This window comes from Paraclostridium sp. MRS3W1 (assembly GCF_032465715.1).
GTDB classification, from domain to species: domain Bacteria; phylum Bacillota; class Clostridia; order Peptostreptococcales; family Peptostreptococcaceae; genus Paraclostridium; species Paraclostridium dentum.
Map to the genome: position 1 here is coordinate 1 of NZ_JAWDJM010000167.1, position 57,671 is coordinate 57,671.

48 protein-coding genes and 1 pseudogene (1 of these 49 running past the window's edge) are annotated in these 57,671 nt (G+C 29.1%); 6 read left to right on the plus strand and 43 right to left on the minus strand.

Annotation, left to right across the window (positions count from 1 at the left end):
- Nucleotides 1-71: 71 nt before the first annotated feature.
- The 3 genes from RWY47_RS13765 to RWY47_RS13775 all read right to left on the minus strand — a co-directional run bounded on the left by RWY47_RS13765 (nucleotide 72) and on the right by RWY47_RS13775 (nucleotide 2,728).
- Complete coding sequence (locus RWY47_RS13765; RefSeq protein WP_224170552.1) at nucleotides 72-944, minus strand: 4Fe-4S dicluster domain-containing protein; 873 nt, start codon at nucleotides 942-944, stop codon at nucleotides 72-74.
- Nucleotides 945-1,132: 188 nt separating this feature from the next.
- Complete coding sequence (locus RWY47_RS13770; protein ID WP_224170551.1) at nucleotides 1,133-1,564, minus strand: hypothetical protein; 432 nt, start codon at nucleotides 1,562-1,564, stop codon at nucleotides 1,133-1,135.
- A gap of 96 nt (nucleotides 1,565-1,660) precedes the next feature.
- Complete coding sequence (locus RWY47_RS13775; RefSeq protein WP_021434032.1) at nucleotides 1,661-2,728, minus strand: sulfurtransferase; 1,068 nt, start codon at nucleotides 2,726-2,728, stop codon at nucleotides 1,661-1,663.
- Nucleotides 2,729-3,056: 328 nt separating this feature from the next.
- Between RWY47_RS13775 and RWY47_RS13780 the strand changes: the two genes are divergently transcribed.
- Nucleotides 3,057-3,803 (plus strand): putative rhamnosyl transferase, encoded by a 747-nt coding sequence (locus RWY47_RS13780; RefSeq protein ID WP_224170550.1) that lies wholly within the window; start codon nucleotides 3,057-3,059, stop codon nucleotides 3,801-3,803.
- Nucleotides 3,804-3,916: 113 nt separating this feature from the next.
- Here the strand turns inward: RWY47_RS13780 and nhaA are convergent.
- Nucleotides 3,917-5,044 (minus strand): annotated as a pseudogene (gene nhaA, locus RWY47_RS13785) (Na+/H+ antiporter NhaA); the annotation flags it as partial.
- Nucleotides 5,045-5,414: 370 nt separating this feature from the next.
- Here nhaA and RWY47_RS13790 point away from each other — a divergent pair.
- A complete protein-coding gene (locus RWY47_RS13790; RefSeq protein ID WP_224170549.1) occupies nucleotides 5,415-7,349 on the plus strand; it encodes an FUSC family protein in 1,935 nt (644 codons plus the stop codon).
- A gap of 43 nt (nucleotides 7,350-7,392) precedes the next feature.
- Here the strand turns inward: RWY47_RS13790 and megL are convergent, their stop codons facing one another.
- The 16 genes from megL to RWY47_RS13870 all read right to left on the minus strand — a co-directional run bounded on the left by megL (nucleotide 7,393) and on the right by RWY47_RS13870 (nucleotide 29,211).
- Nucleotides 7,393-8,586: a methionine gamma-lyase gene (megL, locus tag RWY47_RS13795; protein ID WP_021430305.1), complete on the minus strand. Its 1,194-nt coding sequence runs from the start codon at nucleotides 8,584-8,586 to the stop codon at nucleotides 7,393-7,395.
- 257 nt (nucleotides 8,587-8,843) lie between these two features.
- Entirely contained in the window at nucleotides 8,844-10,415 is a 1,572-nt protein-coding gene (locus tag RWY47_RS13800) for a sigma 54-interacting transcriptional regulator (protein ID WP_224170548.1), read from the minus strand.
- Nucleotides 10,416-10,435: 20 nt separating this feature from the next.
- Nucleotides 10,436-11,329, minus strand: a complete 894-nt coding sequence (locus RWY47_RS13805) for an SPL family radical SAM protein (RefSeq protein ID WP_224170558.1) — start codon at nucleotides 11,327-11,329, stop codon at nucleotides 10,436-10,438.
- A 116-nt stretch (nucleotides 11,330-11,445) separates the two neighbouring features.
- The gene (locus RWY47_RS13810) at nucleotides 11,446-11,721 is read right to left on the minus strand and encodes a hypothetical protein (protein ID WP_025161815.1); all 276 of its coding nucleotides are present in this window, start codon (nucleotides 11,719-11,721) and stop codon (nucleotides 11,446-11,448) included.
- 15 nt (nucleotides 11,722-11,736) lie between these two features.
- Nucleotides 11,737-13,167, minus strand: coding sequence for a Na+/H+ antiporter NhaC (gene nhaC, locus RWY47_RS13815; RefSeq protein ID WP_025161816.1), 1,431 nt, complete (start codon nucleotides 13,165-13,167; stop codon nucleotides 11,737-11,739).
- Between the two features lie 340 nt (nucleotides 13,168-13,507).
- On the minus strand, nucleotides 13,508-14,209 hold the full coding sequence (locus tag RWY47_RS13820) for a B3/B4 domain-containing protein (protein WP_142730911.1): 702 nt from the start codon (nucleotides 14,207-14,209) through the stop codon (nucleotides 13,508-13,510).
- A gap of 98 nt (nucleotides 14,210-14,307) precedes the next feature.
- Nucleotides 14,308-15,147, minus strand: a complete 840-nt coding sequence (locus RWY47_RS13825; protein ID WP_021430185.1) for a MerR family transcriptional regulator — start codon at nucleotides 15,145-15,147, stop codon at nucleotides 14,308-14,310.
- Nucleotides 15,148-15,290: 143 nt separating this feature from the next.
- Nucleotides 15,291-17,849 (minus strand): selenium-dependent xanthine dehydrogenase, encoded by a 2,559-nt coding sequence (xdh, locus tag RWY47_RS13830; protein ID WP_224170547.1) that lies wholly within the window; start codon nucleotides 17,847-17,849, stop codon nucleotides 15,291-15,293.
- A 10-nt stretch (nucleotides 17,850-17,859) separates the two neighbouring features.
- Complete coding sequence (gene hydA, locus RWY47_RS13835) at nucleotides 17,860-19,233, minus strand: dihydropyrimidinase (RefSeq protein ID WP_224170546.1); 1,374 nt, start codon at nucleotides 19,231-19,233, stop codon at nucleotides 17,860-17,862.
- A 15-nt stretch (nucleotides 19,234-19,248) separates the two neighbouring features.
- Complete coding sequence (locus RWY47_RS13840; protein ID WP_224170545.1) at nucleotides 19,249-20,352, minus strand: 4Fe-4S binding protein; 1,104 nt, start codon at nucleotides 20,350-20,352, stop codon at nucleotides 19,249-19,251.
- A gap of 63 nt (nucleotides 20,353-20,415) precedes the next feature.
- Nucleotides 20,416-21,777, minus strand: coding sequence for a nucleobase:cation symporter-2 family protein (locus RWY47_RS13845; RefSeq protein WP_142730907.1), 1,362 nt, complete (start codon nucleotides 21,775-21,777; stop codon nucleotides 20,416-20,418).
- Between the two features lie 27 nt (nucleotides 21,778-21,804).
- A complete protein-coding gene (ssnA, locus tag RWY47_RS13850) occupies nucleotides 21,805-23,133 on the minus strand; it encodes a putative aminohydrolase SsnA (RefSeq protein WP_224170544.1) in 1,329 nt (442 codons plus the stop codon).
- Nucleotides 23,134-23,152: 19 nt separating this feature from the next.
- Nucleotides 23,153-24,733 carry an N-acyl-D-amino-acid deacylase family protein gene (locus RWY47_RS13855; RefSeq protein WP_025161824.1) on the minus strand — a complete coding sequence of 527 codons (1,581 nt, stop codon included), beginning with the start codon at nucleotides 24,731-24,733 and terminating at the stop codon, nucleotides 23,153-23,155.
- 19 nt (nucleotides 24,734-24,752) lie between these two features.
- Nucleotides 24,753-25,940: a YgeY family selenium metabolism-linked hydrolase gene (locus tag RWY47_RS13860; RefSeq protein ID WP_035118664.1), complete on the minus strand. Its 1,188-nt coding sequence runs from the start codon at nucleotides 25,938-25,940 to the stop codon at nucleotides 24,753-24,755.
- Nucleotides 25,941-25,974: 34 nt separating this feature from the next.
- Entirely contained in the window at nucleotides 25,975-27,186 is a 1,212-nt protein-coding gene (dpaL, locus tag RWY47_RS13865; RefSeq protein WP_021434055.1) for a diaminopropionate ammonia-lyase, read from the minus strand.
- Nucleotides 27,187-27,414: 228 nt separating this feature from the next.
- Complete coding sequence (locus RWY47_RS13870; protein WP_224170543.1) at nucleotides 27,415-29,211, minus strand: sigma-54 interaction domain-containing protein; 1,797 nt, start codon at nucleotides 29,209-29,211, stop codon at nucleotides 27,415-27,417.
- Between the two features lie 257 nt (nucleotides 29,212-29,468).
- On the opposite strand from RWY47_RS13870, the gene RWY47_RS13875 reads away from it, so the two are divergent.
- A complete protein-coding gene (locus RWY47_RS13875; protein ID WP_021430320.1) occupies nucleotides 29,469-30,779 on the plus strand; it encodes an NCS2 family permease in 1,311 nt (436 codons plus the stop codon).
- Nucleotides 30,780-30,832: 53 nt separating this feature from the next.
- On the opposite strand, the gene RWY47_RS13880 is transcribed toward RWY47_RS13875, so the two are convergent.
- The 9 genes from RWY47_RS13880 to RWY47_RS13920 form a co-directional block, all read right to left on the minus strand.
- Entirely contained in the window at nucleotides 30,833-31,243 is a 411-nt protein-coding gene (locus tag RWY47_RS13880) for a peptide deformylase (RefSeq protein WP_224170542.1), read from the minus strand.
- A gap of 84 nt (nucleotides 31,244-31,327) precedes the next feature.
- The gene (locus RWY47_RS13885) at nucleotides 31,328-31,951 is read right to left on the minus strand and encodes a GyrI-like domain-containing protein (protein WP_224170541.1); all 624 of its coding nucleotides are present in this window, start codon (nucleotides 31,949-31,951) and stop codon (nucleotides 31,328-31,330) included.
- Between the two features lie 56 nt (nucleotides 31,952-32,007).
- Complete coding sequence (locus RWY47_RS13890) at nucleotides 32,008-32,403, minus strand: GNAT family N-acetyltransferase (protein WP_021430315.1); 396 nt, start codon at nucleotides 32,401-32,403, stop codon at nucleotides 32,008-32,010.
- Nucleotides 32,404-32,497: 94 nt separating this feature from the next.
- Nucleotides 32,498-32,872: an MBL fold metallo-hydrolase gene (locus tag RWY47_RS13895; RefSeq protein WP_224170540.1), complete on the minus strand. Its 375-nt coding sequence runs from the start codon at nucleotides 32,870-32,872 to the stop codon at nucleotides 32,498-32,500.
- Between the two features lie 121 nt (nucleotides 32,873-32,993).
- The gene (locus RWY47_RS13900; RefSeq protein ID WP_224170539.1) at nucleotides 32,994-33,350 is read right to left on the minus strand and encodes a hypothetical protein; all 357 of its coding nucleotides are present in this window, start codon (nucleotides 33,348-33,350) and stop codon (nucleotides 32,994-32,996) included.
- 40 nt (nucleotides 33,351-33,390) lie between these two features.
- A complete protein-coding gene (locus tag RWY47_RS13905) occupies nucleotides 33,391-34,086 on the minus strand; it encodes an ABC transporter ATP-binding protein (RefSeq protein ID WP_224170538.1) in 696 nt (231 codons plus the stop codon).
- Nucleotides 34,087-34,090: 4 nt separating this feature from the next.
- The gene (locus RWY47_RS13910) at nucleotides 34,091-35,488 is read right to left on the minus strand and encodes an ABC transporter permease (protein ID WP_224170537.1); all 1,398 of its coding nucleotides are present in this window, start codon (nucleotides 35,486-35,488) and stop codon (nucleotides 34,091-34,093) included.
- Between the two features lie 98 nt (nucleotides 35,489-35,586).
- Complete coding sequence (locus RWY47_RS13915; RefSeq protein ID WP_257439893.1) at nucleotides 35,587-36,738, minus strand: sensor histidine kinase; 1,152 nt, start codon at nucleotides 36,736-36,738, stop codon at nucleotides 35,587-35,589.
- Nucleotides 36,726-37,397, minus strand: a complete 672-nt coding sequence (locus tag RWY47_RS13920) for a response regulator transcription factor (protein WP_224170534.1) — start codon at nucleotides 37,395-37,397, stop codon at nucleotides 36,726-36,728. The genes RWY47_RS13915 and RWY47_RS13920 overlap by 13 nt, the downstream gene beginning before the upstream one ends.
- 270 nt (nucleotides 37,398-37,667) lie before the next feature.
- Here RWY47_RS13920 and RWY47_RS13925 point away from each other — a divergent pair, with 270 nt between their 5' ends.
- Together RWY47_RS13925 and RWY47_RS13930 are read left to right on the plus strand one after the other, a co-directional pair.
- Nucleotides 37,668-38,213 carry a sigma-70 family RNA polymerase sigma factor gene (locus tag RWY47_RS13925; protein WP_224170533.1) on the plus strand — a complete coding sequence of 182 codons (546 nt, stop codon included), beginning with the start codon at nucleotides 37,668-37,670 and terminating at the stop codon, nucleotides 38,211-38,213.
- A gap of 14 nt (nucleotides 38,214-38,227) precedes the next feature.
- Nucleotides 38,228-39,250 (plus strand): DUF4179 domain-containing protein, encoded by a 1,023-nt coding sequence (locus RWY47_RS13930; RefSeq protein ID WP_224170532.1) that lies wholly within the window; start codon nucleotides 38,228-38,230, stop codon nucleotides 39,248-39,250.
- Between the two features lie 95 nt (nucleotides 39,251-39,345).
- On the opposite strand, the gene RWY47_RS13935 is transcribed toward RWY47_RS13930, so the two are convergent.
- From RWY47_RS13935 to hypB, 3 genes are read right to left on the minus strand one after another with little or no spacing between them, the layout of a single operon-like run.
- Nucleotides 39,346-40,281: a DUF5692 family protein gene (locus RWY47_RS13935; RefSeq protein WP_025161839.1), complete on the minus strand. Its 936-nt coding sequence runs from the start codon at nucleotides 40,279-40,281 to the stop codon at nucleotides 39,346-39,348.
- A 24-nt stretch (nucleotides 40,282-40,305) separates the two neighbouring features.
- A complete protein-coding gene (locus tag RWY47_RS13940) occupies nucleotides 40,306-42,990 on the minus strand; it encodes an FAD-dependent oxidoreductase (protein ID WP_224170531.1) in 2,685 nt (894 codons plus the stop codon).
- A 35-nt stretch (nucleotides 42,991-43,025) separates the two neighbouring features.
- The gene (gene hypB, locus RWY47_RS13945; RefSeq protein WP_224170530.1) at nucleotides 43,026-43,694 is read right to left on the minus strand and encodes a hydrogenase nickel incorporation protein HypB; all 669 of its coding nucleotides are present in this window, start codon (nucleotides 43,692-43,694) and stop codon (nucleotides 43,026-43,028) included.
- A 308-nt stretch (nucleotides 43,695-44,002) separates the two neighbouring features.
- Here hypB and RWY47_RS13950 point away from each other — a divergent pair, with 308 nt between their 5' ends.
- Entirely contained in the window at nucleotides 44,003-44,605 is a 603-nt protein-coding gene (locus tag RWY47_RS13950; protein WP_021434067.1) for a TetR/AcrR family transcriptional regulator, read from the plus strand.
- Between the two features lie 68 nt (nucleotides 44,606-44,673).
- On the opposite strand, the gene RWY47_RS13955 is transcribed toward RWY47_RS13950, so the two are convergent.
- From RWY47_RS13955 to RWY47_RS14005, 11 genes are all read right to left on the minus strand, one after another.
- Nucleotides 44,674-46,509 carry an LTA synthase family protein gene (locus tag RWY47_RS13955; RefSeq protein ID WP_224170529.1) on the minus strand — a complete coding sequence of 612 codons (1,836 nt, stop codon included), beginning with the start codon at nucleotides 46,507-46,509 and terminating at the stop codon, nucleotides 44,674-44,676.
- 362 nt (nucleotides 46,510-46,871) lie between these two features.
- On the minus strand, nucleotides 46,872-47,438 hold the full coding sequence (locus RWY47_RS13960) for a 50S ribosomal protein L25/general stress protein Ctc (RefSeq protein WP_224170528.1): 567 nt from the start codon (nucleotides 47,436-47,438) through the stop codon (nucleotides 46,872-46,874).
- A gap of 417 nt (nucleotides 47,439-47,855) precedes the next feature.
- Complete coding sequence (locus tag RWY47_RS13965; protein ID WP_224170527.1) at nucleotides 47,856-49,115, minus strand: DEAD/DEAH box helicase; 1,260 nt, start codon at nucleotides 49,113-49,115, stop codon at nucleotides 47,856-47,858.
- Nucleotides 49,116-49,287: 172 nt separating this feature from the next.
- Complete coding sequence (locus RWY47_RS13970) at nucleotides 49,288-49,941, minus strand: HNH endonuclease (RefSeq protein WP_021430215.1); 654 nt, start codon at nucleotides 49,939-49,941, stop codon at nucleotides 49,288-49,290.
- Between the two features lie 260 nt (nucleotides 49,942-50,201).
- The gene (locus RWY47_RS13975) at nucleotides 50,202-52,226 is read right to left on the minus strand and encodes an FtsX-like permease family protein (RefSeq protein ID WP_224170526.1); all 2,025 of its coding nucleotides are present in this window, start codon (nucleotides 52,224-52,226) and stop codon (nucleotides 50,202-50,204) included.
- On the minus strand, nucleotides 52,210-52,977 hold the full coding sequence (locus tag RWY47_RS13980) for an ABC transporter ATP-binding protein (protein WP_046822887.1): 768 nt from the start codon (nucleotides 52,975-52,977) through the stop codon (nucleotides 52,210-52,212). The genes RWY47_RS13975 and RWY47_RS13980 overlap by 17 nt, the downstream gene beginning before the upstream one ends.
- A 183-nt stretch (nucleotides 52,978-53,160) precedes the next feature.
- On the minus strand, nucleotides 53,161-54,207 hold the full coding sequence (locus tag RWY47_RS13985) for a sensor histidine kinase (protein WP_224170525.1): 1,047 nt from the start codon (nucleotides 54,205-54,207) through the stop codon (nucleotides 53,161-53,163).
- 3 nt (nucleotides 54,208-54,210) lie between these two features.
- Complete coding sequence (locus RWY47_RS13990) at nucleotides 54,211-54,879, minus strand: response regulator transcription factor (protein ID WP_025161847.1); 669 nt, start codon at nucleotides 54,877-54,879, stop codon at nucleotides 54,211-54,213.
- A 126-nt stretch (nucleotides 54,880-55,005) separates the two neighbouring features.
- On the minus strand, nucleotides 55,006-55,653 hold the full coding sequence (locus RWY47_RS13995; RefSeq protein ID WP_224170524.1) for a hypothetical protein: 648 nt from the start codon (nucleotides 55,651-55,653) through the stop codon (nucleotides 55,006-55,008).
- 11 nt (nucleotides 55,654-55,664) lie between these two features.
- Complete coding sequence (locus RWY47_RS14000) at nucleotides 55,665-56,153, minus strand: hypothetical protein (protein WP_021430251.1); 489 nt, start codon at nucleotides 56,151-56,153, stop codon at nucleotides 55,665-55,667.
- Between the two features lie 16 nt (nucleotides 56,154-56,169).
- Nucleotides 56,170-57,671, minus strand: partial view of an AAA family ATPase gene (locus tag RWY47_RS14005; RefSeq protein ID WP_224170523.1) — the final stretch only. Its footprint extends 2,179 nt past the window's final position; the window shows 1,502 of its 3,681 coding nt (coding positions 2,180-3,681); its start codon lies beyond the right edge, outside the window; its stop codon occupies nucleotides 56,170-56,172.

Consider the following 57,671-nt stretch of genomic DNA (forward strand, 5'->3'; position numbering starts at 1 on the left):
CTACTCGTTGTATTATTATTTTACCACATTTTAAGCTTTTCATGTAAGTAAAAACTTTTTTTTATATAAAACTATATAGAATTTATAATACATTCTTCTACTTTATCAAATCCAACTCTGTCTATAAGCTGGGCAAATCTCTCACCTTCATTTGCATTTTCTTTAAAGTAATTAACAATTGTATCTATAACTTGTAATATATCTTCTTCTTTAAATTTCTTTCTTAGTGGCTTTCCTAAACTAGCTTCTCTACCCATTCTTCCACCTATAAATACTAATATATCTATTTTTTCACTATCACTTTCTACTGCATGTGCTGGACAAAAACTAACGCATTTCCCACAATTGCTACATTTATCCTCTATTATTGAATACTTACCATCCTTATACTCAAATGCTTTATCAGTACATACCTTTAAACATACTTTACATTCAATACACTTCCTATTGTCTATCCTAACCCCTGTTAATGGTAATATACTCAAATCATTAGATTGAGCCTTACCATAGCTATTTTTACAGCCTAATACTGCTATTTTAAATTTAGCAGGTAGCTCTCTTCCAAAAAACTCATTATGTACTTCTTTTGATATTTTTTGAGTATCTATAAGACCGTTAGAGCACACACTTCCTTTACAAGATAAAATTGCTCTTACAGTCTTACCTCCTCCACCTACTATTAATCCATTTTCTTGTACTATGTTTATCACTTTTTCTATATCATCATACTTTATATACGGTATTTCTACCGTTAACCTGCTAGTTAAATTCAATTCTTTATTTCCATATTGCTCTGCAATTTTAGATAATATGCTAAATTCTCTTGAAGTAAATACTCCTGATTTACCTATTACTCTTATAGCAAAGTAACCATCTTGTTTTTGAGGAACTATTCCCTTAGACTTTAATTCATTTTTTTCTTGTAATGATAATATTGGTTCCATGTATTTACCTCCTAATATGACTTTAATTAATATATAATTTCATACGTGATAAATTATAACATTACATTTGCCCATTCATTAATTGAAATTGTTTATAGTAATTATACGTTTTTTTAATAGTAAAAAAGTCTCAATAATAATAATTGCCTTATTATCATTGAGACTCTTTTTCAGTTCAATTAATTTTCTTATTTAGTTTTATACCATATGACACCTATAAAAGTTTTTATAATTTGAATTAAAGTTACTGCTCCAAATATGGCACTCATATAGTAAAATGCTCTTATTTCTTCAGATGAATACATTAATACAAATATAGCAAATGCAATTACAAATAAAACCATAGTAATGCTCATTATAGTTACTATTTTTTTAAGCATATACTTTCTTTTCAAATACATTACTAATACAATAAGCATTAATATAGCCAAAGCTAATATAGATACATATTTTATAGTTTGTATAGGATATTCTTGCTCCCAAATATAGTTTTTATGTACTACATGTCTTAACATGCCCATTTTAGCATGAGTAAAATAATTTACTAAATATACACCAACTAACATCAGTGCTTCTAATATAGTTACTAAAACATAAAAAATCTTCTTTGCTTTTCCCATATAATATCAACTTCCTTGTCTAAAATCTAAGATAAGCACTGCAATCTGTGCAGTGCTTATCCTTATTATAATATATTTTATATAATTTTATATAATTTATTTTTTTGCAGCTTTATCTGTTGGTAGTTTATCTACTGTAGTGTATTGACAATCCCCACTATTAGGATCTCCTACTTGTACTGGAAGATTTCCATGCATTTGCCACTCATTCCATCCACCATCATAAACAGTCATTCCTTCCCATCCTGCATCGTAAGCAATTAACCAAGGAACTGAAGCTCTCCATCCTGTACCACAGTAGAATGAAAGTTCATTATCTTTTTTGATATCAGAATCTGACCATAGTTTTTGCATTTCATCAGCACTTATAACTGTTCCATCTTTGTGTAAGTAATCTTGCATATTGTAAGGATCACTTCCTGCATGACCCCAAACAGCACCTTTAGGTTCTCCAGCTCTATCTATATAAGTGTATCCACTTGTTTTTCCATCAAACTCTTCTTTACTTCTTATACTAACTAAACGGAAATTAGAATCGTCTTTTAATTTCTTTTTAACTTCATCTATAGACATCCAATATTCTGGATGTGAAGGTACTTTAGCTCCAAAGTCTTTTGCTGGAGTAGCTTTTTCTACTTTAGTTTCAGTCTTATATCCAGCTTTTTCCCAAGCATCAATTCCTCCGTCTAATACTTTAACATTTTCAACTCCTGCCCAAAGATATGCATATGCAACTCTACTTACTGCAGAAATGTCATTTCCATATAATATAATAGTTTTATCTTTTGTAACTCCTAAATCTAACATTCCTTTTTCAACTACTTTAGGATCTGATATATTCCAAATTGGTTCAGATTCAACACTTGAAGTATCTACATGTATTGCACCTGGAATATGTCCCTTTGTATAAGTTGGACTATCTTTGTAAGTTCCCCAAGAAACTTCTAAAATCTCATAATTTTTAGATTCTGGTTGATTACCATCTATAACACTTTGTACCCACTGAGGAGATACAAAGACTTTTTTTGCATCTACTTGTTCAGCTTTTACATCTGATTTTGCCTTCGCTGACTCTTGTGATTCATTCGAAGATTTACTACATCCTACTGCCATTGTTGCTACCATTGTGATTCCAACCAATGCACTAATTAATTTTCTTTTCATACATCTTCCTCCGTTATGATTTTCATTGTCTTAAAATAATTTTTCTTTCGGATGATTTCAATATTTATTTTGGCTTTTCCTAGTAAAAATAATTCTAAAAATTTTTAATTTATTAAAATTTTCTCCAACATTCTACCATATACGATATAAATCGCCAATCTTTATAGAAAAAATCTATATATAATCTCAATGTTATTTATATTTTCTATACCTATTATGAATTTTTATAATAAATCAAAATGTGACAATAATTATGAACTTCGAATATTATAAACTAGATAATATTTTTTTATCTGACTTATTAACTCTATAGGAGAGTGTAATTTTCATGCTTAATGAAAAGATAATGATTATAGATATTCCATTTAATATATTAGATCATCCTTTTTGGTGTGGATTTAAAATTCTTTACTCCCCCATATCCCAAAAAGCTCAAACTAAAGAATGGATAGATCCAAGAATAGATGTATTTATGGACTTTACAGCTAAAAGCCTTATAAACCAAACTAATCAAAATTTCAAATGTATATTAAGACATACCCCGGGAACGAAAGAAGTAATAAATGATTCTCTTTCTAGATATCCAAAGTTACCTGACAATATAATTTTTACAGATGATGGAGATAACTTAATAAAAGAAATTATTAGTCCATATAAATATGTCTTTCATATAAGAATTGATAGTGATAACATGTTTAGTCCAGACTATATAGATCAATTATATAAAATTGAAAACTATAAAAACTTACAATGTATATTATCTCAAAAGGGATATATGTATGATGCTAATAGAGATATTTTAGCAAATATGGATCATCCGTCTCCATCTTTTTATGCTTTTATTTATACGGTAGAAAACTTTCTTTTGGGTCTAAGATATCCTGTAAAGGATGACCATTGGGGTGCAATAAGCTATATTCATGAAGTCATTCCTACTCCAAGTTATATGATAATTATCCATAAACTTAATGTTAGCAATGATTTTCAAGTTATTTTGGAATATCCTTTTATAAAAACTTGGCTTGCCAGTGAAGATGAAAAGGAAAAAGCATTGAAATTTTTCAAATTAGAATAACCAATTTAAAATAAATCTAGCTCGCTTAATCTATAAACAAAATAGATATAATATGCGAGCTAGATTTTACTTAATTAATTTATTTTTATTAAACTGTCTATTTTCCATAAAAATTATGCACTCTTAGCCTCCATTAAACTAGACGTCTTCGGCTTATATGCATAAATCAAAGATGAAACTAAATATGTAGCAAGTATAGAGATTATAGATGCCGATAATATAGATATTTTACATATATTAACAAGTTCCCCATTGCCTCCAAAAGCTATTTCAGATACAAATATAGACATCGTAAACCCTATTCCTGCTAGTAATGAAACTGGTAATATAGATATCCATTCTACACCTTCTGGCTTCTCTGTTACATGAAGTTTAGTTCCTAACCATGTAAATAGCATTATTCCAAGTGGCTTTCCGATTACTAATCCTAATACGATTCCTGTTATTAATGTATTATTAGAATTGAAATTTATATCTATATTTAAATTTATAGCTGTATTCGCTAAAGCAAATAAAGGAAGTATAACTAAGTTGCATAAAGGAGCTAATTTATGCTCTAATCTATTCATCATAGGTTGCTTTGAAGCTTTTAATTTTTTAGATGGTATAGCAATAGCAATTAATACGCCACTTATAGTAGCATGTATCCCACTAGCGTACACAAATATCCATAAAATCATTCCTACTATCATATATGGAGTAACTTTATCTATTTTTCTTCTATTCATTAATATTAATACTCCAAATGTTAAGGCTGAAAGTATTAAAAACCCTATATTTATATCTGAAGAATATAATAATCCTATTACTAAAATAGATATTAAATCATCAACAACTGCTAAAGATAATAAAAATATCTTTAATGCAGGATTAAGTTTATTTTTTAATATCATAAATATACCTATAGCAAAAGCTATATCAGTTGATATTGGAACCCCTATTCCAATAGAAAAATCTGTATTAGCGTTAAATATTAAAAATATAACAGCTGGAATCAATACTCCCCCAATAGCTCCTATTATAGGAAAAGAGGCCTTTTTAAAACTAGATAAATGTCCATTTAATATCTCATTTTTTATTTCAAGTCCTACAAATAAGAAAAATATTGCCATTAAAAAATCATTTATTATCATATGTAGGTTGAAGTCCCCTAATATCGGAAGTTTGCTTAATATATGATGATATATTTCTCCATGCTGACTATTTGCTATTAATAAAGAAACTAACGTTGAAACTATAAGTAATACGCCTGGTAAACACCTCTGAACTAATTAAATTTTTAACCCTAATTTTCATAAACTCTAATTTCCCTTTCATTTTGTGTAAATTTAGTTTGTGTTGAGAAATTTTACACCAAAAATACTAAACATGTCAAACCATTTAACTTTAAAATTTTTTTATAATTGAATAATTTTGTTTCTTTATTAAAATTCATACATAAACAATCGAAACATAATATAACTCTAAAAAAAATGCTCCTTACGATAAAGAACATTTTATAAATAAAAAATATTTTCATTCACTTATGAGTCGTATTAAAAAATTGGTTTTTAAAAAAATATATGTTATGATTTTGAAAATGTTCATATATAAAGGAGCGTATAAAGTAGTATGAAAAAAAACAAAAAAGAAATTAAATCACTAATTATATCTAAAACTCTAATATTTATAGTTGTAGTTTTATTAGTGAGTTCATTCAAAGCTATATTCAAAACAGAAAACTCTCTTGTAGGTGTTACAACTGTTGTATTGATGTTGGTGTTATTAGAAATGGATCTAACTCTAAATCCTATTAAAAACCTTCTAAGCTTAATAATCCTTAATTTAGCGCTAGGATTATCTGCTTTTTTAGTTTCACAAAATGCATTTTTAGGATTAGTTCTTAACTTTTCAATAATGATGTTTATAGGTTATTATTTTAGTTATGAATTAAAGAAGCCTGTTAATATGATGATAGGATTACATTATATTTTAATGATGGTTTCCCCTATATCAATATCTCAACTGCCATTAAGGCTTTCAGCACTAGTTACAGGTGCATTTATGATAATGGCTGTTCAATTGATAGCTAATAAAAATAAACTTTCTAAAACAAGAAAAACTATGCTAAATGCTATAGCCGATAATACTTTGTTTAAAATTGATTTAATAAAAGCAGAAAAAGATACGGTTGATATAGACCTATCTTTATCCATGAATATCAATAAGCTTAAATCACTAATATTTGATAGTGGTAAAACCGATTCGCATCTTACTGAATGTGGAAGAAATACAATAAATATACTATCTTGCTTAGAAAAGATTAATTCAATACTAGGTGATGTAAAAAATAAAAGTTATTCTTCAGAACTTCTAGATGATATATCTACTGTATTAAAAGATTTGAAAAATGATAAGTTTAATATCAATTCAAATGACTTAGAGCGTAAATATAAAGAAAGTGTTTTATACTCTCTAGACACTACAGATATAGAGATTATTTATGATTTCATTAATACAGTTAAAACTCTAGATGTTGAAATAAAAAAATATAATGAAACTCATAATATGCAAAAAAATATACAAAATGAACTATCTATCCCTGATGAATTTAAGCAACTGCATATTCAAAAAAATTTAATACGCCTTAAGTCTCCTAGAGTTGCTTATGGAATAAGATTAGGTTTGGTAGTTGCTCTAACATTTTTCATAGTAGACTTATTCAATATAGAATTTGGTGAGTGGGCAGTATATACAGTATTTGCATTATCACAACCTCATTCTGAATATACTGTTTGTAAGTCAAAAAAGAGAATAATAGGAACTTTGTTAGGTTCAGTTATAATGTTTATTTTATTTAACTTAATCACTGATCCTGAGTTAAGAACTATAATGCTAGTCTTAGCTGGATATTTAATGTCATATGTATCTGATTACAGAAATTTAGTTGCATTTGTTACAGTATCCTCTGTAGCTTCAGCCGCATTATATGTTGCTAATCCTAACATTATTATAATGAATAGAGTAATATTTGTTGTAATAGGCATAGCTATAGCTTTAATAGCTAATAAATTTGTGTTTAATCGCAAACTTTTAGATGAAGAACTTAACTTAAATAATATTCAGATAGATTCATCAAGAAAAATGCTTGGGGAAGTCCTTCTTAATGAAGGTAGTTCAAATGCAAGTGCAATAGGAATTTTATATTTAATTCCATCTTTAATAGATTTAAGAATAGGTTATCTAAACCAAAATGGTTTAAATATGGAAAAATCATTTATTAATAAAAATAAGGTTTTAATGAATGATTTATATCAAGTTTATTTATTAGGTAAAGACGATACAGCTTATGATATTATTTTATCTGATATAAAAGAAATTTTGGATTGTTCTAATAACCTAGATGTTATGAAATCAAGAATACAAGAATCTATAAGATGTTCTCATACTATTAAAGAAAAGTTTTTACTTATAAAAATATCTAAAATATTAAGTATAGTAAATGATATGGATTACAATGAATCAAGTCAATCTAACTTATACAGTTACTTAGCTGCTTTTAACTAAATATAAAAAGCTACAATTCTAAAGAATTGTAGCTTTTTCATTTTTATAATCTATCTAAACCTTGTTTTAAGTCAGCTATTATATCTTCTGCATCTTCAAGACCAACAGATATTCTTATTAATCCCTCAGATATTCCAGCTTCAGCTCTTTCTTCTTGAGTATATGGAGAATGAGTCATTGAAGCAGGATGTTGTATTAATGTTTCACAATCACCTAAACTAACTGCAAGAGTACATAACTCTAAAGAGTTTAGTAATTTTTTACCACCTTCAAGTCCACCTTTAACTTCAAATGCTATCATACCTCCTGGCATATCCATTTGTTTTTTAGCTAATTCATATTGTGGGAAACTTTCTAATCCTGGGTAGCTAACTGTTTCTACATTTGGATGAGATTCTAAGAATTTAGCAACTTCTATAGCGTTCTTAGTGTGTCTATCCATTCTTATTTGTAAAGTTTTCATACCTCTTAATATTAAGTAAGCATCAAATGGAGATAAAACAGAACCTGTCATATCCTTAACTCCGAATAATCTCACTTGAGTTATAAAGTCTTTTTTACCAACAACGAAACCTGCTATAACATCTCCGTGTCCATTTAAATATTTAGTAGCAGAGTGAACAACAACGTCAGCTCCTAATTCAAGTGGTCTTTGTAAGTATGGAGTACAGAAAGTGTTATCAACAAATACCATACAACCTTCTACTGTATGAGCTATTTTAGATATAGCTTCTATATCAACTAATTTTAAGTCTGGGTTAGCTGGAGTTTCTAAGTAAACAACTTTTGTGTTTTCTTTCATAGCTCCTTTTACTTCATCTAAGTTAGTTGCATCTACAAAAGTAACTTCTACTCCGTATCTGCTTATTCCATGGTTTAACATTGCATAAGTACAACCATATAAAGTTTTACTTGCAACTATATGATCTCCTGCTTTTAATGCAGTCCATAATGCTGAAGTTATAGCACCTATCCCTGAACCTGTTGACATACAAGCCTCTCCATTTTCTAGTAGTGCCATTTTTTCTTCTAGTTGCGCATTTGTTGGGTTCCCAAGTCTTGAATATATAAATCCATCTTCTTCTAATGCAAATCTTCTACCACCTTGTTCAGCACTATCAAATACGAAAGTTGATGTTTGATATATAGGTGTAGTTAAAGCCCCTGATACTGGATCCTTTTTATGTCCTCCGTGTATAGCTTTTGTTGCGAATTTTTTATTCTTTAAGTTTTCCATTTTGAGTTCCCCCTTTAAATTTATTTACGCTATTATATATGAGCAACTCTCATGCCAAACTTTTTTGTTTTCGAATAAAAATATTTATTTAATTTTAAAAACGCAAAAACATTGAAAATACGCTATTTTTCGAAACGTTTACACGAAGCTGTAATTTATATTTTTAAAGATAATTTTTTCAGTGTAAAGCTTTATTTACAAATCATTATGCTTTCTGTAAAGATTTATTTACAAATGTAAATATTTATTTACAAATTTTATTCCTTTATATTATACTTTTTAATTTTATTCATAACTGCAGTGTGAGATATTCCTAGTATTTTTGCACTTGATCTATAACTTTTATTTGAATCATATACTTTCATAATTATTTCTTTTTCATATCTTTCCATTTCTTCTTTTAATGAATTAAATTCTATCGCTTCATCTTCTTCTATAAAACTATCAGTAATATCTTCATCTTTATATATAGAGTCTATTACAATATGTTGAGTAGTTAAAATATCCCCATTGCATAAATTCATAGCTCTCTCAATTAAATTTTGAAGTTCTCTTACATTCCCTGGCCAATCATAACTCATTAACTCATCTATAAATTCTTTCTTAAAACCCCTTATATCTTTATTTAACTTCTTATTAAGTTTATTTATAAAAAATTGAACTAATATAGGTATATCATCTAGTCGTTCTTTTAAATTTGGTATCTTAATAGGAATTACATTTAATCTATAATATAAATCTTCTCTAAAAGTTCCATCTTTTATCATCTTTTCAAGATTTTTATGAGTAGCCGCTATTACTCTAACATCAACAGCTTCTTCTTTGCTACTTCCTATTTTTCTTATTTTTCCCTCTTGTAAAACTCTAAGCAGTTTAGCTTGAAGAATCATTGATAATTCTCCTATTTCATCTAAAAATATAGTTCCTTTATTAGCTTCTTTAAATAAACCTTCTTTACCGCTTTGCATTGCTCCTGTAAAACTTCCTTTTTCATATCCAAATAACTCACTTTCTAATAAACTATCTGGCAGTGCAGCACAGTTAATGGCTACAAATCTTTCATCTTTTCTATCACTTAATTTATGAATGGCATTTGCAAAGAGTTCTTTACCTGTACCACTGTCCCCTCTTAATAAAACAGTAGAATTACTCTTGGCAATTGTTGTAGTTACTTTTTTTACTTTACCCATGCTTTTACTATTTCCAATTATGTCTTTAAACGGACCATCATCATTATTTTTATTTATTATTTTAACAAGTTGTTTAGCTTTATTAACATCTTTAATAGAAATAACTGCTCCAACAGTTTCATCGTAATCGTTAGTTATTCTTCTACCTGTAGTAATATAACTACTTGTTGTGTCTCCATGTTTCAAACTAGATTTTATATTATCGTACTCTATGCCCTTATTAACTAAGTCCGCAATTATGTCATCATTGCCTACAATATCTCTAATGTCTCTACCTACTACTTCTGCTTTTTTATAATTAAATAATTCTTGGCAGTAATTATTAAATATGTTAATTTTGAAGTTTTTATCAATAGATATAATTCCTTCATCTACTGAGTTAATAACTGCAAGAAGTTGTCTCTCATTTTTTTCGTAAGATAAAAGTTCTACTTCATTTACTGATATTACATCTGCTATGCTACAAATAGCTTCTTTTAATATTTCTTTAGTTTTTGCATCGATATCATTTATCTTTATACAAACCTTTGTAGGAAAAACTTCCATAGATACTAAATCTATCTTTTTATTGTAAAGCTTGTACAAAATCTCGGTTGTGATACCAAATCTATCTTTTGTATTTACTTCAAACCTAACCATACAAACGTCTCCCTTTTATATTAAAACCAACTAATTTGAGTTTTTTCATATTTATTTTTATAATCATTTATAATATCTTTCATATCATATAAAAGATTATATTTTTCACACTCTTCTTTAAAAGTATTCCATAGTTTTTCATAATTTGTAGCCCCATTTTCATAAGATTCTCCATAAGCTTTTATATACTTTTTATCTAAATCCTCACCTGGAAATATCTTTCTTAATTGCTCAAAATAATACTCCCTTTGATTTTGTCTTAACGTTACTCCTAATCCATAAGTGAATACAAACTTAGCTCCAGATTCATAGGCCTTTTTAATAATATTTTTTATATTATCTTCATTATCATTAATAAAAGGAAGTATAGGCATTAATAAAACACCTGCATATATTCCACTATCTGAAAGTTTCTTCAAAGCTTCAAATCTTTTAGATGTTGGACATACATTGCTTTCTATCTTTTTACATAAATTATCATCATATGTAGTTATAGTTATCTTTATAATAGTAGGTGAATGACTTTGTATTCTTTTTAATATATCTATATCTCTAGTTATTAAATCACTTTTAGTGGCAATTGATATTCCAAATCTATTTTCATCTACTGCTTTTAAAGCTTCTCTTGTTAACATAAATTTCTCTTCAAATGGATTGTATGGATCACTCATAGCACCTGTACCTACAACCCCTTTTGTTTTCTTTGACTTAAGTTCCTTTTTTATTGTTTCAGTTGAATTTTCTTTAATTCTAACTCTATCAAACTCTATTATTTGATAGCAGTTGCTTCTTGAATCACAGTATATGCAACCATGGCAACAACCTTTATATATATTCATCCCATAATTAATACCAAACCAATTTGGGTTTTCTTTATATCCAGATACAATAGTCTTTGCAGGTATAAACTCCATCGATACCTCAACCCTTTCCATATTAGCTTTTTGCTTAATACGGTTTTACCATATATAATTTTTAAAATCAACAAAAAACTCATATCCAATGGACATGAGTTTTATTTAATGTATATTTATATTGTTTTATCAGTTTTAACTATATTTGTAATTAATAAACTTAAAAGTATCAAAATTATACTTACAATCCAAGGCTTTAATCCGAAGTTATTAAATAATAAGTTAATACCAGCAATTGTAATTAAAGCATAGCTAATAGATATTAATATTCCATTTTTAGATTTTTTACTCGATAAAATCATTCTTATACTTAATGTAAACATTCTTATCCCTATAAATGCCATAAGTACGCCTACAATATCTTGAATTATATAGTAATAATGAAACTCCATATTAATTTCTCCTTTTTATATAGCGTCTTCAACTTCTCTCATCATAACAACTTCTTCTTCTGTGTATGTTTTCATTGTAAATCCTGTAACTCCATATATAAATGTTATTAAAGGCGTTATCCAGTTTAAGAAACAGTATGGAATAAATTCAAAAGAACTAACTCCTAATGTCTGACTACAAAATATTGCGTTTGAGTTCCATGGAATTAGTGGAGCCCCTAATGTTGCAGTATCTTGTATAATCCTAGATAAGTTTTCAGGTTTCAAATTAAATTCCTTGTATAAAGGTTCCATTATAGTTCCTACAAATACAGATGTAAACATCATAGAAGAACTAAACGCATTTGCAAGATAACTAGATATAAATGTAGTTCCAATTAATTTAGTTCTAGACTTTCCTATCTTACTTAACATAGGTTGTAATAAAACTTCTAAAAAACCTGTCTTTTGTAAAATTCCAGCTATAACAAACACTATAAATACTAATAATACAGTCTCTGCCATACTCATTATTCCACCACGATTTAATAGTTTATCTGTATATTCAAGACCTGTATCTATAGAAAAACCATTAAGCATATAATTTAATAGCTTACTAATACTTTCGCCTTCTTGGAAAAATGCTATAATTGCACCTGCTACTCCAGAAGCTAGTATAGAAACTATAGATGGCTTTTGTAAAAGTAATAGAATAAGTAAAAATATTATTGGTATTATTGAAACAAATCCTATATTGAAATTAGCTTTTAAAACTTCCATTACTTGATTTATTTGATTGTAATCTATAGTATTATTGGCATATTTAAATCCTATAACTGTATATAAAACCACACAAATTATATAAGCTGGAACTGCTGATAAAGTCATATGTTTTATATGAGTTATTACATCAGTTTTACAAACTGCTGCTGATAAATTCGTAGAGTCTGAAAGAGGAGAAATCTTATCTCCGAAAAATGCCCCAGATATTATAGCTCCAGCTGTTAATCCAGCAGGAACCCCCATACTAGTTCCAATACTCATTAAAGCTATACCTGAAGTACCTAAAGTCCCCCATGAAGTTCCTGTAGCTATAGATGTTAAAGAACATACTACTAATGTTGTAACTAAAAAGTATTTAGGTGTTATTATAGCAAGTCCACTGTAAACTATAGTTGGAATAGTTCCAGCTGCTATCCATGTAGCAATCAATACTCCAACAGAAAGTACAATTATATTAGATTGAAATGCACCTTTACCAACATCAAATCCCATTTCTTCAATTTCACTATTCGTGTAACCTAACTTCATAGCAGCAGGAACTACTATTAACCATGATAATAAAAACATTGTTGTTATAGATGCCTTAAAAACAACCATTCCAACTGTAGTTAAAGATATAATTGCAACCATTACTAACACTGCAAACTGAAACGTAGGTTTTCTTTTTTCTATGTTTTTGCTCATTTTAAATGTCCATCCTTCTTAATCTCTTTTATTTGTATGTAATTGATAAGTAACCAATGTTCTTGGTTTTTGATATCCTTTTCCCAAAGTGTTAAAAATCACCATCCTTATCATTTTATCTCGTAATACTATTAAGCAATATCTATGCCAAATTAATTTTTTTTAAAATACATTACGTATAATCATTGAAATTTGAGTAAATGTTTTTTTATTTTATTAAGAAATCCTTTTTTAATTCAATTTAGTTAATTATTAGATTTCGTTATATATTTAACCCATTAAACAAACAAAAAGGTTTAATGGGTTAAATAGGATACCCCTTAAACCTTTTTAACTAATTTTATATTTCAAATTCTGTATTGTTTTTATCTATAAATCCTACCTTTACATCACAAGAAAATACTTCTTTTAATAAACTTGCTAATTCATCTCTTGCCGACATAACACTATCATAGTTTTTATCTTCAAATCCATCTATAGGGAAAAATATGTTCTTACTTTCATTGGTTATTTTTCCTTGCTCGCTTTGTCTCCATATCCATCTTCTTGTTCTTACATTGTCTCCCGCTGAATAAATCAACTCTCCATCTTCCAAAATTTCTGTTTCTTCAGTTCCTAAAGGAATAAAACTATCCCCTTCTTTAGAAAATCTAACCTCTATATCCCCATCTAATGTGTCTATATCATGTGCTCCTAATGGAACCATATATTTTAAAGATACTGCATTTCCTAAATCTACAATAGGACTTATGTTAGGTAGCCCTTTACCTTTAGATGTTCTAGTAAGCATAGCTTCAATAGAACTCATAAATTTATTGGGGTTAATTCCTAATTCTTTAAATGCATCTCTATAATATAGTATGCCCTCTAATTCTTTAATCTTAGTATTTTTAAATTTATCTTCACAGTTTTTTATTGATTGATCTAATTTTTCTACAATATCATTTTTTACTAAACTATTATCAATTCCCTTTGCTACTATAACTCCAAAACAAACATTATCTAACTTTTCAAAGACTTCACTTGATACACTAAATTTCATATTAATCCTCCAAAACTTTGAGTCCTATTTATAATAAAACTCGTATTTTACTACCATGTTTATTATAAAAAATAATAAACATTCCAGTAGCTGGAATGTCAATATCTTTTTACTAGTATTTGTATTTCTGTTACATACTCTGAAGAATTTGTAGTTAATCCTGAATCAACTAATGTTATTTCTATTGAATCCTCTAATATTTCATAGTTATTTTGTTCTATATATTGTAAAATTCTTTCATAATAAATATCAGAATCATCATGTAGTCCATTAAATCTTAAGCATATGTATTTTCCTTTAGGTAAAATTTTGCTTATTTCTTTATTATATTTTTTATTTTCTACAAAAATAAAAGTTGAGTCATAATCTTTAAATAATTTATTTTTTAATTTATCTTTAGATATAGAAACCCCTACTTCTCCTAAAAATATAGATGACTTTTTATTTGCCTTATTTTCTAGCTTTCTAATAGAAATCTCTAAGTCTTTGTTTGTCTTAACTTCTTCCTTTAATAAAACAATAGACCTCTCTTCAATGTCCGCTTCTATTATTTTATTTATTTTTTCATAGTCTATTGAATCTTTTATTTTACTAATTCTACCCTTAACTTTATTTTGTATAATTTCTAATTCTTCTATCTTTTTCTTAATTGCTTCTTCTTGAATTTCGAATAAGTTAAGAGTGTTATTTATACTTCTATTATCTAAATGAGATTTTATTTTGCTTAGTGCTATTCCCATGCTTTTTAGATAAATTATAGTGTTTAGTTTTTCAAACTGATTTGTTGTGTAATATCTATAGTTATTTTTTTCGTCTATATAACTTGGCTTAAATAAGTCTATTTCATCATAATATCTTAATGTTTTTTTATTAATATCAAATAAAATTGCTATTTCTCCTATTGTAAATAAATCTTTTATATTAGTTTTATTGCTCATTTATATCCTCTCTATAATCAATGTTTTTTAGTTAATTATATCATTTAAATTAATGCTGTTTATTATACAAATTACATATTAAAATTAGTAAAATAAAAAATAGACCCTGGACAAAATGGGTCTATTTTTTAATAGTTAACATTTTATTTTTTCTTATATGGTGTATTTATAAGAGGTAAGCTAGTTCTAAACTCTTTATCAAATCTATAGTAAGCATTTGCTGTTGCAGGTGCTGTTGGTATTGCTGTTATTTCCCCTATACCTTTAGCTCCATATGCCAATCCATCTTTATTTTTTTCTATTATTATAGGCTCTATTGTTGGAGCATCTGTTGATTTAAAAAGCCCTAGTGTTCCATATTTAACTTTAGGTACACAATTTTCTAATGGATAAGTTTCTGTAAGTGCGTATCCTAACGACATTACTACTCCACCTTCTATTTGGCCTTCAACATTAATTGGATTAACTGCTCTACCAACATCATGTGCAGCTATAACTTTTTCTAACTTTCCATTTTCATCTAGTATTACAACTTGAGTAGCATATCCATAGGCAACGTGACTTACTGGATTTTCTTTATCAGATCCCATTCTGTCTGTCACACTAGAATATGTTCCTAGAAACTCTTGCCCTTCTAAGTCATTTATTGTTTTCCCAGAATCCAGCTCCTTTTTAAGTTGAAGACATGCATTTTTCGTTGCCTCTCCTGTAAATACAGTTTGTCTAGATGCTGTGGTATTTCCTGAGTCAGGAGTTAAATGAGTATCAGGTGCTTGGTATATAACATCTTCTGGTTTTAAGCCTGTAGTCTGACAAAGCATTTGAATCATAGTTGTTGCTAATCCTTGACCTATACAAGATGCACTTGTTCTTAAATGTATTTTTCCACCTTTTATAGCCAACTTGCATCTACCTATATCAGGTATTCCTACTCCTACCCCTGCATTTTTCATAGCACAAGCTATTCCTGCATAAGGGTATTTATCATACTCTTCCTTAACAGCCTCTAGTGTTTCTACCATAGCTGTTCCTTCATCTGCTATTTGTCCATTTGGCAATACTTGACCTGGTCTTATAGCATTTCTATATCTTATCTCCCATGGAGATATTCCTACCATTTCCGCTAGTAAATTTAAGTTAGATTCTGTTGCAAAGCAACTTTGTGTTACTCCAAATCCTCTAAATGCTCCTCCTGGAGGATTATTTGTATAAACAGCCTTACCATGTATATCTATATCTTGATAGTTATAAGGTCCTGCTGCATGTGTACATGCTCTCTCTAATACTGGTCCTCCTAATGATGCATATGCTCCAGTATCTGATACTATTGTAGCTTTTAGTGCTGTTAAATATCCATTTTCATCACATGAAGTTGTAAACTCCATCTCCATTGCATGTTTTTTTGGATGCACTATTATGCTTTCTTTTCTAGTTAATTGAACCTTTACATATTGCTTAGTATGATATGCAAGTAAAGCAGCATGATGTTGGACACTCATATCCTCTTTACCTCCAAATCCTCCGCCTACCATTTTGTTTATTACTCTAACTTTTTCATGTGGAAGGCCTAGCATATCTGCACACTCATGTTGAGTTGCATACACTCCTTGATCCGAAGAATATATTATTACCCCCTCATCTTCATAAGGACCAGCTACTGCACATTCTGGTTCTAAAAAAGCATGTTCATTAAATGGAACAGAATATCTTCTTGTTACTACATGCTTAGAATTTTTAATTTTTTCATCAGCATTTCCTCTTACTAACTCTTTTTCTACTAAAATATTTCCACCTTCATGAATTTCAGGAGCATCTTCTTTTAGTGCTTCTTCTGGACAAGTTAAAGGTTTTAATTCTTCATACTCAACTTTTACTAATTTCTTAGCTTCTTCTAAAGCTTCCTTTGAAGTTGCAGCTACTAATGCTACTGAGTCACCTAGATATCTAGTAATTTCACCTTCTGGAATTAATGTATCCCAGTCTTTCTTTAAGTGACCTACTTTTATTGTTCCAGGTATATCTTTAGCTGTTAATACAGCTACTACACCTGGATATTTTTTAGCTTCTTCTATATCAATTTTTTTTACTAAAGCCCTTGGATACATAGTTCTTACTGCAGATCCATAAATCATTCCATCTATTCTAATATCATCTACATACTCTGCTTTACCTAAAGTTTTTGCCACTGCATCAACTCTATGTAACTTATCTCCAACAAGCCCCTTACACTCAACTTTTGGAACTTCTATATTTTCTCTAAGAATTTTAGCAGCTTGCTTTACTGCTTCTACTATCTTTACATATCCTGTACATCTACATATGTTTCCTCTTAATGCTTTTCTTATTTCTTCTTCTGTTGGATCTGGGTTTACATCTAGTAATGCTTTCGAACTTATTACCATTCCAGGTATGCAGAACCCACATTGTACTGCTCCTGCATTTGTAAATGCATATGCATATGCATCCATTTCTTTTTCAGACATTCCTTCTATGGTAATAATATTTTTACCTACTAACTTTTGTGTGTTAAATACGCAAGCTTTTGTAGCTTTACCATCTATAATAACCATACAAGTTCCACATGCACCCTCTGCACATCCATTTTTTACAGAAGTTATGTTCATATCTTCTCTTAAAAACTCTAATAGTTTTTTATTTTCTTTTGCTTGAACAGTTTCCCCGTTTAATGTGAATTCAAACATATATGACCCCCTAGTTTATAGTTCTTACTATATACTTTCCAGTAGGATGTTCTACTGTTAACTTTCCTTCTTTTATAACTTCAATCCCCCTTAAAAATACATGCCTAAACTGGCAATCAACTTCGTATCCTTCATATGGAGTATAGTCCGTATTTTGAGTTTGATTTTCTGCACTTATTATATTTTTCATTTCAGGATCTATAACTACTATATCTGCATCGCTACCCACTTCAATGCTTCCTTTTTGAGGATACATTCCAAATAACTTTGCTGCTTTTGTAGACGTTAGCTCTACAAATTTATTCATACTTATTTTTCCTTCTTTAACTCCGTATGTATATAAAAGACCCATTCTATGTTCAACGCCTGGGCCTCCATTTGGAATTTTACTAAAATCATTTATCCCAATATCCTTTTGCCCTTTATAGTTAAATGAACAATGATCTGTTCCTATAGCATCAATGTCTCCCTCTTCTAAAGCTTTCCATAAAGCCTCATTGTCTGCTTTTTTTCTAAGTGGTGGTGACATTACATACTTAGCACTTTCAAACCCATCCAAATCATATAATTTATCATCTAAAAGCAAATATTGTGGGCAAGTTTCTGTATATACTTTAACCCCATCCAATCTAGCTTTTTTAACTTCTTCTAACGCATCCTTTGAACTTAAATGAACCACATATACAGGTGCATTTGCAGTCTTTGCAATTTTCATCAATCTATAAGTAGCCTCTACTTCTACATCTGATGGTCTACTTAGTTGGTGATATTTAGGTGACAATTGATTGTTATCTTTGAATTCATTTATTAACTCACTTATTATATCTCCATTTTCGCAGTGGAATCCTATAAGCACTCCTAACTCCTTAGCTCTTTTCAAAGCTTTGAATATAATTCCATCATCAACTTGTAGTGTATCTTTATATGCCATATACATTTTAAATGATGTAACACCCTCATTTATCATATCTTCCATTTCTTTGGATGTAGTATCATTCCAATCTGTTATAGCCATGTGAAATCCATAATCTGAATAGCATCTTCCCCTAGATTTATCATGCCATTCTCTAAGACCATCACTTAATGTGTGTCCTTTTGATTGAGTAGCAAAATCTAGTATTGTAGTTGTACCTCCAACTATAGCTGCTTTAGTTCCTGTTTCAAAATTATCAGCTGTTATTGTAGTTCCAACATCTAAGTCAAAATGAGTATGGGTATCTATTCCTCCAGGTACAAGATAGCACCCATTTATAGGTACTATCTCATCTCCTTCTTTAAATAAATCAGCTCCAATTTCAGCTATTTTTTCATTTTCAATTCTTACATCTGCTTTATAGGATTTTACATCCGTTACTATTGTTCCACCTTGTAAAATTAGCCCCATTTTAATTTCCTGCCTTTACTTTGCTTCTACAGCACCCATTTGCATTGTTAATGCTCTCTTTGGACATCGTGTTACGCATAATCCGCATCCAAAACATTTATCTTCATCTATAACCATTTCATCTCCAACTTCAATTGCTTCATATACACAACTTGTTACGCATTTTTTACACTTTATACATTTATCTTGATCTACTTGTGGAGCTACTGCATGAGTTCTAAATTCCATCTCTTGAACTTTCTTCTGTGCTAATCCTTTTATTTCGTTTACATCTGAATATCCATTTGCTTCTAAGAATTCGTTTAATTCTCTAGCTATTTTTCCGTACACTTGTGGCCCTTTAAGTATCGCTTCTGTACAAGTTTGTACTGCTGAAGCCCCAGCCATCATCATTTCAGCAACATCCCTTCCGCAAGTTATTCCACCTACACCTATTATTGGTATATTTACAACTTTAGAAGCTTCGTATATACATCTTACTGCTAACGGTCTTATTGGAGCTCCTGATAACCATCCGTATCCTGTTTTACTTCCCATTATAGGGAATCCTGTTTCAACATCTATTGCCATACACGGTCCAAAAGAATTTATCATTACAAGTCCGTCTGCCCCTGCTTCTTCAACAGCTTTTGCTATTGTTTGTATATCAGTGTGAGGACTCATTTTCATAAATACTGGTACGTCTAATGCAGCTTTTGCAGCTTTTAAAGCATTTACTATAGGAGTAACATCTGTTCCTACATAATGTGTAGATAATTCAACTGCATCTGCATAAGACTTAACTAGTGGTGCTACTTTAGCGATATCTTCCGCTGTATATCCCATACTTATTATTACTGGAACTCCTGCACTTTTAGCTTTTGCATATTCTTCAGCTATCCATTGTTCCTTTGGTAATTCAGACCATAACTCTGTATTTAAGAAACCACTGTTAGTATCTGCCATACATGGTCTTGGTACGTCTGCTGGAAGTACAGATATAGTTTTTGTGCATATACCACCTGCTCCACCTTTTACAGCTTCTATACATAAATCTCCATCTTTAGCTCCTGGTCCTGCTGCTGTCATTATTGGATTTGGAAACTCCATATCGTGTATTTTAACTTGTAAATTTGCCATTTTTTAATCTCCCCTTTTTTATTTTTGTTTATATTTTCACAAAGCGCATTCTAATTAATATATTTAAACTGCTTTCTCATCTGTTTCATTATCATTGTTTAATTCTTTTTTACTTCCTAATTCATTAAAGAATATGTTCAGTATAACTGCTGCTAAACTTCCTGTTGTTATACCACTATGGAATATTGTTTGCACCCAATTTGGGAAGTTATGATAAAAGTCAGGATTTGCTAAAGGTATCATCGCCAACCCTACACTTATTGCTACAATTACTCCATTTTTTGTCCCATTAAACTCAACTTTGCTTAAAGTTCTTATTCCACCTACTAAAACCATCCCAAACATGGCGAATCCTACTCCACCAAGAACCTGTTTAGGTATCGCTGCTATTATTGATGCAAATTTAGGTATAAATCCTAATACCAATAAGATAATACCTGCATGTATCGCTATGTATCTTGACTTTATTCCCATCAATCCAACAAGCCCTGTATTTTGAGCAAATGGAGTTATTGGGAATGAGTTGAATATACTAGATAGAAAAGTTGAAATACCATCTCCTCTTAATGCTCTTTTTATATTTGCGCCATCTATATCTTTATCTACCATCTCATGTATTGCCATCATATTTCCTAATGATTCAGTCATTAGTACTAACATTATTAAACCTAAAGATATTACTGCTGATGGTTCAAATACTGGCATACCAAATTTTAAAGGTACATTAACACTAATCCAACTCGCACTAGCTACATTACTAAAGTCAGCCATACCTAATACACCTGCTAATACTGTTCCGATTACTATTGCAAAAAGTATTGCTGCACTATTCCAGATCCCTCTTAAATACTTAAATAGCACAATAGTTATAGCTAAAACAGCTAATGCTAATCCTACTTGAGACGGTTCAGCTGGACCTACTTTACTATCAGTTATCCACTTAATCCCAACTGGTAATAGAGATACTCCGATTACCAGTACTACTGTTCCTGTAACTACTTTCGGGAAAAATCTTATTATTTTTTCAAATACCGGAGCTATTATTATACAAAACAATCCCGCTGCCATAACTGCCCCAAACACAGTTTGCATAGCTAGATTTGGGTCTTGATATGATGAAGCTATAGATGTCATGGCTGCAACAGCCGCAAAGCTAGTTCCTTCGATTACCGGAATCTTAGCACCTGCAATATTTCCTATACCAAAAGCTTGTATAAGCGTTCCTACCCCCGCCATAAATATACAAGCACTAATTAAAAAAACTATACTTTCATGGTCTAGTCCTGCAGCACTTCCTACCATCATAGGAACTGCCACCGCTCCTGCACACATTGCTAGTACGTGTTGTAATGAGAATATCCACGACTTGGATACCGGTATCCTCTCATCCACTGGAGCTATTTTAGGGCTTTTTTCTTGAGACATTTATAGTCCCCCTTTTATATTATTTTTTTATATTCTATCCCACAATTTGTTGCTCATCTCTATACTCTTTGCTAATATCGACTCTTCATCAATATTTAATAAAATTCTATCCTTCATCAATACTTTTCCATTTATAATAGTTGTATCAACACTTCTTCCTGTCATCCCAAATATTATGTGTCCATTTTCTGTATTTTCATTAAGTGGAGTGTGCGGTATATAATCTACAACTATTACATCAGCATATGCTCCCTCTTTTAAAACTCCTAAATCTTTTTTATAATGCTTACTAGCTATTTTTCTATTGTTTTCAAATAACATAGTTGGAGCTTCTGCCCATCCAACTCTTGGATCTCTTAGTTGATGTTTGTGTATTATATTTGCAACCTTTAAAGATTCAAACATATCACTTGTATATCCATCAGTTCCTAATCCAACAGTTATTCCTTTGTTTAGTAAATGAACTACAGGAGCACATCCAACTGCATTTCCCATGTTAGATTCTGGATTATGTACAACAAAAGATTTATTTTCTTTTATTAATTCCATTTCTTCAGAATCTATATGAATACAGTGAACTGCTATAGTTTTGTCATTTAAAACATTGAAATCATTTAATCTTTGTACAACCTTTTTATTGTATTTTTCTTTATTTATAATGGCATCATCTATCCCCTCTGCTGTATGTACATGATATCCAGCATCTAGATTAGCCATTTCATTTGCACATTTTTCTAAAGTTTTATCAGATAATGTAAAAGCTGCATGAAGTCCAAACATACCTTTTACCATATCTGATTCATCATCTTTAGCAAATCTTATAAAATTAACGTTTTCCTGAATTCCTTGATCTATCGTTTTTAATCCATCTCTATCAGACACTTCATAACAAAGATTAGTTCTAATTCCTAAATTCTTAGCTACATCTTTTATAGTAAATAGACTTCCCTCTATAGCAAATGGACTCGCATGGTGATCAAATACTGTTGTAACTCCATTTTTTATACAATCTATATAAGTTGCATAAGCACTATATTTTGTATCTTCTAAAGTAAGTTTTTTATCTAATCTCCACCATAAATTTTCTAGGATTTCCATAAAATTTTCCGATGGTTTTCCTGGTACAGCCATCCCCCTAGCAAAAGAACTATATATATGCATATGAGTATTTATAAGCCCTGGCATTATTACCTTTTTATTTGCATCTATAAACTCATGACTTGGGTATTTTCCCTTCATTTCTTTAGTTGAACCAATCTCTTTTATAACATTACCTTCGATAACTACACAACCGTCATCCATATATGGATTTTGCTCATTTTTAGTTATCAATCTCCCATTTCCAACTAATATCATGTTTTGATACCTCCTAAGGTTATCTCAATACTTTACCAGCCTTAATATGTTTATATTCATTTTCTTCAATTACGCAGTTTCCATTTATGATTACATAATCTATACCTGTTGGATATTGAGTCGAATTAATATAATCATCACACCCTGAAACTTTATCTTTATCAAATATAACTATATCTGCAAAGTATCCCTCTTTTAGTTGACCTCTATCTTTTATACTGAAACTTTGTGCAGCTTTTTTAGTCATTTTATGAACTGCTTCTTGTAAAGTCAGTACTTCTAATTCTCTAACATATCTTCCTAATATTTTAGGGAATGATCCATATGCTCTTGGATGTGGCTTTCCTGACAATAGACCATCTGTACAAACATTTTGTTCTTCTCTCTTCATGAAAGTTATAATATGTTCTTCTAATCCATAAAAATCTACCATTCCAACTGCATTTTCTTCTTCTAATAATAGGTCCATAGTAGCATCAACAGGATCTTTACCTCTCATTTCACCTATTTCTAATAGACTTTTACCTATTGTATTTTCATTCTTTTTATTCTTTACACTTGTAACAAAGATTTGATCTATTCCTGCAAATTGAATAAAGTTATCCCAACCTTCTATTCCATTTTCGATATCTTTTTTCATTCTATTTCTATCATCTTCATTTTGTAATCTTTCTAATAGTTTATCTGTCCCACCTGAATGTGCCCAAGGAGGAAGAACTACTCCAAGCATGGTACTACCTGCAGCATATGGATATTGGTCAAATGAAACTTTGATACCTTCTGATTTAACTTTTTCCAATAACTCTAAAACTTGTGGTATGTACTTCCAATTATCTTTTCCACACACTTTAAAATGTGAAAAATGAACCTTAACTCCAGATTCTTTTCCTATAGTTATTATTTCTTCCATAGATGTAAGGATCGTATCAGCTTCACTTCTTTGATGAACAACAAATACTCCATCATATTTTGCAACAACCTTGCACATTTCTATTATCTCTTCAGTCATAGAATAAGCACATGGTATATATATAAGCCCTGTAGATAATCCAATAGCGCCTGCTTTTAATTCTCTTTCTGTGATTTCACACATCTTTTGAATTTCTTCTTTAGTTGCTGGTCTATCTTCTAATCCCATAGCTTCCATTCTAATATTTCCATGAGGGACTAAGTAAGTTTCATTTAATCCTACTCCGTTATCTTCCATCATAGTAAGATAGTTATCAGTAGTTTCATATTCCCAATCTATCTCGTCACTTTCACCATCTAGGCCTGCTAGATTTTTTCTCCATGAAGGAATAAATTCCTTAGGAAGTGGGGCCATAGATATACCATCTTGGCCCAACACTTCTGTTGTTATTCCTTGTCTTATCTTTATTTCATTAAATGGATTTACTAAAATCATAAGGTCTGAGTGGCTATGAGTATCTATAAAACCAGGACATACTACTCTACCTCTTGCATCTATTATCCTATCTACATTTTCTGTAATCTCAGTTGATATTTTACTTATCTTGTCATCATTAATTAACACATCACCTATAAATGGTTCTGTATTATTACCATCAACTACTAGCCCTTGCTTTATTAAAATTTTCATAACACTTACCCCTATTTATTTATTTTTTATAAACTGATTTAAGTATTCCGTAGTAACCTTCTGCTCCTATAAATAATTGTTCTTGTTCTATATATTCATCTATTGTATGAGCAAGATTTTCTTTTGAAGGTCCAAATCCTATTGTTTTTATTCCTGCTTCACCTGCATAGTGACTTCCATTTGTACAGAATGAGTATTGAGTTATTTGACTATCTATTCCAGCTTCTTTTAATCCTTTATATGCTGCTTGAACAAACTCATCTTGCTCATCATATAACCAACCTGGGAAGAATCTTTCACCTTCTATTTTGTTTCCTGTGTAGCATCCTTCACATCCTATAGCATAAGAAACTTTAGCATCTAGCTCTGGATCTTCTTTCATCATTTCATCTAATAATGCTTGTATTGGAGCTAGTACTCCTTCTTTAGTTTCTCCTACTAATAATCTTCTATCGAAAGTAGCTTTACAATAATCTGGTACTACTGAAGCCCCTGGGTATGGAGATGATTTTATATCAGTTAAAACTAATATTCCAGGTCCTAATACTGGGTGAGTAGGCGGCTCTAGGTTTTGTATTTTTTCTATTATCTTAGACATTTTATATACTGCATTTATTCCTTTGTGTGGATTAGCAGAGTGAGCTGGTTTCCCGAAAGTTTCTACTACTATTTCTCCTCTACCTCTTTGCCCTATCTTTAAGTTAAGTTCTGAAGATTCCCCTATAACAACATAGTCTGGCTTAACAGCTTCACTTATTTTTCTAGCTGCTATACCTTCAAATATTTCTTCATGAACTACACCTGCTACATATAATTCACCTTCAAAATCCTTTTTTGTATCTTCTGCAAAGTATGAAACAGCAGCTATCATTGCACTTAACTGACCTTTCATGTCAGAAGTACCTCTACCGTATATTTTCCCATCATTTATAACTCCACCAAATGGAGGGAATGTCCACTTACTTTCATCTGGTACTTCTACTGTGTCTATATGTCCATCAAATAATATTTTCTTTCCTTCTTTATTACCTTTGATACAACCTATTATGTTTCCATATTCATCTCTAAACCAACTATCAAATCCTAATTTTTTAAAGTTTTCTTCTATTGCTTTAACTACATTTTCTTCATGTCCTGAATAACTTGCATTTCTTATTAACGATTGACATAACTCAGTTAATTCTTGTTTTCTTTGCTCATTTAACATCCTATTAATCCCCCTTAATTTTTCTAATTATTATCTATATACTTGCACATTCTCCGTCCCAAACTATGCTTCTATATTTCTCTGGATCTGTGTCCCCTTCAGTACTTATTAGTAATACTCTAGAATCTTTATCTAGTTTTAATGCTTCTCTAAGATCTTTTAATTTATCATCGCTCATCATAGCTGCTAATAATCCTGTTGTTACAGCTCCTGATTCTCCTGATATAACTTTTGTATCTCCTGTTAATGGATTTCCTAATACTCTCATTCCTTTAGCTGAAACCCAATCTGGTGCTGAAACGAAAGCTCCTGAATAGTTCTTTAATATTTCAAATCCTATTGTATTTGGCTCTCCACAAGCAAGACCAGCCATTATTGTAGGCATATCTCCACCAACAAATCTTGGTTTTCCATCTCCAGCTTCTGCAGATTTGTAGAAACAATCTGCTTCATCAGCTTCTACTACTACTGTTATAGGACACTCATCAAACGCATTAGCTATGTATCCTTGTACTGCACCTGCAAGAGATCCAACCCCAGCTTGAACAAATACATGTGTAGGTCTTTCTACTCCGTACTCTTTTAATTGTTCAACTGCTTCTTTAGCCATTGTTCCGTACCCTTGCATTATCCATGCAGGAATATCTTCATAACCGTCCCATGCTGTATCTTGAACTATAAGTCCTCCAACTTTTTTTGCATCTTCATCTGCTAATCTAACAGCATCATCATAGTTAAGATCAGTTATACTTGCATCTGCCCCCTCAGCTTTGATGTTGTTTAATCTTGTTATTGATGATCCTTTTGGCATATAAACTACTGATTTTTGCTTTAATTTATTTGCAGTCCAAGCAACCCCTCTTCCGTGGTTTCCATCAGTAGCTGTAAAGAATGTCATATCTCCAAGCTTTTCTCTAACTTCATCAGATATTAATTTTTCATAAGTTAATTCTGATATATCCATTCCTAATTTTTCAGCCATGTGTCTTGCCATAGCAAACGATCCGCCTAGCACCTTAAATGCATTTAATCCAAATCTATATGATTCATCTTTTACGAAAACTCCGCCAACTCCTAATACTTCAGCTAAATTATCTAATTTAACTAATGGTGTTTTTGTATATTGTGGAAAACTCTCGTGGAAAGATTTCACTTTACTTATCTCTTCATCATTTAAAAACTCTATAGTTTTTTCCTTATTTTCACTCTTTGGTAGGTTATTTAATTTCCATTTTATTTCTCTCATAATTCTCCCCCTTGTATAAATGTTTTCGTAATTTGTATAAAGCAATTAATATGCCAAACTTAAATTTATTTTCTTAACAAACCTTGAAACCTAGCTTTTTAAACTAAAACTTTGTTAATTCACTCACATTTTATGTTTTTGAATATCCTTAATTCCTTTCCCGATATAATAAAAAATTCTCAAATCGGGAATTTTTACCGATTTGAGAATTTTCATTTTGGGAATTATTTAATTTTCATCTAGTTTTCTATATAAAGTAGATACACCTATTCCAAGCTTTTTAGCTATTTCCTTTTTGGCTTTTGTATCTCTTCCATATTTATCAAGTATACTATTTATATAAAATAACTCTAATTCTTTCATAGTTAAAATATCTTCATAATTATCAATTCTTACTATATTCCTACTGTTAGTATTTTTATTTGTAGTATTTATTTCTTTTATTTTATTATTATTATTTTCATAATACTTGATTATATCTATTGGCAACATATCTTCTGATATTATTCCATCTTCTCCGATTATATTCATCATATATTCTGCTGAGTTCTCTAATTCTCTTATATTTCCCGGCCAATAATAATTAATCAACTTATTCATCACAGATTCTTCAATTTTCTTTACCCTTATGTCGAATTCTATTGAGTATCTATTTAATATATTCAAAAATATATCTTTAATATCTTCTTTTCTATCCCTAAGTGGTGGTAAATTTATAGGCATTACATTTAATCTATAATACAAGTCACTTCTAAATTTACCACTATTAACTAAATCTAGTATATTTTGATTTGTAGCTGCTATTACCCTTATGTCTAAATCTATAATTTTATTAGACCCAATCCTAACTAACTTTCTCTCTTGTAAAACTCTTAATAATTTAGCTTGTAAATGTACAGATAAATCTCCTATTTCATCTAAAAATATTACTCCTGTATTAGCTAACTCAAACTTTCCTATTTTACCTTCATTACTTGCACCACTAAAAGCTCCTTTTGCATATCCAAAAAGCTCACTTTCTAATAAGGCTTCTGGAATAGCTGCACAGTTTATGGCTATAAACGGTTTAGTACATCGATTTCCTTCTGCATGTATCGACTTTGCAATTAACTCCTTACCTGTTCCACTTTCACCCGTTATTAAAACTGTAGAATTAGATTGTGCAACTCTCTTAGTTCTAACTTTGACTAGTTTCATAGCTTCACTATTTCCAATTATAGAATCTATTTTTTTAACTTCCCATTTAGTATTTATTTTTTGATCTTTATTTTCTTTAACTTCATCAAAAATTATAAGTTTATCATAATTATTAATATAAGGATGAACAGGTATTATCTTATATGTAGTCCTATAAATTTTGTCCTCTATACTAAAACTTAACATCTCGTCATTATCTTCATTTTGTTCTATAGCTCTTATTTCTACTAATTTGCCTATTGGATCATCAAAAATATTTAATCTTTTCTTTGCTATATTATTTATATATGATATCTTTCTTCCTGGATCTAAAATAAGCACTCCTTTTTCAATATTATCAATTATATCTCTAAACATCTCCATCTCTTTATCAATATGCTTACTATCTTCAAATTCGTTTACTTTTATAGAAATCAAATCTGAAATATGATGTATAAACTCTAAATAAGATTTTAACTTTTTACGTACTTCTTTTTTCTTTTCTTTATCAGTACTTATTGCACCTATAACACCAATTGTGCGGCCACTATACTTAATCGGCACAGCTAAAATCATTTTATCAAGGCACTTACTAAGCCTACTACAGTTACTACAAATTTCATGACTGGCTATATCTATTACTGTTATATCATTTCCTGTGCTAATAACTTGGCTATATATATAACCACTAGATACAAGAACTTCATTTTCTTTATATTTGTAAATCCCAGAACCCCCAATTCTGACTAACCTATCATCTACAATTTCAATATCTACATTCAATACGCTCGCTATTGTTTCTACGTATTTGGTCATCTCTTCTTGAACTTGTTTTAACATACTCGCCATTTGATATATTTCCCCTTTGTTAGTAAGTTTCACATATTGACTATATTTTATCATAATTGATTATCAAATATAATTAGCTAACTTATTAATTTACATAAACTTTTCAATTTATTTATTTTCCCTGTATCAATATTTTTAACAGAAAAATCGACAATAAACTTCACCAGAATTATAGACAATAAAAAAAAATAGTGGTAATATATATGGGCATTAACCAATGCGGGCGGGCGAGGGAACCAAAATAAAGAGGAAGAAGGATGGAACAAAAACTATCAAGCAGTAAATTAGAATCAATTGCAACACAAAGTTTAAAAACAGAGATTTTAGCAGGAATCACAACATTCATAGCCAGCGTGTATATTATAATGACTAATGCATTAATATTATCTGATGCAGGTATAAGTCCAGATGCAGCTATGATAGCTACAGTACTTACATGTACTATATCTACAATTCTTATGGGAGTACTTTCAGATACTCCACTTATATTAGTCCCTGGAATGGGAATAAACTCATTATTTACTTATACTATTGTTCAGTCAATGGGATTAGCATGGCAAGAAGCTTTAGCAGCAGTCTTAGTAAGTGGTATAATATTCACTTTAATAGCAAGTACAAAGCTAACTTCAATTCTTATGAACTCGATACCAAATAACTTAAAACATGCAATAACTACAGGAGTAGGATTTTTAATCTTATTCATAGGACTTCAAAAAAGTGGTCTTGTTGTAGGTAATGAAAATACTATGATAGGTATTGGTAATATCGCAGACAAGGAAACCCTTTTAAGTATAGTAACTTTAATTATCATTTTGATATTAAATATGAAAAACGTGCCAGGTAACTTACTTATAAGTATAATAATCGGTACAGTATTATCACTTATTATGGGAGTAACTAGTCTAAGCAGTTTAGATTTTGCAGGATTTAACATAGGTGCTATTAAAGAAGTATTTTTAGGCATGTCATTTAAAAATATTTGGTCTATACCGTTTATGGTAGCCGTATTCTCTATAACAATTGTAATAGTATTTGAAAATATGGGAATTTTATATGGTCAATTAGGAGCTCTAAAAAGAGAAGAAGATTTCCAAAAATCATTTAAGGTAACTGGAATATCTAATATAATAGCTGGAATATGTGGAACAAGTCCAACTATAGTTGCAGCTGAAAACTTCTCAGGGATCAGTGTTGGTGGTAAAAGCAAAGTAGCTGCATTTACATCTGCTACATTATTCTTACTATCATTGTTCTTAATACCTGTATTAAAACTTATACCAGATGGTGTTATAAGTAGTGTTCTTATATTTATAGGAATACTTATGATACAAACTTTCTTTGATCTAGAAAAAGGAGATTTGATAGAAACTATATCTATAATCTTAATGATTACGATAATACCTTTTACTTATAATATTGTAAATGGTATATCTATTGGATTTATAGTTTATACAATTCTTAATTTAGTTATAAATAAAGGGAAAAATGTTTCTGTAGCTATGTATGTACTTAGTGGCTTGTTTATTCTTAACTTTGTAATGAGTACAGTTATGGGAACTATCCATTAACATATTAAAAAAGGCGTCGCTCTAAAATAGGGCGCGCCTTTTTCATTTATATACTATATTATTATTCCTTCGAAGTGATCTACTTCGTGTTGAATAATTTGTGCTGTAAATCCTGTAAATACTTGCTTATGTTTTTTAAAGTTCTTATCTAGATACTCTACCTCTATTTTTTCATATCTAGTTGTTTTCCTAAATCCTTCTAAAGATAAACAACTCTCTTCAGCTTCATAAGGAATCTCTTTTTTTAGTATAACTGGATTCACCATAGGAATTATCATATCCCCTACACTAAATACTAGTATACGCTTTTTTACTCCGATCATATTAGCTGCCATTCCTACACAATGGTCTAAATTTGCTCTTAATGTATCTATTAAGTCATTTATAACTTCTACATCATCTTTTGTTGCAAGTTCTGATTTTTGTTCTAAGAATAATATATCTTTTACAACTGCTTTTATCATACTTATTTAACCTCTCTAATTTATCTAAATTAATATAAGTTTATATTAGTACAAGTATGTATTTCAGTCAAATTATTAAATATATTAATTATCTTCTACCATATATCTAAGAACAGTTTTTAATTTTGCTGCTTCAGTCTTTCTAAAATCTGAAAGATATATTTCTCTATGAGCTTTTGTTTTTATCTTTAAATTATTTTCATTGCAAAACTCTTCCATAGCTGAAAAAGTTCTTGGTTCATCATCATAAGGTCCAACGTGAAGCATTTGAACTGAAGTTCCTTCTTTAATATTTTTAAGCTCTACTTTCTCTACTAATGGATTTGACTTTTTCTTTTTTGCAATATCCATAGCTATATTGAAAACTTCTTCATTTACAAATTCAGGTTGTCTAATCATTAATGTGTAAACTAGCTCATCCTTGTTAAGGACTTCTTCAGCTCTACCTTTTTCAGTTAAATCCCATATTCCTTCTAATGGATATACTGTGTATTCAAAATATCCTTCTGGGATAATACCTTTTTTAGGCATCATTCTTATTGCGTAAGCTAGTGAGTACAGTGTTTCTATAGCTTTTGCGAATCCTTCACTATTTGGGTTTCCTTGTCCTTTTAGAGTTAGGAATTTGAATTCAGGTATTTCTACTAGTTGCGGTTTTTCTTTTGGTATGTAGTATTCTTTTTCTTTTTTTCTCCATTCATGTTTCATGAATATCGCTCCTTTACAGTTTTAATTTACTATTTTATACTTTTTATAAAATTCACTTATTTTCTCTTCATCCCACAAGCTTCTGGCTCTACATATTCAAATTTAAATTTTGAATATAGTTTATCAGCAGGCTTATTAGCAATTAAACAAACATATGCATATTCGTCAGTATTTTCTTCTAAATAAGTATCAATTTCTTTCATAATTATCTGCCCAAACCCTTGTCCTTGGTACTTCGGATCTACCATAATATCAGAGACAATGTAAGTTATTCCTTTGTCCCCAACTATTCTTCCAAATCCAATCAAATCGTTATTATCCCATAAAGAGACTATAAATAATGAATTTTTCAAAGCTATTTCTGATTTTATTAGATCTTTTTCTCCCATTCCTGTTCTTAGTCTTAGCGAAATATATTCCATTGGTGATGGTGACGTATATCTTATATCCATATTTCTAGCCTCCTCTGTAGATTTAATTCTATTTAACTTCCTAAATATAGTATATCAATTTTAATTTCATAATAAGCTTATATTGATTTTTTGTTTAAATATGTTCTAATGAATACTTAACATCTGAGTTACATATCCCACCATGATAGCATATAACTCTATCAATATTATAATTTAATAGCTTTTTAATAGATTTTTTAGCTTCTTTCATATCCAAAGTATACTGCGGATTTGCCATACACAATTTATTATTTTCAATAACTAAAGCATCTCCAGCTATTAGTGTTTTACTTTCCTTGATGTAAATTGATATATGTCCTGGCATATGACCTGGAGTTTCAATTATCTCAACCCAACCGCAACAATCAAACTTATCACCATCATTTAGCTCTATATCTACATCAACATTTTCTACTGATTCCAATTTCTTTTGAAAATTAAGTGCCCATTCTTTTTGTTCTTCTGGCAAACTATCATATAACTAAAAAACACATTGATAAGTTTATCAATGTGCTTTTCATAGGTCTCGCTAATATGCTAACTCCAAGAAATAATAACTACTTCTTTGCTCTATTCTAATTGTTATATAATTATATATCACTAAAAAAGTCATCTATTTCATCAGCTGTATTTTCTGGAACTCTTTCTAAATATATACTTTTTTCTTTTATTACTTCTTTACCTTTCATTATATAATCTATCTTTTTAACTATATATCCTAAAGTAATTAAAGATATTGTGTAAAATACAAATGGTATAACTGTAACTAAGTAATAATTTATTACTTCTACTAATTCCTTTTTAGGATCAAATCCCTCTTTAACTAAATCTGATATGTAAACATTTGATTTATATATAATAAATATAGTGCTTAGAGCCATTAATGTTGCACATATATATAATATTACTGTAAGTTTTGGTGCTTTTTTCATATCTGACGATTTCATAACATTCTCCTATCATATACTTCATTTATTTTATTTTCTATTATTTATCAGTATTAACTTTTTCCTTTTCGTCTTTTATAAATAATAATTTACCAGATTTTAATCCCCAAATTTCATCAAGGTATGAACATACTTTCTTTGAGTGAGTTACAATGATAACGCACTTGTTGTGTTTATGCGCTAATGACACTAGAATATCCATAATCTTTTCTTCAGTTTCATTATCAAGATTTCCAGTTGGCTCATCGGCAATTATTATATCTGGATTATGTGATAGCGCTCTAGCTATCCCAATTCTTTGTTGCTCTCCTCCTGATAAATTTAAAATTTTTCTATTTGCTTTATCAGAATCAATACCTACATCCTGTAGTAAATCATCTATGTATTTATCTTTGTTTTCCTGCTTAGAGTTGCTTATATTCATAGATAATAATATATTTTCTTTAGCCGTAGCATTTAATAGTAAATTATATCCTTGAAATATAACCCCTATATCATTTGCTCTATATAAATCTCTATCTATATTTTTTAAACTGCTATCATTGTATAAAACTTCTCCACTTTTACATGTATCAAGCCCTGATATTAATGATAATAAAGTACTTTTACCTGCTCCCGATTTTCCTATTATTCCATATACTTTTCCTTTTTCAAAATCTATATTTATATTATCAAAAACATCTCTCTTAGCACCTTCATATCTATAACTTACATCTTTTAAACTTAGTAAACTCATATTATTAATTCCTTTCTGTTAGTATTTTTCTTGGCTCATATCTATTTATATATAAAATCCCTATACCAGCAGATACTACTCCTAGTAATAATGCTATTAATGTAATACTTAAAATAGCTTCTCCACTTAAAAATACGTCTAATTTTTCTAAAGCTGGTGCTGTTGTACTTGGTCCCGCAAACCCAACAGTCATACTCATTGATTCAGCTTGCTTTTGAGCATCTATTTGTCCTTGTAAAAGCATATTTGAAACTGGTTGAGCGCATATGCTTCCAATGGTTAATCCTATGCTTAAAGAAATAAATATCATAGATAGTGTTTCAAAGATTAAACCTAGTGCAACTTTTCCTTTTTTCATTCCCATAGCTCTTAAAACACCTATCTCGTATTTTCTTTCACGAATAGCCAAAATAGAAATTAAAACTAATATACTACCCCCAAAACCTAAAACTAAAGTCATAAATATTTTCGAAATACTTTTTAATCCTTCTACAGGTTTAACAATACTATTGTAACTACTTGCGTCTACAGATAAATCAAATAAATCACTTAATCCCATTTCATGAGCTTCTTTATTAAACTCATCTACTAAATCTGGATCTTTTAAGTAATATTTTGCATCCATAGTAACTAAATCTTCTTCAGATTTTTCATCATATGCTTTTAAAGTATCATATGTTGTAATAATTTCATTGCTTCTATTTAACATGTGATGCTTAATTCCATAATTATTAGACTGTGCCCCATCATAATATATTCCTGATATAGTTAAATCTAGTGACTCTAAATTATCTGGATCTTGAGGATTTTTAATTTGCATCTTATCCCCAACCTTTAAGTTATTTAACTTTGCAAACTCTTTACTAACCATAGCTTCATTATTTTTTTGTGGCATTTTACCTTCTATGATTTTTCTTGTTCCATTTTTAAATTCCTTTTTACCATCATTACTAAGTCCTCCTAAAATATTTAAGTTTGGACTTTTTTTAAGATTTGATTTACCACCAATAGCTACAACATTACTCAAGTTCAAATCATCTGAACCTTCTGGTTGGTCTAACGCTTTAATCTTATCACTATATCCACTAAATCCTAAACTAAATATAGATTCTTTAACATATTCTGATTTAGAAAGCTTTTCTTTAATATCGTTAGATACTCCTTTATTTAAATCTTCAACTTTACCTTCGTTTATTTTTTCCTGTGTCTTCTCCATATTTGGCTGGATAAAAACTTCAGCTCCAAATCTATTTTTATAATCTTTTATTATCTCATTAGATGTTGTATTAATAAGAATAGATATTGCTGTACAAGAAAGTATGGCTGTCATTATAATTCCTAACAATATATTTCGCCCTTTATTCCTCGATAAGTTTTTTAATGCATTTTTAAAAATATACATACAAAATTCTCCTTTTCTTTAGGTTTACTATAAGCAAATTATAATAAATATATTGTTTACTCAATGTTAACCCTATCTATAAAATCTAAAAGCAAATGTTAATTCTTATATTCAGAAAAGGATAAATAAAAACAAGACCCTTTATTTATTTCACTATCCACTACTACTATTCCATTACATAAATCACACACATGTGATACTAAACTTAGCCCTATCCCATATCCATCTTTCTTTAAATCATTGATTCTATATTTATTGTTAAATATAGAATCTATAAAATTTTTTTCCATTCCAATTCCGTTATCTTCTACTTTAATTATTACGCTATTGTATTTATTCCTTACAGATACTCTTATTTTTTTATTCTCGCCATACTTTACTGCGTTATCAACCAAATTACTTACTGCTCTATATATCCATCTTTCTTTAGCCAAAATAGTTGTATTATTTTCTTCATCAAAATCAAACTCAATATTTTTATAATTTTTTTGATACATGTCACAAATGCTAGCACATATTAAAGAAACATCTACACTACCCATATCATCATCAGATTTTAAATCGCTTAAAGTTAATACATCATCTATACTGTCAGCAATATTATCTATCAATTTAATATATTCTTGATTGTTGTCTATTTCTAAATTAGTCCTTAATATAGCAATAGCATTTTTTTGCTCATGAGATAAATAAGAGTTTAATTTTTTATAGTCCTCTAAATTTTGTTTGAACTTTTCCTTTATATTTTCATAAGCTATTCCAAAAGTTTTACTTACTAAATATGGATTAAAATCATCATCAAGCTCATTTAAATTCTTCACAATATTTTCTATTTCTTTATCATGAATCTTATTTAATACTATCCACAATATTAAAGACGATAATATTAAAACAAAGAAAAATATTAAAACTATACTTAGTATGTCTTTAAATCCTAGCTTCAGATAAGCTCTTCCGATTTCAGCTACATCTACTAACTTACTTGTGCCTGTCATTTTATGACTTTCAAAGTTTTCATTGTACTCTTTTAAATTCGTATAACTACCTTCCTTTAATGCTCTATATATTAAATTTTCTTCGTTAGATACAGAAGTGCTAACAATAATAGCTTTCGCACCTTTTATATTTGTTTTAGTTTCTAGATTATTAAATGATCCTTTTATTTTATATAATCCAACGCCTATAACAAGTGATAGTATTAATGAATATATTATTATAACTAGTCCACTTTTAAAGTTTACTCTACGCATAAACAATAGCCCTTTCCTCTAACATTAACTAAAACTTCTTGCCCTTGTATATTTTTCAATTTATTTTTTAACCTTGATATATGTACTCTTAGTACTGATGAAAACGGGTCAAAGTTTTCGTCATATACATGCTCTACAATTTCCTCGCTAGAAACAACTGCAGGGTGTTTATAGCAGATGTACTCTAATATATCAAACTCTTTTATTGCAAGTATTACCTCTTTTTCATCTATATACACAGTACGATTTACTGGGTTAAGTTTTAAAGTTCCAATGTTTATAATTGGATTTGTTCTCCCATGGAATCTTCTTATTACTGCATGAATTCTGGCTCTAACTTCTAATAGTTGAAATGGTTTTGTTATATAGTCATCTGCTCCATTATCTAATCCTATCGCTAAGTCTGATACATTATCCCTTGCTGTTATTATTATTATTGGTGTGTCTATTGATTTTTTTCTAAGGTATTTTAGTACTTCTATCCCATCGGTATCCGGAAGGTTTAAATCTAGTAATATAACATCATATTCATTAATACTTGCTTTCTCTTCTCCTTCTTCTCCTGTGTTTGATATATCTACTTTAAAGTTCATATTTTCTAACCCTTTTTTCATTGATTTTGATAGTTCTATATTATCTTCTATAACTAGTAATCTCATTTTTAGCTCTCCTTATAAATCAATAAATTAAAATTTTATATCATTATACTTTATCATATATAATGTTTATTAAAAGTTAACTGTTTAATCACAAACTCTTATTTCTATTAATTAATATCCTCTATACATAGATTTATACACAATTTCATAGAAGGTATCATCTATATTCTAAACATAAAAAAAAATAAAAATTGAAAAAATATGATAATAAATATTTTTTTATTCGTTATATATGGTGTAAAAGCTTTTACAACTGGAGGTTAACATTAAATGAAGTGTAATGAAAATAACTATATAAAAAGGTTAAAAAAAAGAAAAGAGGATTCTTTAGAATTTATAGTAGATAAATATTTACCTTTAGTAAAGGGGGTAAGTTATAAGATACTTTCTCCTTTGCAAAATGATGGAATTATAGAAGAGTGTATTAATGATACTTTTCTTTCTGTATGGAATAATTCTAAAAAGTTCACTGGGGAAAACGAGGATTTTAAGAAATGGATATGTGCAATAGCTAAATTTAAAGCAATTGACTATTACAGGAAAGAGATAAAAAAATCAGAGGTTATATTCGATGATATAAGCCATGTAGAAAAAAATACAGTTGAAGATGAGTTAATTTCTACTGAAAATAGAGAAGAGTTAGTTAAAGCAATAAATAAATTAGATGATATTAGTAGGGATATATTTGTTATGAAATTTTTTCTAGGAATGAAATCAGAAGATATTGCTTTGGAGTTATCTATTACAAAAGCAAGTGTAGATAACCGGATATGCAGGGGTAGAAAGAAACTTAAAGAAAATTATAAGATTTCATAGGAGGTTAAATTAATATGAAAGATATATATGAACTATTAAATAATATAAATATAGATGAAAGTGAGTTTGTAGAGATGAATGTAAATGATATAGAGAAAACAAAAGTAAAAAAAAGACTAAAGAAATCCGCTAGAAAAAACAGCCATGTTAATGGGTTAAAAGTAGCCTCTGTAGCCATTTTAAGTGTAGGGTTATTGGGAACAACAAGCTTAGGCCAAAAAACATTTGCTAACATAAATGAATTTTTCTATGACATATCTACCCAATTAGGAATAAACAAAGGACTAGATGACTACAAAAAGGTTGTAGGAGAATCTATCACTAAAGATGGAGTTACAGTAAGCTTAAATGAGGTTGTAGTAGATAAAGACCAATTAATAGTTACTCAAACTATAAAATCTAAAGATAAAATAGAATATGGTTATGCTTCACCCAACACAAAAATATTTATAAATGGAAAAGAAATTAAATCTGATGCCGGAGGCTCAGCTCAACCTATAGATGATAATACAGTAGAGTTATTTATGTACTATAAGCTAGATACAAAGTTAACTGGTGATATAGATGTGAGAATGGAAATTTCAAGTATAGGCTTTATGAACGGTGAAAAAGAAGAAACTAAACAAGGCCCTTGGATGTTTGAATTCAAAACTAATGCAAAAATAGTTAAAGATACTAAAGAAGTAAAACTTGATGAAAGTTTTAAACTTGAAAATGGACAAACTATAAAGTTAGAAAAATACACAAGTAATGACTTAGCTAAAGAAATAAAATTCTCTAAAGATTTTAACGGTAATGATTACGATATGCTTCTTAAAGGTACAGATAATTTAGGTAACAATGTGGAGTTTAGACTAAATGATAATTATGAAGATAAAGGTACTTTTAAAATAGTTCCTTATGGAGATACTGGAGACCTTAATGAAAATGCAAAAGAGTTAAAGCTTACTGCATATGCATATAAAATTTCAGATGGAAATATAAATGGTAATTATAAAAAAGTAAGTGATGAATTTACTATAAACTTACCTAAATAATTAGTTTTAAAAATTATCCCCACAATTTAAAAATGTAGTTATTAAGTTTTCACACTTAATAACTACATTTTATTTAATAGAATTTTATTTTACATCTACTTATTTTCAGCTAATACTTGTTGATACGCATCAGTATCTGTGTAAATTTCATCCTTTATTGGATTAAGTTTATTTTTTCTTACCTTATTAAATTGGTAAATTGCTAAAGCTGCATTCACAGCTAAAGATATTAAACTTACCACAAAGAACGCTGTCTTGTTGTGTGTTGTAGGAACTGGTGCTATCCTATCAGCAAATTGAGGAACGGTCATAACAAACATAATCCAAAGGGCTAATGTTTGAGCACGATGTTGTAACCAAGCTCCTTTTTTTATAAAGAAAGTTGGTATTGTACATGAAAGTAATAAAGCTACTCCACAATAAATTGAGTGGTCTGATATACAGTTATAAGTATAAGCGAAATTCCATACATCATAAGCTATAACCCATGTCCATATCATATCTGGCCATATCATATCCTTTGTTTTATCTTTAGATATAAATATTCCATAACAACCACAAATAGTAACTATATTTAATAATCCAGCTATACCATTCATAATATTCCAAGGTCCAGATATAGTCCAAAGATTATCTACAACTCCACCATCAGTTAATCCATAAGTGAAAATTTGGAAATCTCTAATAGAAGCTTCAAATATATTTAATGCTAAAATAATCGCCGGAAGAGCCAATGCCCATTTTTTCTTCTGTAACGATGGAATATATCTAAGAGCCATAAACCAAACACACCCAGCAAGTGCCGAATAAGTTTTAACCCAGTTAAACCAAGTTCCTGTTCCATATTCATTGCCTGGCGCTGCTGTAGTTGGCCAAACAAAAATTGTTAAAAATGTAGGTACTATTATAAACAATAATATTCCCGTCCATTTTGTTGATCTTCCAAGTTCATTAAATGCCATCAATGCAAGTAATACAAATAGGAAAATTCCCCATCCTTCAAAGGTCATTTTTTCATATAAAATCCCCATAATGCACCCCTAATCTATTTTATTTTATTTTGCAAATACATCCTTAACTTTCTTTCCTATTATTCTACCTTTTCTTCTTATAACGTTTTTAACTACTGCTGGTTTTAAATCTTCATAAGCTACACCTTCTGCATCATATTTTCTTACTAATGATATAGCGTCAAACTTACATTTTGTAGTACATTGACCACAACCTACACACATATATTCATCTACAACAGTAGCTCCACAACCTAAACATCTTTTTGTTTCTTTTTTCATTTGTTCTTCTGTAAAAGTAAGACGCATATCTTTGAAAGATTCTTTTGCATCTACGCCAGATTTATGATTTGGTCTTTGTCTTGGCATATTATCATATCCTTCTAATTGTAAGCTTTTCTTATCAAATTCATGATAATCTCTTCTATCACGTCCATTTACTAAACTTTGTCCTGGCTGAACAAAACGGTGAATTGATATAGCTCCTTGTTTACCTGCTGCTATTGCATCTATTGCAAATCTAGGGCCAGTGTATGAATCTCCTCCAGCAAATATATCAGGTTCATTTGTTTGATAAGTAAATCCATCAGCTTTTATTGTATTATTAGGATTTAACTCTGCTTTACTTCCTTTAAGTAAATCACCCCAGTCAATACTTTGACCTACTGAAATTAGAACATAATCAGCATCTACTACTTTTAAATTATCTTCATCAAATACTGGAGAGAATCTTCCGTTTTCGTCAAATACAGAAATACATTTCTTAAATTCAACCCCTACTACTTTTCCATCTTCTACAATTATTCTATTAGGACCCCAAGAGTTATTTATTACTATATCCTCTTCTAAAGCTTCTTCTATTTCTTCTTCCAAAGCAGGCATTTGTTCACGATTTTCTAAGCAGAACATATCTACACTATCTGCACCTACTCTTGTTGCATTTCTTGCAACGTCTATCGCAACATTTCCTCCACCTATAACAACTACTTTTCCATTTAGTTTTACATCTTCACCTAAGTTAACATCACGTACAAATTCTACCCCTGGTATAACACCTTCTGCATCTTCACCTTCTATATTTAATCTTCTACCAGCTTGTGCCCCGATTGCTAAATAGAAAGCTTTATATCCATCTTTTCTTAATTCATCTAAAGTAACATCCTTACCTACTTCTATACCTGTTTTAAATTCTACACCCATTTGTCTCAGTATTTCTATTTCAGCATTAACTACTTCTTTTTCCAATCTGAAAGAAGGAATTCCTAAAGTTAACATACCACCAAGAGCTTTTTGTTTTTCAAATACTGTTACCTTGTATCCATCTATTGATAAGTAATATGCACATGAAAGTCCAGCAGGTCCTCCACCTATTATTGCAATCTTCTTACCATAATTGTGTCTTTTTTTAGGAACGAATCTATGCTCTTCTTTTAAATCTTGTTCAGCTACAAACTTTTTAATCTCGTCTATAGCTATTGGCGAATCTATATCTCCTCTTGTACATGCTGATTCACACTTTCTAGGACATATACGACCACATATAGCTGGGAATGGATTTTCTTGTTTTATAAGTTCTAAAGCTTCTTTGTATCTTCCTTGTGAAGCAAGTTTAATATATCCTTGAACAGCTATATGAGCTGGGCATGCAGTCTTACATGGACTTGTTCCACTTTCTACTACATCTTCTCTATTAATTCTATAATCTTCATTCCATCTATCTGGTCCCCAATTAGTATTTCTTGGAGTTTCTTTTCTTTCTATTTTATCTACAATAGGCTTGCTAGAGCATAATTTTTGACCAAGTTTTAGAGCATTAGTTGGACAGTTAACTACACACTCTCCACAAGCAACACACTTATCTTTATCTACTTTAGATACATAGTTAGAACGTACCATATCAGTATTTGCAAACATATTTCCACCCTTAAGTGCTAAACAAGAACATCCACAGCAATTGCATATTGCATGAGTTTTTCCTGATCCATCTAAGTTTGGTATTTGGTGCATTAACCCATTTTCTTCAGCTCTTTTTATTATTTCAAAAGCCTCTTCTCTAGTTATTTGTTTACCTCTACCTGTTCTTATGTAGTATTCAGCTGCATGGCCTAATTGAATACACATATCTTCTTTTAGATGTCCGCATCCTTCTCCCATACTTTCTCTTGCTGTACGACATGAACAGTCTGATACAGAGAATTTATCACTCTCATTTAAATATTTTGATATTTCCTCATATGAAGCTCTTCTTGTTTCTCCATCTATTGCAGTTTCTATTGGAATAACACGCATAAGCCCTACGCCTGGAGGAAAACTTCCTGTAGATCTTGGTCCATTTTCCACACCATAATCATGAAATGCTTTAGGAATTTGCGGATATTTTTTAGCCTGTGCCTTATTATTAACCATCATTTCCATAATTCCTGGTACCCAAGTTTCATACCAGAAAGTATCTACACCATCTATTTCATTAACGAAAACTACCCCTATTTCTGATAATTCTAATAGTAACTCTGTACACTTCTCAACACTCTTACCACATAAAGGTGCGACTTTCTCAGCTGTTGTTTTCTTTCTAATCTCCATACAAAGTAAAACTTCTGCCATTTCATCTGTTACAACTGGCTCTAAAATTCTATAACGTGCATCATTTTCACCAAAGTACCCTCTAGACCCTGGTTTCTTTCCACTAACTTGGTTTGCAAATTGAAGAACCTTTTCTTTAACTGCCATCTTAATCCCCCTAAAAATTATAATTTTTATATTTTTTAATTATTCCAAGCCTTTACTTCTTCTCTTATCCAATTAGCCCATTCATCGATACCTTCCCCAGTTTTAGCTGATATCTCTATAACTTTTGCATTTGGATTTCTTTTTTTAATATATTCTTTAACTAAATCTAAATCAAAATCAAAGTACTCTATAGCATCAATTTTATTTATTAAAACCACATCCACTACTGAAAATATTAATGGATATTTTAAAGGTTTATCATGTCCCTCTGGTACGCTAAGTATCATAGCATTTTTAGAAGAACCAGTATCAAATTCTGCTGGACACACTAAATTCCCCACATTTTCTAATATTACAAATTCAACATCATCTGTTCCAAGCTCTACTAAACCTTGCTTAGTCATATCTGCATCTAAATGACACATTCCACCTGTATGTAACTGTATTACCTTTGCCCCTGTTTTTGAAACAGTATCAGCATCAACATCTGAATCTATATCAGCTTCCATAACCCCTATTTTCATCTCATCTTTTAAAGCTTCAATAGTTCTTAAAACTGTTGTAGTCTTCCCTGAACCAGGAGAAGACATTAAATTTAATAAAAAAGTGTTATCTTTCTTTAAGTCAGATCTAAGTAAATCTGCTTGTTCATCATTGTTCTTAAAAACACTTTCCTTTATCTCGATAACTTTATACTTTTCCATAAACTTACCCCCTAATATTTATTGATATTGTTAAAAGTATTTAGTATATTTACAATCAACCATTTTACTTTGATTAATCTTATATTATCATTTGTTAACTTTCTAACACTCCATACAGAATTAATTTCACCGAATCACATTCTGTAATTAAAATATATCATCTTTACCATATTTTGTAAATGTATACATGTCGTTTTCATTTGATTTCTTTCACAACTTTTCATTATATATTTACTTTTTTTATGCTATACTAAATAATTATATAATTTACTGTATTCACATTGCAGTGCTATAGAAAGGTATTTGTCATGAAAAAATTAACTAATAGACAAAAACAAGCTATTGCAACCAAACTTAGAATTACACAAGTAGCAACTGAACTTTTTAAATTAAATGGATTTGATAGTGTAAAAATTCAAGATATCTGCCAAGCTGCAGAAATTTCAATAGGAGCTTTTTATCATCATTTTAAATCAAAAGCAGAAATAATCAACACGGCTTATGAGCAAGTTGATATTTTAGTATTAGATAGACTTGAAACAAAAGATTTAGATTCAAATCTTGATAAATTATTATTTTTATTAGGTGAAGGTGCTATTGTCATGGAAGAACTTGGTTGGGTATTTGTAAGTGAAATATATAAAAATTTACTTTCAATAGAATCAAAGTATTCTACTAAACCTGACCGTTATATAGCATTAGAAGTTAGATCTATTATAGAAGATTCGCTAAAAAGTGGTGAGTTAAATAGCTCAATTTCTTCATTTGATTTGACTATGATAATTATGAGAATATCTAGAGGTACCATATTTGACTGGTGTCTTCATGAAGGAAGTTATGATCTTAAATCTAGAATGGAATTTGAATTAAACTTGCTTCTTTCTAATTTTAAAACTAAAAAATTAGATTAAAAATAACTAAAAAGGACTGTGAGTTTTACCTCACAGTCCTAAAAATTTATAATCATTTTCTTTTTTAATTATTTCGTCGGTGAAAATACACTATCTTTTTTTTCAGATATAAATTCATCATTAAAGAAATTACTATTATTTCCTAACTCCGATTCTACTGTTTTCAATCCTTTACTTTCTATTAATGTCTTTTTGTCAGAAAATAAATTTGTACCTAATCCCAGCTTATCACCACTAATTTTGATATCCATACTAGCTAAAATAGTTGGGAACATATCAAATGGAGCAAACTCTCTATTTTTTGAGTTTTTTGTTTGTACTGGGGAATTTAATATTAAATTAAATATATTTCTTTTATACGATGGATCAAAATCTTTAAAGAAGTTTTTATCCATACTTAGATGGTCTCCCGTTAATACAATAGTCGTATTTTCATAAAATGGTTGTTGTTGAATCCATCTTACAAATTCAACTGTCTCTTTTGTTGAATAAGAAATGACATTCGCATATTGAGAGTCATGTTTCTTTTCTGCATTAGGTGATAAATATCCATCAGGAAAATGAGTATCAGCAGTTTCCATAGTGAAGTTAAATGGTTTACCTTCTTTAGATAATCGAGTTAATTCATCTTTAGCAAAATCATATAATTTATCATCTTCAAATCCCCACCAAACAGCGTAATCTTGTGGGATAAGTTTTTTCTTTTTAGCAGCTTTGTAATCAAATATATTGAAGTTACCATGAGTCTTAAAATAAGTTGTTAGTCCTCCAAAATCAGCATCAGCTCCGAACATTATTGTCTGATTATAACCTTGTGATTCTAACATATCACCTATAGATATAGCTCCAGGTAAAAAACTACCAGAAGTTCCATATGAATTTCCGTCCATAGGTATTTTTAAAGGAATTCCCATTCCCATATTTATCATAGATGCTACAGACCAAGATGAACCATACGTTTGATAAGGCCCTCCTAATTTATCATTATTTGAGAAAGATACTCCTTCTTTTGATAACTCATATAATTCAGGCATTAAATTAACATCCATATTACCACCTAAATCTTTAGATAAATATGAATTTTCCACAGACTCTAAATAAATATGAATTAAATTTCTTTTTTTATTAGGAAATGATATTTTAGTTTTGTTAGGGTCAACATAATTATCTGCTATGAATGTTGAATTAGATAAATATGCACTAAAAACTTCTTTTAAGCGCAGTTTTCCAAATCCATAACTTACGCCTCCTATTAAAACTACAAATGATAATGCAATAGATACTAATTTTAAATATCTTTGAGACAGTACCTTAATTTTCACATGATTTTTAACTACAAATATATCATAGTTAAAGTTTAAAATTATTAAAAATATAGTAGTTAATGTTACAGTTTTAAATATTGGATTACTTAAAATCTCTTGAGACATACCAGAAGCTGTTCCTTTAAGTGGAGATTTTAAATTGAAAAGAAATTGCTCTGGAGTAATTTCACCAAAGAAATCTACAAACCATCTTGAGAAAAATACAAATGTTACTCCAATTACAAAAAATACAACAGATATTATACTAACAACTAATACTTTTTTACTCATTTTATTAGTAATTTTTGAAAAGCTAACATTTGAGTTCAATACTCCTTTTCCAAAAATAAAGCAAAATCCTAAAAATAGTGTGAATGCCATATATTTATATGGAAATGCAGTTGTAGTATATAAAACCCCTTCTAATATCTGAGGTTGATTAAATACGTATTTTACTAAATTTAATGATATTATATTAAATAATATAATAAAAAATAATAATTTTTTTATAATAGCCAAAGGTTTTTTATTATTTTCAAATAAAAAATAATCAACTAAAGATAGCAAAATACCTGGAATTAAATAACTTATTATTTGCATAAGTTCCCTCCTAATAAATATTTCATTCTGTTAACTTAATTATTTGGTTAACTAAATAGGTAAGTTAATAGAACGTTAAAATTAATTTGAATCATTTACCCGCTTCTTTATATTACCATATTTTACCTTTATTTTTTGTAGAATGTTGTTATTTTTGTTTATTTTTTAGGTTATTTTAGCTAATTTACGATGTTTTTTTCTTATGTAATACTTTTTAATTGAAATATTTTCAAATGGGGAAGTTTATGCTCTAATTTTATTATTTTCCTCCAAAAAACCAGAAAAAAGAGCTTTTCATGTTTTTACACCAAAGTGCACAACCATCCAAGCTCTTTCCATAATTATATTTTTTTAATATTTATTTATCCTTCAACAGCTTCCAAAGCATTGTTCTGTTTCTCACTTATACGCAATACGATATTGTCTGGGTCAACTTGTAATTCAATTTTGTCACTCTGTAGTTCAGGAATTTCTCCAACAGTTATAACATTACCTGCCTTCATTCCATCAACGTCAATAGTTATAGTATCAATCATATATTTAGGTAAAGATGTATATGGAATTTCAAGCTGCATTTTCTCCACTACCCCTTGGATTTTCGCATCATTGACAACAATAATATGAATTACACTGTTTACTTTTTCATTTGCACTTAATGCTTGAAAACTGATATTTAAAATTTCATCGTTCACTCTATTCAGTGATTTTTCCTTGATTTGTACCGGCATTGTTTGTCCTTCAATATTCATCACCACTTTACTACCTTCACGATTTAGGCGAATCAATCTGCGTGCAACAGCTTCTTCTAGCTGAATAGATATTGGATCTTGCAAAGATTTCCCGAATACACTTCCAGGAACTAACCCGAGTCGTCTCATTTTTTTTGCCTTTACATTAAAATTACGTTTCTGAACATTAATAGTTTCCATTTTGTTTCCTCCTAATTATTTTGTAATATATGCCTAATTGCAACGCAGTACGTTGCAATGAAACAATCGATAGAAGTTAAATTATTTAAACTAGACTGTCAAAACTACTTCAAAGTAAAAGTCTTAATTTTTTTGACCATATAAAAAAAAAGACTCTTCATACAACACAATAAGCGCGATACTAAAAGCCCTTCTCTAAAGACGGTTCTTTTTTATTTACAATTTTAATTATAGTATATAGCAGTTACGACCCAAAATCAAGGCAACCATTTTCCTAATCATATATACTTTTCTTGAAATTACATATAAATTCCCTTGTAATAAAAAAAGTATTGATTAAAAAATCAATACTTTTCTCATAAATTTCAATAGTTAGACTAATCATACTTATATTCAAATTATTTTGCCAACCACATTTTAATTTTTACTTTTACTTTTATTTTTATTTGTAAATTTAGCTTTACTTTTATTACCATTATTTCTGCTAGGTCTTTTTCTGCCTCTATTGTTCTTATTTGCTGATACAGTTATATCCTCTGCACTAGATGCAAAGCTGTGATTTTCTACAACTTCAATCTTTTTGTTTATAAGTTTTTCTATAGCCTTATAAAGATCTCTTTCTTCCATTGCACAAAATGCTGTTGCTCTACCACTTCTTCCCGCTCTTCCTGTTCTTCCGATTCTATGAACATAAGTCTCTGCAACTTCTGGTAAATCATAATTTATTACATATGGTAGATCGTCAATATCAATTCCTCTTGCAGCTATATCAGTTGCTACCAGTACTCTAATCTTACCTTCTTTAAAATCATTTAATGCTAGCTGTCTTGCATTTTGTGACTTATTTCCATGTATTGCAGCAGCACTTATTGATGATGATATTAACTGTTGTGTTATTTTATTTGCTCCATGTTTTGTTCTTGAAAATACAAGTACAGATTCTTTTGGGTTACTTTTTAATAACTCTATAAGTAAATTTGTCTTTTGCTTTTTACTTACAAAGTAAATATTTTGGTCAACCATCTCAGTTGTTGATGAAACTGGTGCAACCTCTACTCTAACTGGATTTTTAAATATTGAATCTGCTAATTTTGATATTTCCTTTGGCATAGTAGCTGAGAAGAATATATTTTGTCTAACCTTTGGAAGATAGCTCATTATTCTTTTTACATCATGTATCATACCCATATCTAACATGCTGTCAGCTTCATCTAAAACAAAGTGTTTAACATCATTTAATTTTAAGAATTTTTGATTATATAAATCAAGCATTCTACCTGGAGTTGCTATTAATATATCTACCCCTTGCTTTAATGCTTTAGTTTGAGGATTTTGAGATACACCTCCAAATATAACTAAACTTTTTATATTTGTATGTCTTGCATAAGCTGCAAAGTTTTCTTCTATTTGTATTGCTAATTCTCTTGTAGGTGCTAGTATTACCGCTTTTATAGTTCTTTTACCTTTTAGTGATTTTTTATCATTATATATTTGTTGTATTATAGGTATTGCAAAAGATGCTGTTTTTCCAGTACCTGTCTGTGCACATCCTAATAAATCTCTACCTTCTAATAATGGTGTTATTGACTTTGATTGTATTGGTGTTGGTTTTAAATATCCTTCTTCCTTTAGTGCTTTTTGTATTGGTTTAATTATGTCTAAATCTGTAAATAGCATTTATATCTCCTTTTTGTTTCCTTTTATATTAATCTAAATTGTTTACAAAATAAAATAAACACTTCCTATGCCATTTAATATCTAAACATAAAAAGTGCTTATCTTTTCTATTATACATCATATCTTTTAAAATAACGATATATATATTTACCATTTGCTACTTAATTTTTAATTATTTTAGTTTATTTTCTAAATTTTTTCTTCTATTATCTAATGGATTTAAGTTTATATGATGAACTCTTTCTTCTTCACTAGGTTTCATTATTACATCTTGCATATATACCTTACCACTTGGAATATGTGCTATTACACTAGGTTGTTTATGACCTTTTGAATATATCCATGTATACTTCTTATTTACTACTCTATCTAAATCTTTAACTGATACTAATGCCTTTGCTTGTGGCTTTCCATATCTATCTTTTAGTATTATAGCTACTGTTTCATCGTCTATATTCTCATATTCATTTTTTTCTCTTCGATTAACAATCTCTAAATTAGATTTTCTATTATCTAGTGTATCTCCATTTATATGTCTAATTGGAGCTGATGATTGAGTATCTAATATTACTGATTGGATATTTCTTTTAGTGCTCTTAACTTTTTTATTTTCTTTAGTTGTAGTTATATTTTGAACTAAGTAACTATTAAAGTCTTTATGCCATTCAGCAAACCAAACTCCCATAGCTTGTACCTTTTCTAAATCTTCTGTATCTATTTTAGCTATAAGCTCAGAACCATTCTTTTTAAGTATTGTTATGTTAGTAACTGAACCTTGACTCTCATAATTATTTTTTGTTGTTTTGTAATTATTTATGATAATCACCTCTATCTTTAAATTAGTGTTATTTAAGTTTAACAGAATTTATTGATAAAAGCTAATAAGTTTTATTATTACCCCTTTAGTTGCTCCAAAACTTTTTTACGTTCAAAACATAGTATATTGATATAACTAAGTTTCATGGATTATTCATAATTTTTAGCAAGTACAATTTCCTTAAACGTAAAAAATATATTGATTAAATAATCAATATATTTTTTACGTATTTAAATGGTAGATTATTATTTTTAATCATAATAAATTTATTAATAATCATTATTAACTATCCTTTTATATCCACTATACGTAGCTAAAAAGTAGATACCATATATAATTAATATTGCACTTATTGAAATAATATTATTGCTTATCATATCATAGTTTCCAAATACTTTGATAAAATTATTTGCTACTTTCATACCAAATATATTGTGAACCAATGCAAGTCCAATAGGAAGTATAAAATATAGTAAAACCTGTAAAAATATTGATTTATTTATCATTTCCGTGCTTACGCCAAGTCTTCTAAGTGTCTTATATCTTTCCATACTCTCAGTAGCACCAGCTAGTTGGCTAAGGGCTAGCACTGCTGCACTAGATATTAAGAATACTATTCCTATATAAAGTCCTACAAACAAGAATATATTTGAAGTTGCCATACTACTTTCAAAACATGATATCTTAGTAATAGCAAGTATTTTATGTGAATTCTCTTTTCCATATGTATCGTATATTACTTTATCAATATTCTTTGATACCATTTTTTCTTTATCTAATTTATTTCCTTTATAGTTAAGACTTAGATTTTTTTCATAAATATTCATATCTTTTACTTGATTATCATTAACTATTAAAGTTGTCTGATTCATACTCATCGGAAGTGTTTTGATTGATTCAAATTCATATGATTTATTTACTTTAAGTGTGTTGTTATTTATTTTAATATCACCATTGTTTTCTATAAAATCTTTCACTGCTTCTTCCATCGATGCCATATCAGTAAGTAGTGTAACTTCACCTTCTCTTAAGTCTAAACCTTTTTTATTTTGCATTTTCATAATCTTATTGTAATCAGATATTTTAATTATAGGTACATTAAAATCACCCGTATCATCTATTTGTTTTTTCAAAAACTGGTTATTGGTATTTTTAAACATCTCCTTGAAAGGAATCTCACTGTTATATAAATTATACTTTACAATCTCACTCCCATAATCACCTAAGTTTATTCCATGATCCTTTAAGTATTGATCAATTTCGATATTATCTTTTTCCCCTTTAACTTCTATACTCATCCATAGATCAAATGGTGTTTGAAATTCTACTGTATTTTCAAAAGAATTTTTCATACCTATTCCAGTTGACATCATACCTATTGCTACAAATAACATTAAGCATATTATACTTATAGATATATAATGAGTATTTATTTTACTATTAAACTGTCTTAGTGTGAAAGTGTTTAGATTTTTTAAATAATAATTTTTACTACTTTGGATAACTTTTATTAAAAATCCTGCCAATGCTCTAAAAAATAGCACCGTACCTATAATTCCTAAACATATAGACTTTTTAAACTCTGGTGCATTTAAGTTAACTAATGGATTTTCTAGTATAAGTTTATACGCATATCCTAAGCAAATTATAGAAAAAATAAATAGTATTGCCGATATAGATAAATTTGTTTTTTTAAGCTTTTGATTAGCTTTTGAACCATTTATCAAATCAATCAAATTATATCTTGATACCACTATAAAATTTAATACCATAACTACCATAAATATTATTCCAAAATAAAATATTGTTTTTAAGCAAGCTTCTTTAGAGAATATAAATTGGTATTTAATCATATTAGTTTTAAATAGTTTTGCAGTTATTCCTGCTAATCCTTGTGATAAAAATACTCCTACAAAAATCCCTACTAATAATGACAATATTCCTATTATAATAGTTTCAGTAAATAAAATTATAGATATCTTTTTTTTACTAATTCCTAAGGTCATATATATACCAAATTCTTTATTTCGCTTCTTTATCATAAAACTATTTGCATATATTACTAAAAATCCTAAAATAAAAGATACAAATCCTGAAACTACAGATATTATTTGTGAAATTAGATCTACATAATGCTTTTTACTTTCTGATAAATCCATCATTATAGTCTGAGAATCTAATGAGTTAAATACGTAAAATACACAAACTCCTAATGCTAGTGTAAGAAAGTATATACTATAGGCTCTCATACTTCTTTTTACATTTCTTGAAGATAATTTAAATAACACTGTCACAGTCACCTCCAAGAAGTGTAACTACTTCTAAAATTCTTTTGAAAAATTCTTTTCTACTATCGTTTCCTCTTATAAGCTCATTAAAAATTTTTCCGTCTTTTATAAATAATATTCTTTTACAATAACTCGCTGTAAAAGCATCATGAGTAACCATCATTATTGTAGAATTTAAAGTTTCATTTAAATTTGATATACTTTCAAGTAATATTCTTGAGGACTTAGAATCCAGAGCTCCTGTTGGTTCATCTGCTAGTATTAATGATGGATTAGTAATTATCGCCCTTGCCGATGCTACTCTTTGTTTTTGTCCTCCTGATATTTCATAAGGAAATTTATTTAGTATATCTGATATATTTAACTTATTTGCAACTTGCTTTACTTGTATATCTATATCTTTTCCTTTGACTCCTATAACTGATAACGCTAAGGATATATTTTCATATACAGATAATGTGTCTAATAAATTAAAATCTTGAAATATAAATCCTAGATTCTCTCTTCTAAACTTCTCTATATTTTTTCTAGATAAAGTAGTTATATCCTTACCATCTATCTTTATAGACCCTGTTGTTACTTTATCTATTGTTGCTATACAGTTTAATAAAGTAGTTTTTCCACTTCCGCTTGGCCCCATTATTCCTACAAACTCACCTTTATCAACTTCAAATGATATATTATTTATTGCTTTTGTTAGATTTTTCTTATTTCCATAGTATTTTTCTATGTTTTTAACTTCTAGTATTGTGTTCATATATTCCTCCCCCTAAAATGTATAATCTATTACCTATTAATAAACTAAATTTTCTTATGTAGTTTTAAGCTTCTATTGCTAGATAATGGATTTGCTTTATAACTATAGATTATAGTATTTAGAGTATTTATTTAATAACTTAACCTTACATAAAACTTACACCAATGTAAGTTTTATACAAAATTAATTATTGATTATTTTCATCATATTATTTTCTGGGAAGGTAATTTTAACTACTGTGTATTCATTTATTTTTGAATCTATGCATATACCTAGAGACATTTTATCTGCTAGTTTTTTAGAAATGTATAACCCCATTCCAGTTGATTTTTTAAGCTTTCTTCCATTTAATCCTGTGAATCCTTTTTCAAATACTTTCCTTAAATCTTTTTCATCTATTCCTATGCCATTATCTTTAATAAATAACTCTGTGCTGTTGCTATGTTCTTCAATATAAATTTTTATTTTCCCATTTGATTTATCTAGTTTCTTATTTGTAGATTTGTTTCCAATGTATTTTACTGAGTTTATTATGATTTGATTTAAGATAAATTCCACCCATTTGTTATCACAATGCACATTCTTATTAAAATCTTGTATATCTATTGATATATTTTTATCTCTTATAGCTTTTTTATTTCTTTTTATTGTATTATTTACACACTGCCTTAAGCTTATTTCTTTTACTATATAATCTTTTTCTAGTTCATTACTTTTAGAGTAATATAAAACTTGTTCTATATAATTTTCTATCTTTTCAATTTCTTCTAGTATGCTTAATGTATGTTCATTTTTATTATTTTCTATTATTAGTTTACTAGATGCTATAGGCGTTTTAATTTCGTGCACCCACATATCTATATATTCTTTGTATTCTTCTTGTATAAATATATATTTATTTACCTCTTCATGCATTTCCTTATCTGTAACACTGATCACATCATATAATAATTGTCCTTCAATAAATTCTGGCCTATTTATTACAACCGGTAACAGGTATTTTTTATCTAAATCATTTAATATATTTTTAGTCTCATTATAATATCTTGATTTTCTATTGTAATCATGGATTATTTCAATTGCATTTAGTACCACCCATAGAGTTATTATAAATTTTATAGTTATATCTTCTACTTGTAATAACCCTAATATATATACTACAAAAATTAAAAATGACAATCTAAGCACTATGTAAAATTGTTTATCTTTTATATATTCTTTTATATTCATACGTTACGGCATTATATAGCCTATTCCCCTTTTTGTCTGTATATAGTCATTACACCCTACTATCTCTAGTCTTTTTCTAAGTCTATTTATATTTACGGTTAGGGTATTATCATCTATAAATAAATCTAAATCCCATAAATAATCCATCAAATCTCCTCTTGATACTATTTTGCCTTTATTTTTCATTAAACAATTTAATATTCTAAATTCATTCTTTGTCAGTTCTAATTCTTTATCATCAAAACAAATACTATTTTTACTCAAATCTAATTCTAAATTTTTATATGTAAGTATTTCTACAGGTGTATTTTTATAAGTTCTTCTTAATATTGAATTTATATGAGCTAAAAGTATTTGTGTGTTATATGGCTTTGTTATAAAATCATCAGCTCCTAAGTTCATACTCATAAGCTCGTCCATTTCTGTATCTCTGCTTGTTACTACTATTATTGGTACATCCGATTTTTTTCTTATTTCTCTACATATATAATATCCATCACATATTGGTAGGTTTATATCTAGTAATATTAAATGAGGTTTTTCATTTAGTGTATTTTCTACTATGTTTTCAAATTCCTCCATTATTACTACTTCGTAGTTATAATTAACTAAGAAATTTTTTAGCTCAATTCTTATTTTTTCGTCGTCTTCTATTAAAATAATTTTTTCCATTAAAAATTCCCCTTTCCTATTATTATTATATCAATTATTAACCTAGCATATCATATCATTAATAATCGGTATAATTAAGAATAATTTTAAATAAAAAAGGTATTGGCTATATAGCCAATACCTTTTTTATTTACTTATAATTGTATATGTATTCATAGAATTTAATGGTACTGTATTTAAATATGTCTCTCCTGTCTTATTAAAGAAAACTGCATATGTTATACCATTATTACTTCCATCTCTTACACCTTGAACTTGTATAACTCCTTTATCTGGAACACGTATTTTAACTGGCTTATGTCTAATTGAAAAAGGAGCTCCTTGTGCTACTCCATCAATAAACACTTGAACATAGTCATTATCTTCTACTTGTGAAAAGTTCCATATCGATATTTCTAAGTTTCCAACCCCTCCTGCAATTTCTAATGTTGCATTCTTAGGTTCAAGTTTTAAATCTTTTTTACTTAGTAAATCACCTTCAACTACATTTTCAATAGCCCCTGAAGTTAAGTTATCTCTAAATGCCTCCTTTGGAGTATGGGAAAACATAACATAAAATATAAAAATTACTAAAAACAGTCCTCCTACAACTTTTCTAAACTTTTTCATAGAAGGGTTTATATAATCATTTTTCTCTTCCTCATCTTCAAACCTTTTATACGAACTTTCATCAATATCCTCTTGTGCACCTTCAGAGTTTTTATTTTCTTTATATAAATTTATGTCAGATTGATTTTCTAACTCAATTTTATTATTCTCTTTAAATCTTTTCATAATATCCTCCGTTAACTAAGTTCTTCATTATAGTTTTGCATTTTTTCCTCGCTCTCTAGCATAGTTTCTGAAAGAGGCTTTTTCTTATAATACATCGATATGAATACTCTCCAAAGTATTAATGAAATTACAAAAGATACTATTCCAAAAATTTTTCTACCTGGAGTTAATTCCATGTAACTCCAGTTTAATATTTCAGCTCCTATACCAATAAACATATTCGATATTGTAAGATACTTAAGGGCTTCAAATAATGATGGGAAAATACTATAAATCCTCCTTAAAGCTCTAAATCTTAATGATATATACATAAGCATTGTAATTGCTATAAGTAAAGTTATATATTCTCCATAAACTGTAAACCCAGTACTTATTATTTTATAAGCATCTATAATAGTCATAATCGGAAATAATATAGATATAAGTACAAGTAAAGGCATACATAATATACCATATGCTAGTGTTATAATATTGCTTATTATATTTGATATAAATTTCATACTATCACCTCTTTATCTATAAATTAACCTTTGATACATCACACGCTTCAATAGTGATAAGATGCTCTTTAGTTAGGTTATCAATTTTTTCAAGTCTAACAGCTTGGTTTCTTACTGCTTTTTCAAATATATTTCTAACATATCTACCGTTTCCAAAGTCAGATACCTTACATGCTTCTTCAAATATATCTTTAATTTTCAATTTAGATTCTTCAGTAAGTACATACCCTTTTCCTTTAAATAATTTGTCTGCAATAATTGATAAATCACTAACTGAGTAATCTTTAAATTCTATAATATTTGCAAATCTAGACTTTAATCCTGGGTTAGTATCTAAGAACTTATCCATGTCATCACTGTATCCTGCTAATATCACTAATAAGTTATCTCTATTATCATCCATTCCTTTTACTAACGTGTCTATAGCTTCTTTCCCAAATCCACTACCACTTCCGGCATCTTGAGCTAGTGCATAAGCTTCATCTATGAATAATATTCCTCCAAGAGCTGACTCTAATTTTTCTTTAGTTTTTATAGCAGTTTGACCAACATATCCTGCAACCAATCCACTTCTATCTGTCTCTATAAACGTCTGACTACTTAACACACCAATATTATGTAAAACTTCACCAACAATTCTAGCCATAGTAGTTTTACCCGTTCCTGGATTCCCTTTAAATATCATATGAAGTGTTTGTGAATCATCTACAGGTAAACCTAAAGTTTTTCTTTGCTCTCTTATTTTTAATTGTGCTTGTAAACTTTTTATAAATTCTTTAACTTCTTCAAGTCCTACAACCTCATTCAATTTTGAGTCTAAATCAAATGTTTCTTTCGATTTATCATACACATCAAAATCTTCTTCAGCTAATAATATTACAGAATTTTCATCGATCACATCCATGTCTGCTATCCTTGTTGATTGATTTCTGATTGTCCTTTCAATAATATTTCTTACCATTCTTCCGTTACCAGAATTCTGTCCACTCTTTTGTTTTTCTTTTCTTATCGCTAATTCAAGTTCGTCTTCTGAATTTCCAGCTAATATAAATCCTTTATTATGTATCATTTTTTTACCTATTTCAATTAATTCATCTATTTCATAATCCTTAAAGTTAACGCTCATCGGGAATCTAGATCTAAGACCTGAGTTAGTATTTAAGAAATCTTTCATCTCTTTATCGTAACCAGCAAGTATTACAACTATATCTTCTCTAAAATCTTCTATCAGCTTTACTAAAGTATCAACAGCTTCTTTACCTAAAGGATCATTTTCAGATGACATTAATGCATATGCCTCATCTATAAATAAAACACCTCCTAATGCTGACTTAAATACTTCTGTTGTTTTTTTACTAGTCTCTCCTGCATATTGACCTACTAAAGAGTTTCTATCTACTTCTATAACTTGCCCAGACTTTAATATTCCCATTTTACTCATAAGGTTCCCTATAAGTCTTGCAACTGTAGTTTTACCTGTTCCTGGATTTCCAGTAAATATCATATTAAGAGATTGAG

Coding starts and splice junctions, on each gene's coding strand:
- RWY47_RS13765 (WP_224170552.1), bottom strand. CDS start 944: ATGGAACCAATATTATCATTACAAGAAAAAAATGAATTAAAGTCTAAG.
- RWY47_RS13770 (WP_224170551.1), bottom strand. CDS start 1,564: ATGGGAAAAGCAAAGAAGATTTTTTATGTTTTAGTAACTATATTAGAA.
- RWY47_RS13775 (WP_021434032.1), bottom strand. CDS start 2,728: ATGAAAAGAAAATTAATTAGTGCATTGGTTGGAATCACAATGGTAGCA.
- RWY47_RS13780 (WP_224170550.1), top strand. CDS start 3,057: ATGCTTAATGAAAAGATAATGATTATAGATATTCCATTTAATATATTA.
- RWY47_RS13790 (WP_224170549.1), top strand. CDS start 5,415: ATGAAAAAAAACAAAAAAGAAATTAAATCACTAATTATATCTAAAACT.
- megL (WP_021430305.1), bottom strand. CDS start 8,586: ATGGAAAACTTAAAGAATAAAAAATTCGCAACAAAAGCTATACACGGA.
- RWY47_RS13800 (WP_224170548.1), bottom strand. CDS start 10,415: ATGGTTAGGTTTGAAGTAAATACAAAAGATAGATTTGGTATCACAACC.
- RWY47_RS13805 (WP_224170558.1), bottom strand. CDS start 11,329: ATGGAGTTTATACCTGCAAAGACTATTGTATCTGGATATAAAGAAAAC.
- RWY47_RS13810 (WP_025161815.1), bottom strand. CDS start 11,721: ATGGAGTTTCATTATTACTATATAATTCAAGATATTGTAGGCGTACTT.
- nhaC (WP_025161816.1), bottom strand. CDS start 13,167: ATGAGCAAAAACATAGAAAAAAGAAAACCTACGTTTCAGTTTGCAGTG.
- RWY47_RS13820 (WP_142730911.1), bottom strand. CDS start 14,209: ATGAAATTTAGTGTATCAAGTGAAGTCTTTGAAAAGTTAGATAATGTT.
- RWY47_RS13825 (WP_021430185.1), bottom strand. CDS start 15,147: ATGAGCAATAAAACTAATATAAAAGATTTATTTACAATAGGAGAAATA.
- xdh (WP_224170547.1), bottom strand. CDS start 17,849: ATGTTTGAATTCACATTAAACGGGGAAACTGTTCAAGCAAAAGAAAAT.
- hydA (WP_224170546.1), bottom strand. CDS start 19,233: ATGGGGCTAATTTTACAAGGTGGAACAATAGTAACGGATGTAAAATCC.
- RWY47_RS13840 (WP_224170545.1), bottom strand. CDS start 20,352: ATGGCAAATTTACAAGTTAAAATACACGATATGGAGTTTCCAAATCCA.
- RWY47_RS13845 (WP_142730907.1), bottom strand. CDS start 21,777: ATGTCTCAAGAAAAAAGCCCTAAAATAGCTCCAGTGGATGAGAGGATA.
- ssnA (WP_224170544.1), bottom strand. CDS start 23,133: ATGATATTAGTTGGAAATGGGAGATTGATAACTAAAAATGAGCAAAAT.
- RWY47_RS13855 (WP_025161824.1), bottom strand. CDS start 24,733: ATGAAAATTTTAATAAAGCAAGGGCTAGTAGTTGATGGTAATAATACA.
- RWY47_RS13860 (WP_035118664.1), bottom strand. CDS start 25,940: ATGTTAAATGAGCAAAGAAAACAAGAATTAACTGAGTTATGTCAATCG.
- dpaL (WP_021434055.1), bottom strand. CDS start 27,186: ATGAGAGAAATAAAATGGAAATTAAATAACCTACCAAAGAGTGAAAAT.
- RWY47_RS13870 (WP_224170543.1), bottom strand. CDS start 29,211: ATGGCGAGTATGTTAAAACAAGTTCAAGAAGAGATGACCAAATACGTA.
- RWY47_RS13875 (WP_021430320.1), top strand. CDS start 29,469: ATGGAACAAAAACTATCAAGCAGTAAATTAGAATCAATTGCAACACAA.
- RWY47_RS13880 (WP_224170542.1), bottom strand. CDS start 31,243: ATGATAAAAGCAGTTGTAAAAGATATATTATTCTTAGAACAAAAATCA.
- RWY47_RS13885 (WP_224170541.1), bottom strand. CDS start 31,951: ATGAAACATGAATGGAGAAAAAAAGAAAAAGAATACTACATACCAAAA.
- RWY47_RS13890 (WP_021430315.1), bottom strand. CDS start 32,403: ATGGATATAAGATATACGTCACCATCACCAATGGAATATATTTCGCTA.
- RWY47_RS13900 (WP_224170539.1), bottom strand. CDS start 33,350: ATGAAATCGTCAGATATGAAAAAAGCACCAAAACTTACAGTAATATTA.
- RWY47_RS13905 (WP_224170538.1), bottom strand. CDS start 34,086: ATGAGTTTACTAAGTTTAAAAGATGTAAGTTATAGATATGAAGGTGCT.
- RWY47_RS13910 (WP_224170537.1), bottom strand. CDS start 35,488: ATGTATATTTTTAAAAATGCATTAAAAAACTTATCGAGGAATAAAGGG.
- RWY47_RS13915 (WP_257439893.1), bottom strand. CDS start 36,738: ATGCGTAGAGTAAACTTTAAAAGTGGACTAGTTATAATAATATATTCA.
- RWY47_RS13920 (WP_224170534.1), bottom strand. CDS start 37,397: ATGAGATTACTAGTTATAGAAGATAATATAGAACTATCAAAATCAATG.
- RWY47_RS13925 (WP_224170533.1), top strand. CDS start 37,668: ATGAAGTGTAATGAAAATAACTATATAAAAAGGTTAAAAAAAAGAAAA.
- RWY47_RS13930 (WP_224170532.1), top strand. CDS start 38,228: ATGAAAGATATATATGAACTATTAAATAATATAAATATAGATGAAAGT.
- RWY47_RS13935 (WP_025161839.1), bottom strand. CDS start 40,281: ATGGGGATTTTATATGAAAAAATGACCTTTGAAGGATGGGGAATTTTC.
- RWY47_RS13940 (WP_224170531.1), bottom strand. CDS start 42,990: ATGGCAGTTAAAGAAAAGGTTCTTCAATTTGCAAACCAAGTTAGTGGA.
- hypB (WP_224170530.1), bottom strand. CDS start 43,694: ATGGAAAAGTATAAAGTTATCGAGATAAAGGAAAGTGTTTTTAAGAAC.
- RWY47_RS13950 (WP_021434067.1), top strand. CDS start 44,003: ATGAAAAAATTAACTAATAGACAAAAACAAGCTATTGCAACCAAACTT.
- RWY47_RS13955 (WP_224170529.1), bottom strand. CDS start 46,509: ATGCAAATAATAAGTTATTTAATTCCAGGTATTTTGCTATCTTTAGTT.
- RWY47_RS13960 (WP_224170528.1), bottom strand. CDS start 47,438: ATGGAAACTATTAATGTTCAGAAACGTAATTTTAATGTAAAGGCAAAA.
- RWY47_RS13965 (WP_224170527.1), bottom strand. CDS start 49,115: ATGCTATTTACAGATTTAGACATAATTAAACCAATACAAAAAGCACTA.
- RWY47_RS13980 (WP_046822887.1), bottom strand. CDS start 52,977: ATGAACACAATACTAGAAGTTAAAAACATAGAAAAATACTATGGAAAT.
- RWY47_RS13985 (WP_224170525.1), bottom strand. CDS start 54,207: ATGAATATAAAAGAATATATAAAAGATAAACAATTTTACATAGTGCTT.
- RWY47_RS13990 (WP_025161847.1), bottom strand. CDS start 54,879: ATGGAAAAAATTATTTTAATAGAAGACGACGAAAAAATAAGAATTGAG.
- RWY47_RS13995 (WP_224170524.1), bottom strand. CDS start 55,653: ATGAAAAGATTTAAAGAGAATAATAAAATTGAGTTAGAAAATCAATCT.
- RWY47_RS14000 (WP_021430251.1), bottom strand. CDS start 56,153: ATGAAATTTATATCAAATATAATAAGCAATATTATAACACTAGCATAT.